Annotated in this window: 52 protein-coding genes and 1 riboswitch (1 of these 53 running past the window's edge); of the genes, 31 read left to right on the top strand and 21 right to left on the bottom strand. The window is 36.7% G+C overall.

What is annotated here, in order from left to right:
• Positions 1-650: the end of a glycoside hydrolase family 125 protein gene (locus tag BW951_RS13720; protein ID WP_076394114.1), read on the top strand. 784 nt of this gene lie to the left of the window's left edge; the window shows 650 of its 1,434 coding nt (coding positions 785-1,434); the start codon falls outside the window, past its left edge; its stop codon occupies positions 648-650.
• A 67-nt stretch (positions 651-717) separates the two neighbouring features.
• Here the strand turns inward: BW951_RS13720 and BW951_RS13715 are convergent, their stop codons facing one another.
• Positions 718-1,626 carry a DUF4349 domain-containing protein gene (locus BW951_RS13715; protein ID WP_076393796.1) on the bottom strand — a complete coding sequence of 303 codons (909 nt, stop codon included), beginning with the start codon at positions 1,624-1,626 and terminating at the stop codon, positions 718-720.
• 206 nt (positions 1,627-1,832) lie between these two features.
• Between BW951_RS13715 and BW951_RS13710 the strand changes: the two genes are divergently transcribed.
• Positions 1,833-3,191 carry an acyl-CoA dehydrogenase family protein gene (locus BW951_RS13710; protein WP_076393794.1) on the top strand — a complete coding sequence of 453 codons (1,359 nt, stop codon included), beginning with the start codon at positions 1,833-1,835 and terminating at the stop codon, positions 3,189-3,191.
• A 93-nt stretch (positions 3,192-3,284) separates the two neighbouring features.
• Here BW951_RS13710 and BW951_RS13705 read toward each other — a convergent pair whose 3' ends face one another.
• Positions 3,285-3,662: a DoxX family protein gene (locus tag BW951_RS13705; protein WP_076393792.1), complete on the bottom strand. Its 378-nt coding sequence runs from the start codon at positions 3,660-3,662 to the stop codon at positions 3,285-3,287.
• Positions 3,663-3,815: 153 nt separating this feature from the next.
• Between BW951_RS13705 and BW951_RS13700 the strand changes: the two genes are divergently transcribed.
• A complete protein-coding gene (locus BW951_RS13700; RefSeq protein WP_076393790.1) occupies positions 3,816-4,064 on the top strand; it encodes a bacteriocin-like protein in 249 nt (82 codons plus the stop codon).
• A 54-nt stretch (positions 4,065-4,118) separates the two neighbouring features.
• Here BW951_RS13700 and BW951_RS13695 read toward each other — a convergent pair whose 3' ends face one another.
• The 6 genes from BW951_RS13695 to lon form a co-directional block, all read right to left on the bottom strand.
• Positions 4,119-5,231, bottom strand: a complete 1,113-nt coding sequence (locus tag BW951_RS13695) for an AI-2E family transporter (protein ID WP_076393788.1) — start codon at positions 5,229-5,231, stop codon at positions 4,119-4,121.
• A gap of 227 nt (positions 5,232-5,458) precedes the next feature.
• On the bottom strand, positions 5,459-6,235 hold the full coding sequence (locus BW951_RS13690) for a hypothetical protein (protein WP_139326160.1): 777 nt from the start codon (positions 6,233-6,235) through the stop codon (positions 5,459-5,461).
• Positions 6,236-6,237: 2 nt separating this feature from the next.
• The gene (locus tag BW951_RS13685) at positions 6,238-7,068 is read right to left on the bottom strand and encodes a hypothetical protein (protein ID WP_076393784.1); all 831 of its coding nucleotides are present in this window, start codon (positions 7,066-7,068) and stop codon (positions 6,238-6,240) included.
• Positions 7,068-7,970 (bottom strand): hypothetical protein, encoded by a 903-nt coding sequence (locus tag BW951_RS13680; RefSeq protein ID WP_076393782.1) that lies wholly within the window; start codon positions 7,968-7,970, stop codon positions 7,068-7,070. The genes BW951_RS13685 and BW951_RS13680 overlap by 1 nt, the downstream gene beginning before the upstream one ends.
• Positions 7,971-8,248: 278 nt before the next feature.
• A complete protein-coding gene (locus BW951_RS13675) occupies positions 8,249-8,836 on the bottom strand; it encodes a Crp/Fnr family transcriptional regulator (RefSeq protein ID WP_076393780.1) in 588 nt (195 codons plus the stop codon).
• 320 nt (positions 8,837-9,156) lie between these two features.
• Entirely contained in the window at positions 9,157-11,562 is a 2,406-nt protein-coding gene (gene lon, locus BW951_RS13670) for an endopeptidase La (protein ID WP_076393778.1), read from the bottom strand.
• Positions 11,563-11,821: 259 nt separating this feature from the next.
• Here lon and BW951_RS13665 point away from each other — a divergent pair, with 259 nt between their 5' ends.
• The 9 genes from BW951_RS13665 to serS all read left to right on the top strand — a co-directional run bounded on the left by BW951_RS13665 (position 11,822) and on the right by serS (position 22,141).
• Positions 11,822-13,966 carry a peptidylprolyl isomerase gene (locus BW951_RS13665; protein WP_076393776.1) on the top strand — a complete coding sequence of 715 codons (2,145 nt, stop codon included), beginning with the start codon at positions 11,822-11,824 and terminating at the stop codon, positions 13,964-13,966.
• A 129-nt stretch (positions 13,967-14,095) separates the two neighbouring features.
• A complete protein-coding gene (locus BW951_RS13660) occupies positions 14,096-15,046 on the top strand; it encodes an MlaD family protein (RefSeq protein WP_076393774.1) in 951 nt (316 codons plus the stop codon).
• Between the two features lie 11 nt (positions 15,047-15,057).
• Positions 15,058-16,395, top strand: a complete 1,338-nt coding sequence (locus BW951_RS13655; RefSeq protein ID WP_076393773.1) for a 4Fe-4S dicluster domain-containing protein — start codon at positions 15,058-15,060, stop codon at positions 16,393-16,395.
• An 84-nt stretch (positions 16,396-16,479) separates the two neighbouring features.
• On the top strand, positions 16,480-17,265 hold the full coding sequence (locus BW951_RS13650) for a (Fe-S)-binding protein (RefSeq protein WP_076393770.1): 786 nt from the start codon (positions 16,480-16,482) through the stop codon (positions 17,263-17,265).
• 121 nt (positions 17,266-17,386) lie between these two features.
• A complete protein-coding gene (locus BW951_RS13645) occupies positions 17,387-17,875 on the top strand; it encodes a hypothetical protein (protein ID WP_076394112.1) in 489 nt (162 codons plus the stop codon).
• 6 nt (positions 17,876-17,881) lie between these two features.
• Entirely contained in the window at positions 17,882-18,994 is a 1,113-nt protein-coding gene (locus BW951_RS13640; protein WP_076393768.1) for a glycosyltransferase, read from the top strand.
• Positions 18,995-19,039: 45 nt separating this feature from the next.
• Positions 19,040-20,287 carry an oligosaccharide flippase family protein gene (locus tag BW951_RS13635; RefSeq protein WP_175608821.1) on the top strand — a complete coding sequence of 416 codons (1,248 nt, stop codon included), beginning with the start codon at positions 19,040-19,042 and terminating at the stop codon, positions 20,285-20,287.
• A gap of 14 nt (positions 20,288-20,301) precedes the next feature.
• Positions 20,302-20,805 carry a hypothetical protein gene (locus BW951_RS13630; protein WP_076393764.1) on the top strand — a complete coding sequence of 168 codons (504 nt, stop codon included), beginning with the start codon at positions 20,302-20,304 and terminating at the stop codon, positions 20,803-20,805.
• Positions 20,806-20,872: 67 nt separating this feature from the next.
• Entirely contained in the window at positions 20,873-22,141 is a 1,269-nt protein-coding gene (gene serS, locus BW951_RS13625) for a serine--tRNA ligase (RefSeq protein WP_076393762.1), read from the top strand.
• A gap of 96 nt (positions 22,142-22,237) precedes the next feature.
• Here the strand turns inward: serS and BW951_RS13620 are convergent, their stop codons facing one another.
• The 9 genes from BW951_RS13620 to BW951_RS13580 form a co-directional block, all read right to left on the bottom strand.
• Positions 22,238-23,182: a T9SS type A sorting domain-containing protein gene (locus tag BW951_RS13620; RefSeq protein ID WP_084196440.1), complete on the bottom strand. Its 945-nt coding sequence runs from the start codon at positions 23,180-23,182 to the stop codon at positions 22,238-22,240.
• A gap of 237 nt (positions 23,183-23,419) precedes the next feature.
• The gene (locus BW951_RS13615; protein WP_076393758.1) at positions 23,420-24,187 is read right to left on the bottom strand and encodes a sulfite exporter TauE/SafE family protein; all 768 of its coding nucleotides are present in this window, start codon (positions 24,185-24,187) and stop codon (positions 23,420-23,422) included.
• The gene (locus BW951_RS13610) at positions 24,178-24,630 is read right to left on the bottom strand and encodes a FixH family protein (RefSeq protein WP_076393756.1); all 453 of its coding nucleotides are present in this window, start codon (positions 24,628-24,630) and stop codon (positions 24,178-24,180) included. The genes BW951_RS13615 and BW951_RS13610 overlap by 10 nt, the downstream gene beginning before the upstream one ends.
• Positions 24,631-24,639: 9 nt before the next feature.
• Positions 24,640-26,094, bottom strand: coding sequence for a cytochrome c oxidase accessory protein CcoG (gene ccoG / locus BW951_RS13605; protein WP_076393754.1), 1,455 nt, complete (start codon positions 26,092-26,094; stop codon positions 24,640-24,642).
• Positions 26,095-26,192: 98 nt separating this feature from the next.
• Positions 26,193-27,074, bottom strand: coding sequence for a cbb3-type cytochrome c oxidase N-terminal domain-containing protein (locus BW951_RS13600; protein WP_076393750.1), 882 nt, complete (start codon positions 27,072-27,074; stop codon positions 26,193-26,195).
• 10 nt (positions 27,075-27,084) lie between these two features.
• Complete coding sequence (locus tag BW951_RS13595; RefSeq protein ID WP_076393748.1) at positions 27,085-27,285, bottom strand: cbb3-type cytochrome oxidase subunit 3; 201 nt, start codon at positions 27,283-27,285, stop codon at positions 27,085-27,087.
• Positions 27,286-27,305: 20 nt separating this feature from the next.
• Positions 27,306-29,564, bottom strand: a complete 2,259-nt coding sequence (gene ccoN, locus BW951_RS13590; RefSeq protein ID WP_076393746.1) for a cytochrome-c oxidase, cbb3-type subunit I — start codon at positions 29,562-29,564, stop codon at positions 27,306-27,308.
• A 5-nt stretch (positions 29,565-29,569) separates the two neighbouring features.
• Positions 29,570-29,794 (bottom strand): cbb3-type cytochrome oxidase assembly protein CcoS, encoded by a 225-nt coding sequence (gene ccoS, locus BW951_RS13585; RefSeq protein ID WP_076393744.1) that lies wholly within the window; start codon positions 29,792-29,794, stop codon positions 29,570-29,572.
• A gap of 109 nt (positions 29,795-29,903) precedes the next feature.
• Positions 29,904-32,279, bottom strand: a complete 2,376-nt coding sequence (locus BW951_RS13580; protein WP_175608820.1) for a heavy metal translocating P-type ATPase — start codon at positions 32,277-32,279, stop codon at positions 29,904-29,906.
• 89 nt (positions 32,280-32,368) lie between these two features.
• Here BW951_RS13580 and BW951_RS13575 point away from each other — a divergent pair, with 89 nt between their 5' ends.
• From BW951_RS13575 to BW951_RS13510, 14 genes are all read left to right on the top strand, one after another.
• Complete coding sequence (locus BW951_RS13575; protein ID WP_076393740.1) at positions 32,369-33,082, top strand: Crp/Fnr family transcriptional regulator; 714 nt, start codon at positions 32,369-32,371, stop codon at positions 33,080-33,082.
• 60 nt (positions 33,083-33,142) lie between these two features.
• Entirely contained in the window at positions 33,143-33,958 is an 816-nt protein-coding gene (gene panB / locus BW951_RS13570) for a 3-methyl-2-oxobutanoate hydroxymethyltransferase (RefSeq protein ID WP_076393737.1), read from the top strand.
• Entirely contained in the window at positions 33,958-34,287 is a 330-nt protein-coding gene (locus BW951_RS13565; RefSeq protein WP_076393735.1) for a hypothetical protein, read from the top strand. The genes panB and BW951_RS13565 overlap by 1 nt, the downstream gene beginning before the upstream one ends.
• 4 nt (positions 34,288-34,291) lie before the next feature.
• Positions 34,292-34,969, top strand: coding sequence for an RluA family pseudouridine synthase (locus tag BW951_RS13560; protein WP_076393733.1), 678 nt, complete (start codon positions 34,292-34,294; stop codon positions 34,967-34,969).
• Between the two features lie 107 nt (positions 34,970-35,076).
• Entirely contained in the window at positions 35,077-35,664 is a 588-nt protein-coding gene (locus tag BW951_RS13555) for a glycoside hydrolase family 19 protein (RefSeq protein WP_076393731.1), read from the top strand.
• Positions 35,665-35,680: 16 nt separating this feature from the next.
• A complete protein-coding gene (locus BW951_RS13550) occupies positions 35,681-36,058 on the top strand; it encodes a hypothetical protein (RefSeq protein ID WP_076393729.1) in 378 nt (125 codons plus the stop codon).
• Between the two features lie 457 nt (positions 36,059-36,515).
• A riboswitch (TPP riboswitch) is annotated at positions 36,516-36,616 on the top strand.
• 58 nt (positions 36,617-36,674) lie between these two features.
• Complete coding sequence (thiS, locus tag BW951_RS13545) at positions 36,675-36,881, top strand: sulfur carrier protein ThiS (RefSeq protein WP_076394110.1); 207 nt, start codon at positions 36,675-36,677, stop codon at positions 36,879-36,881.
• A 13-nt stretch (positions 36,882-36,894) separates the two neighbouring features.
• A complete protein-coding gene (thiC, locus tag BW951_RS13540; RefSeq protein ID WP_076394108.1) occupies positions 36,895-38,706 on the top strand; it encodes a phosphomethylpyrimidine synthase ThiC in 1,812 nt (603 codons plus the stop codon).
• Positions 38,703-39,287, top strand: a complete 585-nt coding sequence (locus tag BW951_RS13535; protein WP_076393727.1) for a thiamine phosphate synthase — start codon at positions 38,703-38,705, stop codon at positions 39,285-39,287. The genes thiC and BW951_RS13535 overlap by 4 nt, the downstream gene beginning before the upstream one ends.
• Positions 39,263-40,003, top strand: coding sequence for a hydroxymethylpyrimidine/phosphomethylpyrimidine kinase (locus tag BW951_RS13530; RefSeq protein WP_076393725.1), 741 nt, complete (start codon positions 39,263-39,265; stop codon positions 40,001-40,003). The genes BW951_RS13535 and BW951_RS13530 overlap by 25 nt, the downstream gene beginning before the upstream one ends.
• Positions 40,004-40,119: 116 nt before the next feature.
• On the top strand, positions 40,120-40,740 hold the full coding sequence (locus BW951_RS13525) for a thiamine phosphate synthase (RefSeq protein ID WP_076393723.1): 621 nt from the start codon (positions 40,120-40,122) through the stop codon (positions 40,738-40,740).
• A 30-nt stretch (positions 40,741-40,770) separates the two neighbouring features.
• Positions 40,771-41,547 carry a thiazole synthase gene (locus tag BW951_RS13520; RefSeq protein WP_076393721.1) on the top strand — a complete coding sequence of 259 codons (777 nt, stop codon included), beginning with the start codon at positions 40,771-40,773 and terminating at the stop codon, positions 41,545-41,547.
• Between the two features lie 11 nt (positions 41,548-41,558).
• Positions 41,559-42,677 carry a 2-iminoacetate synthase ThiH gene (gene thiH, locus BW951_RS13515; RefSeq protein ID WP_076393719.1) on the top strand — a complete coding sequence of 373 codons (1,119 nt, stop codon included), beginning with the start codon at positions 41,559-41,561 and terminating at the stop codon, positions 42,675-42,677.
• A 417-nt stretch (positions 42,678-43,094) separates the two neighbouring features.
• Positions 43,095-43,805: a HesA/MoeB/ThiF family protein gene (locus BW951_RS13510; RefSeq protein ID WP_076393717.1), complete on the top strand. Its 711-nt coding sequence runs from the start codon at positions 43,095-43,097 to the stop codon at positions 43,803-43,805.
• 440 nt (positions 43,806-44,245) lie between these two features.
• Here BW951_RS13510 and BW951_RS13505 read toward each other — a convergent pair whose 3' ends face one another.
• The 4 genes from BW951_RS13505 to BW951_RS13490 all read right to left on the bottom strand — a co-directional run bounded on the left by BW951_RS13505 (position 44,246) and on the right by BW951_RS13490 (position 52,504).
• A complete protein-coding gene (locus tag BW951_RS13505; RefSeq protein ID WP_076393715.1) occupies positions 44,246-46,465 on the bottom strand; it encodes an outer membrane beta-barrel protein in 2,220 nt (739 codons plus the stop codon).
• Between the two features lie 67 nt (positions 46,466-46,532).
• Complete coding sequence (locus tag BW951_RS13500) at positions 46,533-47,027, bottom strand: hypothetical protein (protein ID WP_076393713.1); 495 nt, start codon at positions 47,025-47,027, stop codon at positions 46,533-46,535.
• Positions 47,028-47,137: 110 nt separating this feature from the next.
• On the bottom strand, positions 47,138-49,408 hold the full coding sequence (locus BW951_RS13495; RefSeq protein WP_076393711.1) for an aconitate hydratase: 2,271 nt from the start codon (positions 49,406-49,408) through the stop codon (positions 47,138-47,140).
• A gap of 312 nt (positions 49,409-49,720) precedes the next feature.
• Positions 49,721-52,504 carry a bifunctional aconitate hydratase 2/2-methylisocitrate dehydratase gene (locus tag BW951_RS13490; protein WP_076394106.1) on the bottom strand — a complete coding sequence of 928 codons (2,784 nt, stop codon included), beginning with the start codon at positions 52,502-52,504 and terminating at the stop codon, positions 49,721-49,723.
• A 305-nt stretch (positions 52,505-52,809) separates the two neighbouring features.
• Between BW951_RS13490 and BW951_RS13485 the strand changes: the two genes are divergently transcribed.
• The 5 genes from BW951_RS13485 (at position 52,810) to BW951_RS13470 (ending at position 57,589) form a co-directional block, all read left to right on the top strand.
• On the top strand, positions 52,810-53,580 hold the full coding sequence (locus BW951_RS13485) for a WG repeat-containing protein (protein ID WP_076393709.1): 771 nt from the start codon (positions 52,810-52,812) through the stop codon (positions 53,578-53,580).
• A gap of 319 nt (positions 53,581-53,899) precedes the next feature.
• Positions 53,900-56,017: a TonB-dependent receptor gene (locus tag BW951_RS13480; RefSeq protein WP_076393707.1), complete on the top strand. Its 2,118-nt coding sequence runs from the start codon at positions 53,900-53,902 to the stop codon at positions 56,015-56,017.
• A 191-nt stretch (positions 56,018-56,208) separates the two neighbouring features.
• On the top strand, positions 56,209-56,331 hold the full coding sequence (locus BW951_RS23135) for a hypothetical protein (protein ID WP_262487839.1): 123 nt from the start codon (positions 56,209-56,211) through the stop codon (positions 56,329-56,331).
• A 6-nt stretch (positions 56,332-56,337) separates the two neighbouring features.
• A complete protein-coding gene (locus BW951_RS13475) occupies positions 56,338-57,012 on the top strand; it encodes a toxin-antitoxin system YwqK family antitoxin (RefSeq protein ID WP_076393705.1) in 675 nt (224 codons plus the stop codon).
• Positions 57,002-57,589 carry a hypothetical protein gene (locus BW951_RS13470; RefSeq protein ID WP_139326159.1) on the top strand — a complete coding sequence of 196 codons (588 nt, stop codon included), beginning with the start codon at positions 57,002-57,004 and terminating at the stop codon, positions 57,587-57,589. The genes BW951_RS13475 and BW951_RS13470 overlap by 11 nt, the downstream gene beginning before the upstream one ends.
• The last annotated feature ends 82 nt before the right edge of the window (positions 57,590-57,671 follow it).

Raw genomic sequence — 57,671 nt, 5'->3', positions numbered from 1 at the left:
ATGCGACTTTTTATCCTTTTTTAATTTCTTCCAATATGTTTGCGGTGGTTTCTTTGAGGGAGACTGCGGAAATTTTTTCTGAAATTTTTAAAGATGAAAATTCTTCGGATCAATTTAAAAATTTAGCTGAAGAAGTGGATGAAGCCATTCAGAAATATGCAGTTTTAAATCATCCGGAAGCCGGGAAAATTTATGCCTTGGAAATCGACGGTTTCGGAAATGCTTTATTTATGGATGATGCCAATGTGCCGAATTTATTATCCATTCCGTATTTAGGTTACAGATCCAAAGAAGACGAGATCTATAAAAATACCCGAAAATTTTCTTTAAGTAAAGCAAATCCGTGGTTTAGCGAGGGTAAATTTGCCAAAGGAATTGGAGGACCGCACATCGGAGAGCATAAAATCTGGCCTTTGGGTTTGATTATGCAGGCTTTGACAACGGATGATAACGAAGAAATTGTTTCCTGCTTAAAAATGCTGAAAGCCACTCATGCCGGAACCGGATTTATCCACGAATCTTTTGATGTAGATAACCCGAAAGACTTTACAAGATCATGGTTTGCATGGGCAAATACATTGTTTGGAGAACTAATTCTTTATCTCTATAAAACAAAACCGGAAATTCTGAAAAGAAAGTTTTCAACATAAAAACCTCCGGATTTGCCGAAGGTTTATTGTAAAATTTAAAATATATAGATAACCGGAGTTAGGATCGCTAAATTTCTGTGGTAGGCTGTTTTTTAGCAGGTTTTCTTTTTCTTACAAAATAAACAACTGCAATTCCTATTAATACAATTGGCCAGACTGTGATGAGTCCTACTACAATTTTCTGGATCAGATAATATCCTTCCACAAAAGCCGACTTTGCGCTGTACAGAAAATCAAATTTGTACTTATCGTCTATGCTTTGTGTGTTGGTAACTGCAATTTCTGCGACTCTTATTTTGGGTTCTTTAATGTAAATGTCAACAGTGCTGTATTTCAGCATGTCCGTCATATTCATGCTTTCCAGTTGCTGGCTGTTTCCTTCCTTCATATTTTCATCGCTCATGGTTACTTTGTCTTTATTTACCTTCATCTGAGCAATATTGTCGGTTGTTTTCTTATTGCGCTGAGCTTCCAGAGCAGAATATTTGATATTTGCCGTTACATCTTCCGCATTAATTGATCTTGCATTCAGGAACAGTTTTTTATTGTTAATTAAAGTGAGCAGTTCGCCCAATTTTTCTGTGGGAACTCTTACCTGCATGGTGTTTTCAGACTGATATTTTTTTATCAGCATTGCCTGTTCATCCGATGTATTGTAGGTTTCCTCAGAAACCACATTGCTTTTCAGGTCGCTGTGCGTTACGAAGCCTCCCAATTCCTGAACGGATTTTTCAATGGATATGGTCGCGTCATAGACATCTTTTACTTCCATATTCACGTCTGCGGTTTTAATGAACTGCTTGTCTTTTACCTTCATGGTTGCCACAGAAGAAACACTGTCCGAAGATATTGCTATTGCTGAATCAGCAGATGCATATTTTTCAAGATTTTCGGAAGAAACTTCTCCTTTTTTGCATGAATAAATTCCCAGTAAAAGTGCTGTTGCGATGCTTAGTCTGATGTACTTCGTTTTCATAGATATAGATTTTTAATGTTTTGCTTATCCCAAAGTTCAGACAGAATCGTTTGTAATATTTGAAAATGGAACGTAAAAATTCTGTAAAGAGAAATTCTGTTTTAAGTGGTTGTAATTCATTGTTTTGTAAATTGTGGGCTATTCAGCTACCTCATTTTCGGAGTAATTTTTGCTGTTCCTTTACAAATCAAACACAACAAATTATTATGTCAAATACTTTTTCCAAAATCCGAAATGCTATAGAATTATTCAGATCCATAGATTTTGATAAGTTGAGTGCTATTTCTCAAAAAGTAAATCTTCCCAAGCTGATGGAAAGTTTCTCCAAATTAGACGATAAACAGCTTAACGGAATGATGAAAATGCTCGATCCGAATAAAAAGAAGAAAGAGCTTCCTGATATAGACGGCGATTTCTACGACATCTATCATACATTAAGTCCTGAACAGCGGGAAATTCAGTTAAAAGTGAGAGCGTTCATGGAAAAAGAAGTAAAACCGCTTGTTAATCACTACTGGCTGCGTGATGAATTTCCTCACGAACTGATTCCAAAATTTCAAAAACTGAATATCTGCGGAGTTACTTACGAAGGGTACGGCTGTCCCGGAATGCCTTTTCTAATGGAAGGTGTTATTGCGATGGAAATGGCTAGAATTGATGCTTCTATTGCTACCTTTTTCGGAGTGCAGTCCGGTTTGTCGATGGGTTCCATATATATCTGCGGTTCCGAAGAGCAAAAACAGAAATGGCTTCCACAGATGCAGAATTTTGAAAAAATCGGAGCCTTTGGATTAACAGAACCTGAAGTTGGTTCCGGAGCTGCAGGAGGATTAACGGTAACCTGCAAAAAAACACCTGAAGGCTGGATTCTGAACGGACAGAAAAAATGGATCGGAAATGCAACGTTTGCAGATTTAATTATTATCTGGGCAAGAGATTTAGATGACGGCGAAGTGAAAGGATTTATTGTAGAAAAAGACAATCCGGGGTATTCTGTTGAGAAAATCAAAGGTAAAATGGCGTTGAGAATTGTTCAGAATGGTTTGATTACGCTGAAAGATTGTTTGGTGACAGAAGAAAACAGGTTGCAGAATGCCAATTCCTTTAAAGACACCGCAAAAGTCTTGCGAATGACGAGAGCCGGAGTCGCATGGATGGCTACAGGATGCGCAAGAGGAGCGTATGAAAGTGCGTTGGATTACACCAGAAAAAGAGAACAGTTCGGAAAACCGATTGCTTCTTTCCAGATGATTCAGGGGCACTTGGTAGAGATGCTTTCTAATCTTACGGCAATGCAGACGATGGTTTTCAGGCTTTCTGAAATGCAGGATGAAGGAATTTTAAAAGATGAACACGCTTCTCTTGCAAAAGTTTTCTGTACCATGAGAACCAGAGATATTGTTTCCAGAGCGCGTGAAGTGATGGGCGGAAACGGAATTCTGCTCGAATATGATGTGGCAAGATTTGTAGCCGATGCGGAAGCTATTTATTCTTACGAAGGAACAAAAGAAATCAACTCCCTGATTGTAGGAAGATCAATTACAGGTTTCAGTGCATTTGTATGATGATAAAATTGAATGGTCAATGTTCAATTCGCTTTGCTTGTCAATTTTAAAATTCACTTGCGTAGCAAAATTCACTATTGACCATTCAATCTTTTATTTCACTAAGGTTTTATATTTTTCTTTATTATCGATAATCATCCAGAGATTGATCAGAAAAAGAACTCCGGCAATTGACATTCCCATAGGAGATTTATCTAAGGTAAAGATATGACAGACAATTCCGATCATTACCGGAAGAATAATAATGGCGCCCAAAGCTCTTGTTTTAGGAAAAATAAAAAGCAGACCGCCTATAACTTCGACTACTCCTGTAAGCGGCATCAGCCAACTGATTTCTCCAAATGCGGCAAAAAGTTTCATTTGTTCGGGAGTCGGCTTTTCCATCGGCATATAATTGAAGAATTTGTTTAATCCGGCATTAATGAACATCAATCCGAAAAGAAGGGAAAGGATAAATTTTACGATTTTCATGTTATGATTTTTTATTAAAGTTAAATAAAAATATAATCGGCTGATTAAAAAGGAAATGAAATTTAAATAAATTCTCGGTTTTGAGAAATATTTATTGAATTATATGGATTGATTTAATATATTTGTTGTGCAAGACAAATAAAACTAAATATTATGCTGAAAAATCTTAAAAAACTAAATCGTGCAGATTTAAGAGAAATTAAAGGAGGTGGAGGCGCAGAAAAATGCGATATCGGACCTGTTGGATGTCCTTGTAAAATTCCGCCGGGCGATCCTTGTTTAGGTGGAGGAGGAGATCCGGGAAATCCTGGCGATCCTGTAGGATATTGTCCGGACAGCGGTCAGTATATCTACTGTACAGAAACCTGCCCAAATGGATTACAGCCGCTTTGTGCATTGTAAAAATAAAAGCCTTCGATTTTGAAGGCTTTCTTTTTTATAATTAATGCTTGATAATCAATCCATTTCCTTTAAAGTAATGTTCTTCGAAATTTTATAGGTTTTCTTCTTTTTATCGGGCTTTTCTTCTTCACCCAGCAATTTTCCCCAAGGCTGAAGTCCCTGAACTCTTTCGAAAATTATTTTAATGATGGCGATAGCCGGAATGCACAGAAACATTCCCGCAATTCCCCAAAGATGTTCCCCGATAAGAATTCCTATAAATGAAAATAAAGCATTGATTTTTACTTTTGAGCCCACCACAAATGGCAGAACAATATTTCCGTCTACAACATGAACCGCAATATAGCCCATTGCCACATAAATACAGGTAGATGGAGTAGAGGTTGCGAAAGCGATGAAGCATGAAATTAAAAGACTGATGCAGATTCCCAGATACGGAATTACATTTAACAAGCCCGTAAGAACTCCTAAAAGAATGGCGTATTTTACTCCCAGAATCGTAAGAACAATAGAAGTAAGAACAGAAACGATTAAAATCTGAAGACACAATCCGATAATGTACTTTTTGGTCATCACTCTTACTTCGCCTACCACTTCCTGAACGCTGGCTTTATGTTTTTCATTAAAAACGGTAATAATAAAGTTGTTTAAAACTCTTCTGTAATTTAAGATGAAGATAAAAAACAGAATAAAAAACACGAAGAATCCTAAACTCGAGGAAAAAATCCCAAAAGTAAAGCCCAGAATAACGCCGGATGAAGAAAGAAGTTTATTCAGTCCCTGATCAATATAATTAAGCTGCTCATCAATTTTTACGTGAAAAGTTCTGGAAACCCAGTGCTGAATATCTTCCGCGACCGAGGTGAACTGCTTTTTAAGGTGTGGAATATCTTTACTGAAATCCGAAAGCTGTGATCCGAAAAAGTAAATTAATCCCGTTAATATGAACAGCATCATTAAAACAGAAGCAATGGTCGACATGGATCTTGTAAATCTTAATCTTTTCTCCAGAAAATTGGCAACCGGCAGAAATAGCATCGCCATTAAAAATGCCAGAAAAAACGGAGCTAAAATACTCTGTCCCAAAGCAAGAAGATATCCCAATCCGATGATGGAAATAATAACCAGCGTGAGTTTTACAAGAAAAGGGAGCCGAACTGTATTCATAATTTAAAATCTTACTTCTATAAAATTAGTAAAAACACTTGTAACAGAAGGGTTATTTTTCAATTTGTTTAAGATAATTTCAATTTATTGTTCTTGATTATTCCATGTATAAGATCATTATTATTGGATTCTGTATTCTTAAGTTTACCAAAGAAAAAAGGACAGAAATAAGTCTCTGTCCTTAATTTGTTCCCAAAAATGAGAACTTGTGATAATTTTAATGATATTTATAAAACTTTTTCAACGGTAACGTAGCTGTTATTGGTTACGGTATAAGATACAGTTCCTCCTATTTCTGAAACTGTTTCCAGGGTAATATACTGTCCCTGAACCATGTATACGGAAAAATCAAGGTTTATTTTCCTGTTTGTTCCGTCGAAGTTTACTGTATTTTCAAGCAACTGGCATCGGAGCGCATCATTTACATACAATCCTGCTCCGAGTCTGTTGCTGAAAGTTCCTGCAGGACCTGTGAAGGTAAGATTAAGATTAATTCTGTATAATCCGGTCTGCCGAATATACAATCGGTTGATATTGGCTCCTGTAGTTCCCACATTCGTTTTCAGCTTTAGCGGATCTGCAAGAAAATTCGGTTTATCAATTAAAGAATTTATCGGAAGCAGAGTTGATCCTGAAGTTGTACTTACAGAATTAATCTGAAATCTTGAAATATTATCAGATTCCACTTCAAATGCTTTGCTCCATGCCAATCCGTCAAAAACCATCGTCTGTCCTGTACTCTTTACAAATAAGAGCATTCCTCTCAGGTTTTCTATTCTGACAGAAGGTGCGTTACTTCCTGTAAAAGGCAGATCTGTCTCAGTATCTACAGCGGGAAGACCAAATCCTTTCACTCCTGTCGCTTCACTTGCATTGGTGATGTACAGCATTACCTGATCAGAGCCATTCGCGTTTGAGTCGGGATTAGTAAGGGTGGTGAAATTAATCTGAGCGCTGCAAATATTCAGTAAAAAGATAAATAGTAAATAAATATTTTTTTTCATCATTAATAGTTTTTAATTAAACGCGCTGCCAAATACGAGTAAAGAGCATTAGAATCTGTTCCGTAAGCAGATAAAGAGCCTCCCGAAATAGCATTTGAACTGATTTCCGGAACCACTCTGAGCTCTGCTCCTGAAGGTAAATAGACAGTTTGCGAAAAGCTTGAAGTCTTGTTTCCCTGTGTGTCGATTACAAAAACAATAGAATAATTGGTCTTGGTAACTACAGTTTCCCAATCTGATGTTGAGGTATATTTTACCTGAAGACTCATTTTAAATTCTGTAATTCCTGCCTGTAATCCGAAACTACCTCCTGTAAAGCCTAAGGCAACAGCAATATCGTAGATGCCGGATTGTTTTATAGTTACATTTCCTGTGTTTTTTAATGTTAAATTGTCTACGAGCACCTGGCTTCGGTTATCTGCAGCCAGATAAGTAGGCGTGTTTCCGGCGAAGCAGAATCCGATCCCAAATGAAATGCAGGGAATCGTAGTCCCTGAAGAGACTCCTAAACGGGAAGCTTTCGGCTGATAGATCGCCTGAATCTGTCTTGCAGGATTCCAGGAATATCCGTCGTATTTATAGTACTGATCATCATTTTTACTGTAGATCAGACTTCCTGTAAGATTAGGATAATCATCAAAAATATCCGTTGCAGACGCATTGTATTTCGGGAAGGTTGTATAGGTATTGGAAAAGGGAAGAATAACACCTTTAGATCCATCCACTATTTTCACAATGTTTTTTGTACTGATATCATTTCCGCCGATTACTATTTGTCCATGAAATAGCTGGAGGGAAAATATTACGGCAAATAATAAATTTTTTTTCATCATTACATGTTTATTTTTTCTATAATAATTTCAGAAACAGAGTTTCCTGTTTTATCCATAGAGAAAAACATATTGTTTCCTCCCAATACTCCTGTACACACGCCCGTTCCGATGTTTTGTGTACCGTTCATTGTCAGTCTCAGTTTATCACCTGCATTGAAAACGCCTACGTAGGTAAAAGAAAGTGCCTGTCCCACGTCAATAGCACCCGGAGCTAAGGTAGTTACCGATAAGGCTCCGGATGTTGAGCTGCTTGAATTATTATTAATAGGTCTCCACGTTGCATCTGTAGAAGAACTTAATTCCAGATTTACCCTCGATTGAAGATTGATAACAACTCCTGCACACAAAGGCGTACTTATATCAATCGCTCCGCTTTTAAAAGAAATCTTATAAAGACCTTTTTCATTTATATTTATCACATTGCTGTTCGTAGAGGCAAGAGCAACACTCGAAGAAATATCATTAAAAACAGGACTGCTGTTTGTAAAAAGAATATTTTCCGTAGAGCAGGTTCTTACGGTAAGCGCGCAGGCTAATCCGCACGTTCCGCAGGATGAAGTTACAACGCCTGATCTTATGAATCTTGCCATTTTATTGCTCTTCATGATGCTTACAATAGGATCCGATATCTTCCATGTTGCGCCGTCATTCTGTACAATACTTCCGGTTTCTCGGTTGAATATTATCGATCCCTGAGTTCCTGTTCCGGTAGTTGCCGTTTCGGAGACGGGCAAAGATAATGCTGTATTGGATCTCGGAATTCTTGCCGCGAAATTATCCTGCTTTATATGCAGCATTGCTCTTGAATCCGGTTGAAAAGAAGTGTCTTTCGAAATCCCTATTTGAGCGTTTGGCAAAAACGAAAGAAGACCAAAGAACAATAAAATAATTTTTGTTTTCATCGCTAATTTTTCAATTTGTTATAAATAATCTGATACAGCCAAATACCTACTTGGGCTTCGTCCAACAATGGATGATGGTAATTTCTTAAATGTCGGGTCTGGTGGCTAGTGAAAATCTGTAAGATTTTTAAAGTTTTTAACTGAAAGCTGAAACTTTAAAATGTTTTTGCTTACACAAAGTTCATTATAAAAAAGAAAAATTATTGTTGATTTATATCAATAAAAAACGTTGATCTAAATCAACGTTTTTTATAATACTGAATAAAATTTACAAGAATTTACTGGTTTTTCAGCATATTGCTTTTAATCCTGCTGTAAGTTTCTTTGGTTAAACCAAGATAAGAAGCAATAAGATGTTGCGGGAATTTCTGAAAAAAATCCGGATAACAGTTTTCAAGTTCCTGTATTCTTTGTTTTGCGGGCAGCATATTGGTCGCATAAAGCCGTTTTAAAAGCTGTAAAGACTGTCTTTCAAAAAGAATCCTGCGCGCTTCAAGAATAAAAGGCTGATTGATAAGATGCTCTTCAAAATCTTCTTTTGTAAATATCAACAGCTCGGAACGCTGATATGCCTGAATATAATATGATGAAGGTATATTTTTCAACATGCTTTCCCTGTCTCCGACCCACCAGTTGTCTATAAGTAAACCCAGAACCTTTTCTTTACCTTTTTCATCAAGAGAATACTGTTTGATAGCTCCCTTAACGATAAATCCGGTTAATTTACATATTTCACCTTGCTGAAGAAAATACTGGTTCTTTAATAAAGTCTTAGGTTTGAAAACCTCTTTGATGATCTTAATTTCTTCGGGATTGAGAGGCGAAGCTAACAATCCATTCAAATATGAAATAAATTTATTATACATCTTTTTTCCGAATATAATTTTAGTAACATTATGTTTTTTTATACGATTATTTTGTGTTTGTGTAATACAAAATTATGAAATATTTCGTTGTTCTGTAGATAATAATTGTTTAAAATTTCGATATTTTAAATAATCCTCTAATCTGTTTTCTCTATAGTTAAGGATTTTGTAATTTTAATTAGTTGTTGCTGAACTTATGTAATTCAAAATTATCCGTGTACACAAGAAAAAAAGCCATAGCAATTGAGTTTTGCTATGGCCTGTTAAATTTATTTTTAAAGATAACTTTCTTTTACTCTAAAATTTTATTGAAAAAGAATTTATTTCTCCAATGCGATTTCGATAACTTCTTCCATTCTGTTTACATAATGTACATTCAGGTTTTTCAGATAATCTTTTTTAATTTCTTCCACATCTTTTCTGTTGGCTTCACAAAGAATAACCTCTTTAATTCCCGCTCTAGTTGCTGCCAGAAGTTTTTCTTTAATTCCGCCTACCGGAAGAACTTTTCCTCTTAAAGTAATCTCTCCGGTCATGGCAAGATGAGGTTTTACTTTTTTATTTTTAAATGAAGAAACCATAGAAGTCAGCATCGCAATTCCCGCAGAAGGTCCGTCTTTTGGCGTTGCACCTTCCGGAACGTGAACGTGGATGTTTTTCTTTTCGATATCATCCTGAGAAATTCCCAGTTCATCATGTTTCGCTTTAATATATTCCAGCGCAATGGTCGCAGATTCTTTCATCACGGTTCCTAAATTTCCGGTCATGGATAATGATCCTTTTCCGTTGCTCAAAATACTTTCAATGAATAAAATATCTCCGCCAACGCTCGTCCACGCAAGACCTGTAACAACCCCCGGAACTCCTGTAATTTCAGATAAGCTTTTCGGTCTCGGAACACCTAAAATTTCATCTACTTTTTCGATCGAGATTTTAGGATCGTAATCTTTAACCAAAGCAGTCTGCAAAGCTACCCAACGCGCGATTCCTGCAATTCTTTTTTCCAGAGATCTTACGCCGCTTTCCGAAGTATGCGCTTCGATAATATGTTTTAATTCAGCATTTCCGAGTTTAAAAGATTTAGAATCCAAACCGTTTTCTTCCTGCTGTTTTTTAATTAAATGTCTTTTGGCGATTTCAATTTTTTCCTCTAAAGTATAGCCTGCAATCTGAATGATTTCAGTTCTGTCTAACAAAGGAGTCTGAATGGTAGATAATGAATTTGCCGTTGCAATAAACATTACTTTAGACAAATCATACCCCATTTCCAAGAAATTATCGTAGAAAGACTTATTTTGTTCAGGATCAAGAACTTCTAAAAGCGCCGAACTTGGATCACCATGCAATCCCTGTCCGATTTTATCCATTTCATCCAGAACAATCACCGGATTGGAGGTTCCGGATTTCTTGATAGACTGAAGAATTCTTCCCGCCATTGCACCAATGTAGGTTTTTCTGTGACCACGGATTTCACTTTCATCGTGAAGACCACCCAAAGAAAGTCTTACATATTTTCTTCCCAGTGCATCAGCAACAGATTTTCCCAGTGACGTTTTACCGACTCCGGGAGGTCCCACAAGCAAAAGAATAGGAGATTTCATGTTGTTTTTAAGCTTTAAAACAGCCATATGTTCCAGAATTCTTTTCTTGATATCTTCTAAACCGAAATGGGCTTTATCTAAAATTTTCTCCGCTTTGGCAATATCAAAAACATCTTTGGTATAGGTTTCCCAAGGAAGATCCGTAAAGAAATCCAAGTAATTTCTCTGAACATTGTAATCCGGCGAATTAGGATTCTGACGCTGCAAACGGTTGATTTCCTTCTGGAAATGTTCTTCTACTTCATCGCTCCATTTTTTTTCTCTTGCCTTTTTAATAAGATCTTCTATGTCGCCTTCTGTACCTCCTCCCAATTCTTCCTGAATCGTTCTGATCTGCTGGTTCAGGAAATATTCTCTCTGCTGTTTATCAAGATCCTTCGAAGTTTTCTGATGGATCTGGTTTCTCAGTTCCAGCTTTCTGAAATCCTCATGCATCATCTCGTAGCACTTGTTGGCTCTTTCCATCAGATTCTTTTCTTCCAGAAGCTTTTGCTTATCGGAAGAAGGGAAATTGGCATTTGTGCAGATGAAATTCAACAGGTCATCATTGTTGTTGATGTTTTTGATGGCGAAGTTAGCCGCATTCGGAATGTTAGGATCCAGCTCAATGATTTTCAGGGCAAGATCTTTTACATTTTCCAGTAAAGCTTCGTATTCTTCTTTATTTTTAGGCTTGGAATCCTTTAATTTTGATATTTCTGCTTTAAAATAAGGCTGTGTTTCAACCACTTTCCTGATTTTGAATCGGTGAAAACCTTTCGTAATCGCAGTAATATTTCCTTCCGGAAGTTTGATGATTTTAATAATCTTTGCTAAAGTTCCGGTCTGGTACAAATCTTTTTCGGAAGGCTGCTCAAGATCAGAATTTTTCTGGCTTACGATTCCGATGAAATCGCCATTTTTCTGGGCTTCTTCCAACAGTTGGATAGATGCTTTTCTTCCGGCAGTAATCGGGATCACAACGTTGGGGAACATCACCATATTTCTTACAGGAAGGATCGGGAATATCTTTTGCTCCGAATTTTTTTCTGTTTCCGCAAGATCATCAATGTTGATTTCCTGAGCTACAATATCAAATCCGTCGCTTATCATTTCTTCTAAACTAATATCTTCAAATTCTGTCATAGTAAATCGAATGACAAATTGTCATTATCGTTTTAATTCGTTAACGTGAAATTTCATAATATGTTTTGAAAAGGCAATTCATATTATGTGTGCTTAAAATGCACAAGACTTATGCCATTTGTTTTTTGCTAAAAAATACGGTCAAAATTTCCTTTTTTATAAAAATTAAATTTTAAAAATTAAAATAAAGGTCTTGTATTTCCGTAATTTCTTAAAAATGTGTATTTTCGCAAACTGATAAAAAACTATAATTTATATAATGGCAATTTTAGGACAAATTAGGAGTAGACCTTGGCTTTTGATGGGAGTAATTGCACTGGCGCTTTTGGCGTTCCTTGTAAACCCGGACAGTATTGATAAGGTTTTTGGTAAAAATCCTGATGTTTTAGGAAAAGTGAATGGTGAGAAAATTACCCGTGAAGAGTTTAACGATCAACTTTTCGTACTGCAACAACAGGCTGAACAGCAAGGTCAACCAAAAAATGGTCTTGAAGAGCAGGCTTGGCAATTGCTTGTGCAATCGAAGCTGATCAAACAGCAATTCGAGAAAATGGGCTTCGAAATGACGGACGATTACTTCTGGAACCAGATCCAGTACGATCAGATGTTTGCACAGCAGAAGCAGTTTTTTGATGAGAAAGGTAATTTCAAAACCCAGGAGCTTAAAAAACAGATAGAAGATATGAAAGCGGCTTCGCCGGAAGGGTACAACCAATGGTTGAAAACCAGAAAATCAATCGAGTACAGATTGATGGCGAGACAGGTATTTGCTAATGTTTCTACAGGAATCACTACAGGTAAAAAAGAAGCTGAAGAGTTGATGAGAGAAAGAGATCAGTTAGCTGATATCGATTTCGTAAAAGTAGATTATGCAGCTTATCTTCAAAAAAACAACATTAAAGTTACCACTGAAGATTTAGCAAATTATATCAAGCAGCATCCGATAATGTTCAAAGCGGAAGAAAGCAGAAATATAGGAATCGTTTATTTCCCTTCTCAGCCAAGTCCTGCAGATGATGCGGCGGCTCAGAAAGAAATCAATAAATTATTCTCTGTAGGAAGCGATGCAAGCGGAGGTTCTGAAAACTTTCAGAATACAAAGAATGACTCTATGTTCATCATGGCTAATTCTGATATGCCTTTCAATCCACAGTATCTGAAGCCAAACCAATTGCCTCAGACGATTCAGGCGCAGCTTCCGACAGCAGCGATCGGTCAGACTTTTGGTCCGTACAAAGAGCAGAATTTTTATGTAGTTTCTAAACTTTTAGATAAAAAGACTTCAGATTCTACACTGTCAAGACATATTCTGATCGCTTTCAAAGGAAGTCCTGCGGGAGAAGGAGTTACAAGATCCAAAGAACAGGCTAAGAAACTGGCAGATTCTATCGGAGCGATTGTAAAAGCTAATCCGGGGAAATTTACAGAATTCCTTAAATTATCAAACGATCCAAATTCTGCTGCACAAGGTGGTAGCTTAGGATGGACAACTCCTGAAACACCTTTCGTTCCTGAGTTTTTAAAATATCTGTCTGAAAACCCTAAAGGTGCGACAGGTGTTGTAGAAACACAGTTCGGGTATCATATCATCAACATTGAAGATAAAAAACCGGGAGCAATGGCTTACAAAGTGGCAAACTTGGTAAAAGCGGTTAAACCTTCTGATGCTACGGAAGCAGAAGTAAACAAAAAAGCAAGCAGATTCGTTCAGCAGGTTCAGGGGAAATCTTTCAACGATTTCGTGAATATTGCTAAAAAAGCAAACTATCAGTTCTCTAATCCTAAACAGGCGAAGAGATTCGACGGACAGCTTCAGGGATTAGGAACAGACAAAGATCCTGAAATCCTTGCTTGGGCTTTCGACAAGAAAAGAGAAAAAGGAGATACTGAATTGTTTACAGTAGACGGAACAGGAGATAAAATTGTAGTTTACTTAAACGGGAAGCAGGAAAAAGGAACTGCAGATCCGGAATCTGTAAGAGATCAGATTGAAGTAGTGGTTAAAAATAAACTGGCTGCAAAACAGATTTCAGAGAAAATCGCGAAAGCAGGAAATTTAGATCAGATTGCTAAGCAGTTCGGAACCACAAAACAATCTGCACAGGTTAACTTATTAAATCCTTCAGTAGCAGGTTCTATGGAGCCAAAAGTTGCCGGAGCTGCATTCGGAGTGAAGAAAGGACAGCTTTCTAAGCCGGTTGAAGGAGGAACGGGAGTTTATGTTCTTATTAAAAAGAATGAGATCACAAACAAACAGCCTGGAGATCTTAAACAGTTTACAGAATCTGTTACCCAGAGAAACGGCGGAATGTTCGGGCAGGCTTGGTTAAAGAGCTTACAGGACAATTCGGATATCGAAGATTACAGAATCGAGATCTGGAACAAGCTAGGTTCTCAGCAATAATAAAAATAATTTTTCAGATAGATAAAAAGCGGCAAAGTTTTTGCCGCTTTTTTTGTGTGTAACGCAGAGCAATAGAGAAAAACATTCATTTAAATGTAGTATATTTGCTCATTAGAAAAAATTTAGCAAGTGAAGTTCAGTAAAGAATTAAAAGCTGGTGTGATCGCACTATTGGCCATTGTCGGCTTTGTGGTGCTTTTTCAATTTATGAAAGGCAGAAGCCTTTTTACTACCGATAATATATTTTACGCACAATATGATAACGTCGAGGGATTGGCACAATCTTCCCCTGTTTCCATTAACGGATTAAAGGTAGGACAGGTTGATAAAATTATTCCTCATACATCTAAGGACGGTAAAATCGATTTTCTTGTAAAAATTACGGTTGATAACAATTTTGAATTCTCAAAAAATTCAACATTGGAAATTTTTGAACCGAGTTTAATGGGAGGAAAAGAAATGAGAATTAACCTGATGTACGGAGGTCCTACTGCGAAAGACGGAGATACTTTAAGAGGGGCATTTAAATTAGGAACTTTAGGAAGCCTTTCTTCACAGGTAGGTCCTGTAAAAGATCAATTACAGGTTGTTTTACACAGAGTAGACTCTCTGATGACGAATGCCAATCAGCTTGTTGATGCGCAAAACAGACAGGAAATTAAATTATTACTGGCTAATCTTAACAAAACGGTTGCTGCTTTACAGACTACGGCAGGAAGCGTAAATTCCTTAGTGGGTCACAACGATCCTAAACTTCAGAAAGTTTTGGACGATGCAAGTCTTACCATGCAGAGCGGAAAAGTTACTTTGGATAAATACGGAAATTTAGCAGAAAGCATCGATACTAAAAAACTGAATGCTACCATCGCTAATTTAGATGCAACAGTAGGACAGTTAAATAATGTGGTTTCAGGAATCGACAGAGGGGAAGGAAGTTTAGGGAAAATCATGAAAGACGATCAGCTTTACAATAACCTGAATGCCGCTTCAAACAATCTTAATTCTTTGATCGAAGATTTGAAAGCGCACCCAAAAAAATATGTTAACTTCTCCGTTTTCGGAAAAAATAATAAAGACTAATTTTTTAAACCATGCATTATATCCCTAATATTATTTTTCTGATTTTATTAATTGCAGGTTTTGGACTTTTTGTAAAAAGTCTGCAGAAGATATATAGAAACATCAGATTAGGACGTGAGATCAATCGCAGCGACAGAAGAGGAGAAAGATGGGCAACAATGGCAACTGTTGCAATGGGGCAGAGTAAGATGACAAAACGTCCTGTAGCCGGAATTTTACACCTTTTTGTGTATGTAGGCTTCATCATCATCAATATCGAACTTATCGAAATTGTGGTGGATGGAATCTTCGGAACACACAGATTTTTATCAACCATTTTAGGAAATACCGTTTATGGTTTCTTTACCGCTACTTTAGAAGTTTTGGCACTTTTAGTCGTAATTGGCGTCGTTGTATTTTTTATCCGTAGAAATTTTTACGGAGTCAAAAGATTAACGATGAAAGAACTTTTAGGATGGCCAAAAGAAGATGCAAACTGGATTCTGATTATCGAATTTGCTTTGATGATGGCTTTCTTTACCATGAACGCTTCAGACTTTATTCTCCAGTCAAATGGGTATGGTCATTTTGTAAAAGTAGGATCTTTCCCGATCAGCGAAATGACTTTCGTTCCGTTTCTTGAAGTTTTCAGTTTTGATAACGGATTCTTATTCGGCGTTGAAAGAGCAGCTTGGTGGTTCCACTTTGTAGGGATATTATTCTTCATGAATTATCTTTATTATTCAAAACATTTACACATCATTCTTGCTTTCCCGAGCACCTGGTATGCAAACCTTGAAGAGAAAGGAAAATTCAATAATCTTGAATCTGTAACGAAAGAAATTAAACTGATGATGGATCCGAATGCAGATCCTTACGCAGCTCCGGCAGAAGGAGAGGCAGAAACGCCTGCGAAATTCGGAGCAGAAGATATTTTCGATCTTAATCAGGTTCAGTTGTTAAATGCCTATTCATGTACAGAATGCGGTCGTTGTACTGCAGTTTGTCCGGCAAATATTACCGGTAAAAAATTGTCTCCGAGAGCCATTTTAATGAAGACAAGAGACCGTCTTGAAGAAGTCGGCAAAAACATTGATAAAAACGGAAAATTTGTAGACGACGGAAAAAAACTGTTGAACGACTACATCACCAAAGAAGAATTATGGGCCTGTACCACCTGTAACGCATGTACAGAAGCTTGTCCTGTATTGCTGGATCCGCTTTCTATCATCTTCGAAATGAGAAGATTCCTTGTTATGGAACAGTCTGCTGCACCGCAAGAACTGAATCTTATGATGACGAATGTAGAAAACAACGCTGCACCGTGGCAATACAATCAGGCAGACCGTCTGAACTGGGCAAAAGACTAATTAATGTAACAATCTAAAATGTAACGATGTAGCAATCTTTTCATTGAAAACTGTTACATTGTGATATTGATAAACTGATATAAAATGGATTTCAATATAAAAACAATGGCAGAATATGCTGCCGAAGGAAAATCGCCTGAAGTTTTATTTTGGGTAGGTTGTGCCGGAAGTTTCGACGACCGCGCTAAAAAAATCACGAAAGCATTTTGCAAAATTTTAAATAAAATAGGCGTGGAATTCGCGGTACTTGGGCAGGAAGAAAGCTGTACAGGAGATCCCGCAAAACGTGCCGGAAATGAGTTCGTTTTCCAGATGATGGCATTAACGAATATCGAAATTCTGAACGCTTACGAAGTAAAAAGAATCGTTACGGCTTGTCCGCACTGCTTTAATACGCTGAAGAACGAATATCCGAATTTAGGAGGGAAATATGAAGTAATGCATCACACCCAATTCCTTAAAAAATTAATGGAAGAAGGGCGTTTGAAAATTGAAGGCGGCGCATTCAGCGGTAAAAAGATTACTTTCCATGACCCTTGTTATCTGGGAAGAGCCAATGAAGAATATGAAGCGCCAAGACTTTTACTGGAAAAACTGGATGCCGAACTGGTAGAAATGAAGCGTTGCAAGACCAATGGTCTTTGCTGTGGAGCAGGAGGAGCACAAATGTTTAAAGAACCTGAAAAAGGAAAAAAAGACATCAATATCGAAAGAACTGAAGAAGCACTTTCATTCGAGCCTAAAGTAATCGCAACAGGATGTCCTTTCTGTAATACGATGATGACGGACGGTGTAAAACATTTCAATAAAAATGATGAAGTTGCCGTGAAAGATATTGTAGAACTTTTAGCAGAAGCTGAAGATTTATAAAAAATAGCTCAAAAGTATAAGACTCAGGATTTTTCCTGAGTTTTTTGTTTTATGATAATTCTGTAGTGTCGGATTAATGTCTGAAGAAAAAATTGTAATTTTACCTTTTAAATTGATTAAAATGAAGATTGAAGAATCTAATATTGTAGAAGCAAACGACTACAGAGTAATAATATATCCAGCATCAAGGCCTTTTGAAACAAAAGAAGCAAAACAGATAACAGAGAAACTTTTTGATTTCCTGGCAACTTGGGCAGCACACGGAAAACCGCTTTCATCGTCTTTTAAAATTGAAAAAAATCAGTTTATCATCATCTGTGTGGATGAAGAGAAAGAAATGGCTTCCGGATGCAGTATCGATGCACTTGGGAAAGTAATGAGAGAAATTGATGAAGAATATCAATTGGGATTATTCGACAGAATGAAAGCGAGTTTTATAGAAAACGGAGAAGTGAAAACTTTAAAACTGAATGATTTTAAGTCAAAAGTAAGAAACGGAGAAATTGCTAAAGACATTCAGGTTTTTGATTTTTCTAAAAACACCTATCTCGAATTTATAGGAAATTTTCTTTTGCCATTCGATAGAAGTTGGGCGGCTTCTATAAAGTAATAATTCATGCAGATCCTTTTTATTTCGTCTTGGTTTCCTAACAAATTAGAGCCTACCAACGGAAATTTCGTACAGAGACATGCGGAAGCCGTTTCTTTATTGCACGATGTTGAAATTTTACATGCAATAGGGGATTCTGAACAGAAGGAAAGCTATATTTTTGAGGAAAATCATAGTAATGGAATAAAAACGATTATAGTTTACTATAAAAAATCTAAAAATCCGGCATTAAATTTTGTAAGAAGACTTCGGGCTTATAAGTTGGGTTTTTCACAACTCCGGAAACCAGATTTGGTGCATGCGAATATTTTGGATAAATCTATGCTGTTTGCGGTTTATTTAAAAAAAAAATATCAAATTCCTTTTGTTGTAACAGAACACTGGTCTTTATTTCTTGAACTCAACAGATATAGACTCTCATTTGCAACGTTATCTGTTGCCCGATTTATTGCAAAAAGAGCATCATTTATTTTTCCGGTAAGTGAAAATTTAATGAATAACTTAAAAGAGCTGAAAATTGGTGAGAAATTTAAAGTTGTTGGAAATGTTGTAGATACAAATCGTTTTACTCCTGCAAAACATCATTCGGATATTTTCAGATTTCTTCATATCTCCAATCTGATCGCTTTAAAAAATCCGGATATTATTATAAAAACGGCAATTCAGCTGAGAAAAGAGTTTAAAAACTTTCAACTCAGCATTGGAGGTGACGGAAACATAGAAAGATTAAACAAAATCATTAAGGAAAATAAAGCGGAGAATTTCATAACAACATTTGGAGAACTTACCCATGATGAAGTTGCCCAACAAATGAAGAACAGCGATTGTTTTGTATTGTTCAGCGAATATGAAAATTTACCCTGTGTACTTCTTGAGTCTATTTCTTCCGGCATACAGGTAATATCAACCCGTGTAGGAGGTGTACCGGAGATTGTGAAAAATAACTGCGGAATCATCATTGGAAAGACTGAAGAAGAATTATATGCTGCAATGAAGAGTGTTTTAAATAAAACCTATAAACCGGATTCTCCGACGGAACTTCACCAGTACATTGTAGACAATTTTTCTATGTTGAAAATAGCGGAAAAATTCGATGAGATTTACAGGAAAGTGGTTTAAATGATTTTTAATTTAAAAAGCATAAATTTTCGCCACAATATTAAAATGAATAGCTTAAAGGATTTTATTAAAGCATTTTTTGCCAACAAAGGACAGTATGTATTTCTGTCTCTATTGATAGCGAAAATATGTGCATTTTCAGGATCTGTAATGATGATCCGGCTTTTGCCTGAAAAAGAATTCGGAATACTAAGCATTGTGGCGTCTGTTTTTGCCATCTTTGTACCTTTCAGCGGTTTTGGCAGTTTTCAGAGTTTGATACGTTATGGTTCTTTATGCCCAACTGAAAATGAAAAAAAAGACCTTTCTGTTTATCTTTTTAAAAAAGGGTTTTTGTATCAGCTTTTTCTCAGCATCGTATTTTTTTTAATTGCGATTCTTTATGTAAATCATTACTACTACATATTTTATATATTTTTTTTCTTTGCTGTACGGCTCATCGGGGTGTACTTTCTTAGTCACAAACAGGTTGAGCTTCGCATACATATGAAGAACAGCGAATATGCCATGCTTAATAATATCGTGAATATTGGAGGATTGGTCATGATGATTGCTTTTTCTTTTTTTTGGGGACTCTACGGATATTTGCTTGCTAATTTAATCGCTCCATTTCTTTCTCTTTTCTGGTATAAAGAGCCGTTGTGGAAGATTGCTGCTCCCACGATAAAATTTCAAAAGAAAGAGATTTGGAATTTTGCTTTTCATGCTTCTGTAACAGCTTTGTTGTCAGATGCTTTTTTTTCGGCAGATATTTTACTCCTCAACTTTTTTAAAGATGAAAGTGTAGTTGCTAATTATAAAGTCGTTCTGCTTCTTCCGTCCAATATTACTTTTTTAGCGCTTTCTTTTATGCAGAGCGATTATCCTGTCTTAGCAAAAAACTCTTATAACAGATCTTTTTTAATCAGTTATGTTATTAATTACTATAAAGTTTTTATTCCTGTTTCTATCTTAATATTTGCGCTCGGATGTTTTTTCAGTACTTTTTTAATTAAATTATTTTTCGGAATAAAATATGTAGACAATTCATTTGCTTTCTGTCTTTTATTAGGAGCATTTTGTGGAAGCATGCTTTTAAGGAACCTTTATGGAAATATGCTTTCTGCAGTAGGTCTCATGAAAAGAAATACCTTTTATTCCATTTTGTCTTTGCTGCTTTTGGCAGGATTTTCCTTTTTTTTAGTTCCAGAAAACGGAGTTATAGGAGTGGCGGTTTCTTTAGCGGCAACATTAACTGTTATTGGTTTTTTAATGATGTTTTCGTTCTTCGTTTATCTTAGAACATTGAAATGAATTATCTTTGTAACATGAGAAATATTGTTTTTGGATTTCTGGTCATTTTTTGTGCCTTTCTGAGCTGCAGAACGGATGATGAAGACTTGCAGAAAATCGATCAGATTTTGAATGTTTATATGAAAAACGGAGCAGGACGAGATCTGTTTCATGCGAAAAAAGATCAGACCTATTTTACGTACTCTCTGAACGATGTTAACGGATCTAAAGATGTTTCTCCGGTAAGCAGTACTTTGCGGGCAACGGCAGATTCCACCCTTTTTATTGAATATATTGCAGGTGCCAAAAGAGTAGGGCTGGATACATTAGATCCGAATAACAAGACCTATCAGTCGGTGATCACGGTTTCACTGGTGAAAAGACTTAATAATACCATTTTGGATACCATTAACGAAACCCTGAAAATTCAGTATCATATGACGCCTTCGGTTTTTGAGGTCTCGAAAGTCTATTACAACGATACTTTAAGGTTTACCAAAACACCGGGTTCCCCGAATGTTGTTACTATCGTAAAATAATTTTATACATTTGCAAAACTGTTGACATTCTGATGTTCAACATTCTAATAACTAACATCTAAATAAAATGTTACAAGTCAATTTTTTGCGCGACAATAAAGAGCGCGTTTTAGAAGGTCTTAAAAAAAGACAATTCAAGAATCTTGAGTTGGTAGACGAGGCTATTGCTACCGACGAAGAAAGAAAGAAAATTCAGTTTGAATTGGATTCCCAACTTTCCGAAATCAATAAAATCTCCAAAGAAATCGGGCTTTTAATGAAAGAAGGAAAAAAAGAAGAAGCAGAATCCGCAAAATCTAAAACAGCACAGTACAAAGAGTCGACGTCGGAATTGAAAGCTCAGTTAGATGTAAAAGAAAAAGCATTACTGGATATTTTGTATCAATTGCCGAACATTCCTCATGAAAAAGTAAAAAATGGTGCTTCTGCGGATGATAACGAAATTATCTATCAGTCTCACGATGTGGAAGGTCTGGGTGAAGGAGCAATTCCTCACTGGGAACTGGCAAAAAAATACAATCTTATCGATTTTGAATTGGGCGTAAAAATTGCCGGAGCAGGTTTTCCGGTATATTTAGGAAAAGGCGCAAGATTGCAGAGAGCTTTGGTTCAGTATTTCCTTGATAAAAATATTGAAAAAGGATACATGGAAGTGAATCCTCCTCACGTTGTAAATGAAGCTTCTGGATACGGAACAGGACAGTTGCCGGATAAAGAAGGGCAGATGTATCATATCGGATTAGATGATTTATATCTGATTCCTACCGCAGAAGTTCCGGTAACGAATTTGTACCGCGACGTATTATTTGAGGAAAAAGATCTGCCGGTAAAAAATACAGCATTCTCTCAATGCTACAGAAGAGAAGCGGGAAGTTACGGATCACATGTAAGAGGTTTGAATCGTCTTCATCAGTTTGAAAAAGTTGAGATCGTAAGAATTGAAAAACCGGAAAATTCTTATGAAGTTTTAGAAGAAATGGTAGAACACATCAAAGAAATCTTAAGCGACCTTGAATTGCCATATAGAGTTTTAAGACTTTGTGGAGGAGACACTGGTTTTGCTTCTGCCATGACGTATGATTTCGAAGTGTGGAGTGCAGCTCAGGAAAAATGGCTTGAGGTAAGCTCTGTTTCCAATTTTGAAACCTTTCAGGCAAACAGACTGAAATGCCGTTATAAAGCAGACGGAAAATCTCAATTGGTACACACACTGAACGGTTCTGCAATGGCATTGCCAAGAATTATGGCTGCTTTGCTGGAAAATAATCAGACAGAGGAAGGAATTAAACTTCCGAAGAAAGTCGCTGAATATGCGAAGTTTGATTTGATCAGCTAAAGAAAATTTTTGTCTATATATAAAAAAAAACCACTGTTGTTCAGTGGTTTTTTTATTTGGTTTATCTAAACGATTTCATTTGAAATCAATTCATGATTAATCTTTAATGAATCGTGTTGACGTTGAGTTTCCGTTTTTGTCAATCATTTGTAAAATATAATTTCCTTTGGCTAAACCTGATGCATTCAGCTGTGGATTTTTAACTGAATTCTTTTGCGAATAAATTTTTTGGCCAACCATATTGAAAATATTTAATTCCACTATATCGTTAGCTGATTTTACATATAACAGGTCTTTTACAGGATTAGGATAAACAGAGGATCCTCCATCTATTTCAACAGACTTCACACCCAACACACTTCCGGAATTAATTTTCACATAAGAAAAGTTTCCTTGCAGTACAGAGGTTGAGCTCGACCAGCAAGCGGTAAAAAGTGTACCATATCCCGAAACACCTGTTCCTACTGCATCAACAGAAGTTGTTGTTCCGTTGCTTCCGGTATGACGTATTTCTATTACAAGATTAGTACCTGTATATAAATAAGGAGTATTGAAATTTATATCAAAACTGAAACTTCCATTGTTCGTAACGGCACCTGATGGTATTAAAAGACTTCCCGAACGAACCTGTGTCTGTGTTCCTACTACGTTGGCTGCAAAATTAAGCTGTCTGTTAGCCGGCTCTACGCCGTCACTAAGGTAAATCTGATAATCCGGATAGGTTGTATTTGAGGCAGGCCATGCAGAGGCTGCGCTTGTAGGAATCCTAAGTGATATTGAAGTAAGATACTTTCCTGATAAAGCAGTAAGCTGAGAGTCATCAATAATCAGTTGGTAAGTTCTGGTAGAATTGGCAAACGGTCCTGTAAAGGCTGCTGCTGAAGTCAAATTAGGAACAGTTACTGAAGTTTGGGCTTTCGTTGCTGAAAAAAATAAAATAGTACCAACCGTAAACGCATGACATGCCATTTTACGAAGGTAGCCTAGTGTTTGATGTTTTTGAATTTTCTGAAATGTGGGAAAAGGTAGCTTTATATACATATATTAAATTTTTAGTTACAATAAAGATACGAAATTGATTGTATAATAAAATCGTATTTAAAAAATAATATTAGTAATTGTATTAAATATTTAATATAATTTTTATGTTAATAAATTGTTATGTATGTGATTTGTATAATTTTAATCTTCAATTTGATCCTTTTTAGAGTTATAATTAAAAACCCTCCGGATAGACTCCGGAGGGTTTAATCTTTTAAATTTAGCCATTATTTACTACTAATGACAATTCGTATTATCGTGATTGTGAGTACTGTGATCTCCCGGCAAATGACAGTCTCCCTGATTGTCTTTTGAAATGGTCATGGCTTCTGCTCTAGGAGAAATGTAGGGAATTCCCAGTTCCATTCCTCTCACAATAAAAAGTCCGCCCAAAATAATCATCACAATCGGAATCACTTTTAAAACTTTTACCCGAAAAGCCTGATTCATGAGATTTCCGACCAAAACAACTGTAAACATAAACGGAAGTGTTCCCAAACCAAATAAAGCCATATATAAAGCGCCCTGCCATATTCCTCCGCTTGCTAAGCTTGCCGTTAAAGCCATATACACCATTCCGCAGGGTAAAAAGCCATTCAGAAGACCTGTTGTGAATCTTGAGCGGTAATCTGCCTTTTGAAGCAGTCTGCCCAGATTGGATTTTACTTTGAATAAAAATTTCGAGAAAAACGGAATTTTTGAAGCAAAATCTTTTCCCCCAAATGAAAAAACAGCCATAACGATTAGCAGAATTCCTACAGCAATCGTAAGATATTTCTGAAAACCTGCCATTTCAAAACCTTCTCCGATAATTCCCAGAATTGCTCCCAAAAGGGAATAGGTAAAAATTCTCCCGAACTGGTAAGTAAGATTCTGAAGATAAAAGTTGGTTGCCTGTTTTTTTGTTAATCCCATCGACAATGCAATAGGTCCGCACATTCCGATACAGTGGAATCCTGATGCAAAACCCAGTCCGATTGCCGATATTACAAGTGCTATTTCCATATCACATCATAATCCATTCTGTAGTCCGTTTTATCTTTTGTCCAGTTCAAACGAAGGGTATAGTTCCCCAATTTCAGAACCTGTGCAGGAATTAAAAAAGACTGATTGGCATCGAGCTGAACTGTTTTGTGAACATCCAGATTCTGATCGTCGGTTCTGTTCAGCACAAATTTCACTTTGGTATTAGAATTATTGTAGTCTTTCGGAAAAGTGATTCTGATCCCTGATGGATTTTGGCTGTAAGCAGGTTTTTCCTTTAATTCATCTGCCCGTTTTTTAGCATCAATCACGTCCTGATATTTCAGTTCTTCTTCATAGTAATTATCGGTTACCATTTCAGAATTCTTCTGTCCGTTCGGAAAAAGAAACATCATGGATAAAATAAAGATCATAAATGATGCTAAAGCGATAATTACACCGTGTCCCCAATTAAAGTTTTTCATTTCTAAAAATTAAAATTGTAATTTGAATGGTCCTTCAAAATATGTTTTGTATGAATCTACCAGATTGCCCTTCATATCATAAACCCCGATCGTAATATTCTGCTTGGATAGCGTCATTTCATTCTCAGGAAAACTGATATTGATGGTTCCTTTGGTAATTTTATCTCTGTCTACCGGAATCTTGCTAGATGCACTGTAGATCACCTCTCCATGTTTCGGCTCAATAACTTTAATGGTTACAATTTTTTTCTCGTTGGTCTTATTTAAAAAGGTATAATTGTAAGTATTGGTAATTTTTCCGTCTCTCACGAAGAAAGTACTTCCCGCGGGCTTAATGAATTTGGCTTCCAATTCGGCTCTGCTCGTCAGAAGATACCCTAAAAATCCTGTAAGCAGTAAAAGAACTACCGCAAAGCCTTTCATTCTGCCGGTAAATTTAAACTCGGTCTCTTTTTCTATTTCATTTTCAGTGGCATATCTTATCAGTCCTTTCGGAAGACCTACTTTTTCCATAACTTCATCACAGGCGTCAATACAGGCTGTACAGTTTACACATTCCAGCTGTTGTCCGTCTCTGATGTCAATCCCTGTAGGACAAACCACCACACATTGATGGCAGTCTATACAGTCCCCTTTTCCGGCGGCTTTTCTGTCTTCTCCTTTTCTCCATTTTGCTCTGTTTTCACCTCTTTTAAAATCGTAGAAAACATTAATGGTGTCTTTATCAATTAAAACTCCCTGTAATCTTCCGTAAGGACAAACCAGCGTACAAACCTGTTCTCTGAACCATGCAAATACAAAGTAAAATGCTGCCGTCAGAAGAATCATCACAATAAAGTTGGTAGGATTGGCAAACGGACCTTCAGAAACTATTCTGAACACTTCTTCATATCCCACAATATACATGAACATGAAGTGGGTAATAATTAATGAAATTACCATAAAGATCGTCCATTTAAGACTTCTTTTCCAGATCTTTTCGCTGTTCCACTCCTGTCGGTCAAGCTTCATCTGCTTGTTTCGGTCTCCCTCAATAAGATAATCTATTTTACGGAAGATAAATTCTAAAAAAATTGTCTGAGGACAAATCCATCCGCAGAAAATTCTTCCGAAGGCCATCGTAAAAATGATGATGAATATTAAAGAAGTAATTGCTCCGAGCGTAAGGATGAAAAAGTCCTGTGGATAAAAAGGCTGTCCAAAGATGAAGAACTCCCTGTCAATTACATTAAATAAAATAAGAGGATTGCCATTAATCTTGATGAATGGCACTGCAAAATAAATGAGCAGTAAAACATAGCTTACAATGTTTCTATAGTTGGTGTGTTTCCCTTTTGGTTTTCTGGGAAAAACCCACTTCCTCTTACCGGATTGTTCCATTGTCCCGATAGAATCTCTGTAAGTTTCAGGGTCCAGAACTTGTCCCTGTCCGCCGCGTACTTCTGTTTCTTCTATATCTGACATTTGTGATAGTTTTTAAAAAAAGAAAAACATAATTCGTTACTATTTTTTATTTAATAACAAACTATGTTTTTCATATGCTTTAATTTATTTAAGTTAAATTATTCTTTTTCCCAATGTGCCTCTGTTCCCTGAGGAGCTGCACCACCTTGAGCCTGTGTTACCGGAGGTAATTCCTGGTTGATGTGATATACATATGCTGCAATCTTTTCAATTTCAGCACCCGAAACTTCTCCGTTCTTACCAAATGCTCTCATCGCAGGATTGTTAGGAGAACCATTCCAATCCATATTGAATACGTTTTTGAATAACGTTTTCTCCGGCTGGTTGATCCAGTAGTTATCCGTAAGGTTTGGACCAATACCTCCACTACCATCTTCCTTGTGACAAGATGAACAGTTTGTTTTGAACAATTCTTTTCCTTCAGCAATATTATCAGCAGAATATTTAGCGGTCTCAATCGTTACCGGAGGCTGCTCACTGTTGTATTTCTCAATTGCTGCCAACTGTTCTTTGTATTCCTTTTCATATTCGCTCAACGGATGTGCGAAATCTGTAAAAGAGAATGCTGCTACATACACAATACAAAAAGCAGTCCCAAAATAGAATAAACCTACCCACCATTTTGGCAATTGGTTATCCAGCTCCATGATTCCGTCGAAACCGTGGTCGATAAGAATATCTTTTTCTTCTGCTGCAGATTGCTTTTTGAATGCTGCATTATATAATCTTGTAAAGTAAGGTACTTTCTTTTCAGCTAAATAAGCCGCCTTTTCTTCAGGAGATAATTTTTTGAATTTATTGTTCTCAATTAAATCTCCGATTGCACTGTGGATATAAGCTAAAATACCTCCGATTACTACAGTTCCCCAGAAATAAGGAGAAGATAGGAAATCATAGCTTTGTACAAACAGATAATAAAAAACTATTAAAAGTCCAATTATTATTAAAATGTTTATAACAACCGGTGTTCTTTGTTTCATAATAAGTAGTTTAATTTTTTAAATTAAAATCGTCATCATTGTCATCCTGCAGAGGTGCTTCCTCTTCCTCTTTATAATACTTTTTAGGCTTGCTAAAAACATAAATTACCAGAGCGATGAAGAACAGCATAAAGAAAATCAGAGCCAAAGTCTGGTAAAAACCAGCATTTTCTGTATTGGATAAGATGTCTTTAAAATTCTGAGGTATCATGATGTGAACCTTTTAATATGTTAGTTATTACTTGCTGTTTTGATTTCAGTTGTCTTGATATCTGTTCCTAATCTTTGAAGATAAGAGATAAGCGCTACAACTTCTTTTTTCTCTAATTCTCCTTTAGGTCTCTTCGCATAAGCCTCCTTCAAATCCGGTGCTTCAGACATAATATCTCTTACGATTTTTGAAGCCTGATTGTCTGCCCAAGAGTTGGCAGAATCAATTTCAGCTTTTGTGTAAGGTACTTCGAAAGCACTCTTCATCAGCTTCATCTTGTCAACCATTTTAGATCTGTCTAAATCAGTTGCAATTAACCAAGGGTAACGAGGCATGATAGAACCTGCAGAAGTAGATCTTGGATTATACATGTGTTTGTAGTGCCAAGAACTTGGGTTTTTACCACCCTCTCTGTGCAAATCCGGTCCAGTTCTCTTAGATCCCCAAAGGAACGGTCTGTCGTATACGAATTCCCCTGCTTTAGAGTACTGTCCGTTTTTACCGTTAAATCTTACGATCTCATCTCTGAATGGTCTTACCATTTGCGAGTGACAAGCGTTACATCCTTCTCTGATATAGATATCTCTACCTTCTAATTCTAATGGAGAATATGGTTTTACTGCTGAAATAGTAGGTACACTTTTCTTAAGAGACAGGGTAGGGATAATTTCTACCATACTACCGATTGAAATCGTTAATAAAGATAAAATACCTAATAATACAGGAGTTCTTTCTAACCAAAGGTGAGTTCCTTCTCCTTCTTTACGTTTTCCGCTGATGTTTGCCAATGCAGGTGCTTCAGCAGGTACATCTTTCTGGAATGATCCTTTTCTTACCGTAGCCACTAAGTTTACTACCATTAAGATTGCTCCTGAAAGATAGAATAATCCTCCTACGAATCTCATTTTGAAGTAAGGAATAACCGCTGTTACAGTATCTAACCAGTTTTTCCAAACCAAAGTTCCGTCCGGGTTGAACTGTTTCCACATTAACCCCTGAGTGAAACCTGAAATATACATTGGTACTGCATAGAAAATGATACCTAATGTTCCTAACCAGAAATGCCAGTTAGCTAATTTTGTAGAATATAATTTCGTTCTCCATAAGATTGGGATCAGGTAATAGATTACACCGAATGCCATGAAACCATTCCATCCTAATGCACCTAAGTGTACGTGACCGATAACCCAGTCTGTAAAGTGACCGATTTTGTTAATGTTTTTTGTTGCCAAAAGCGGACCTTCAAAAGTTGCCATACCGTAGCATGTTACAGCCACAACAAAGAACTTAAGAATAGGATTTTCTCTTACTTTATCCCAAGCTCCTCTTAAGGTAAGAAGACCGTTAAGCATACCTCCCCAAGACGGAGCAATAAGCATGATAGAGAAACCTGTTCCCACCGCCTGTGCCCAAGCTGGTAAAGCCGTATACTGAAGGTGGTGAGGACCAGCCCAGATATAAACGAAAATTAATGACCAGAAGTGAATGATAGACAGTTTATACGAGAAAACCGGTCTGTCCGCAGCTTTTGGTAAGAAGTAATACATCAAACCAAGAACCGGAGTCGTCAATACGAATGCTACCGCATTGTGACCATACCACCATTGTACGATGGCATCTTTTACCCCTGCATAAGCAGAATAAGATTTCCATCCTGTGAAAGATAATGGTACCTCAAGGTTATTGAAGATGTGCAGCATTGCAACTGCGATCCATGTACCGATGTAGAACCAGATGGCTACATAAAGGTGTCTTACTCTTCTTCTTGCAATCGTTAAGAACATATTGGCTCCGAAAATGATCCATGAGAATGCGATCAAGATATCAATCGGCCATTCGTGTTCCGCGTATTCCTTAGAAGTGTTGATTCCCATAAAGAACGTAACGTACGTTACAAGAATCATAATCTGCCATGTCCAGAAGTGGATCCAGGACAATGTATCACTGTACATTCTAGTTTTCAGTAATCGCTGTAAAGAGTAATAAACTCCCACATAAACGATATTCATTACGAACGCAAAGATTACAGTGGTTGTGTGCAACATTCTGATTCTTCCGAACCCGAACGCTCCATGAGTATTAATCAATCCCTGGATACTTCCACCTAAACTATTAATGGTTGTATCGTCTGTTCCAAAAAAGAATTCCGGAAGCTCAGGATAGAAAAGCATTAATGCCGCCGTAAGTCCGAACAGAAATCCTATGATCCCGAAAGCAACGGTCGCATAGAGGAATGCCCGAACAATACTGTTGTCATAACTAAACTTTTGTGTTTCCATATCAACTATTCACTTTTTTCTTCAATTTTTTTATTTTCTCCTTTTTCATCATCGCCCTCTTTGTTGCCAGATTCTTCTTTTTCCTTTATCTCATCGGAGTCGAAGAGTATTCGTACAGCCGGAGATTCATCATCTTCAAACTGTCCTTTTCTGGCATACACTATAAACACGACCAGGAAAACTGCAGCCAAAGAAACACTGCATAGGATCATTAAATATAGAATATCCATTAGACAACAAAATTAACGTATTTTCGGGTTTCAAATTTAGTGAAAAATAATGACTTTCATCACGAAATACGGCTTTTGGCTAATTTAAAACGAATCTAAATAAGTCTTTCTAAGCCCCTTTTTTGAAGTATTTTCTTCCCAGAATCCAGGTCGAAAGTGTAGTGAATGAAACCACTGTAATAGAACTTGCAGGCATAATTAAAGCAGCGAAAAGAGGATGCATGTGTCCTGTAACTGCGTAACTTAAACCAACAATGTTGTAAAGAAAACTGATTATAAATGTGATTTTCACAATCGTGATAGATCCTTTGCAGACATTCAGGTATTTATCTAAGCTTACCACTTTTTCTCCATTCATGATAACATCGGAAGAAGGGGTAAAACTGTTGGAATCATCTGCAATCGCAATTCCTACATTGCTTTGTTTTAAAGCTCCGGCATCATTCAGTCCGTCTCCAAGCATCGCAACTTTCATGTTCTGATTCTGAAGGTTTTGGATATAGTTCAGCTTGTCTTCGGGATTTTGGTTGAAAGCCATTCCTTTGTAATTCGGAATCAATTCCTTTAATTGATTTTCCTCCGAAGAATTGTCTCCACTCAGAATAAAAACTTTATAATGGGTAAGTTTTTTAAACAAATCTTTTAAGTTCTCGCGGTATTCATTTTTAAAGATGAATTTTCCTAAAAATTCGTTGTTTTTACTGATGTAAACTGCGGTTTCAAGATTTTTTGATTCCTGATTGTTATATCTCGCAGAACCGATTTTGTAAACATTTCCCCGTACGTTTGCTTCGTAACCTTTTCCTGAAATTTCCTGAAAATTTTCAACCGGGAAATATTCATCTTTTACCTCAATGAATTCGTATAATGATTTTGAAAGCGGGTGATTGGAGTTTTTTAGTAACGTTTTGATATTCAATAAGTCAAACTCTTTTATTTCAGCGCCCTCAAATTTGATATTTGATTTTTTTCTGTGCGTAATAGTTCCGGTTTTATCAAAAACAATCGTGTCTAATTTTGCGATTTTCTCAATTGTTAAAGTGTCTTTTACGTAAAATTTATTTCTGCCCAGAATCCTCATAATGTGCCCGAATGTAAACGGAGCGGACAACGCCAACGCACACGGACAAGCGATGATAAGAATCGCAGAGATCACCTGAAACATTTTCTCCAGATCTACAGTGTACCAGTAGATTGCCGAAAGCAGTGCGATTCCTAAAATAATGAAAGTGAAATATTTACTGATGTTATTCGTTAACGTATCAAGTCCGGTTTCATGTTTCTTAAAGGCTTCTTTATTCCAAAGCTGGGTAAGATAACTTTGGTCGACATTTTTAATCACTTCAAGTTCCAATGATGATCCGATCTGTTTTCCTCCGGCAAAAATTTTATCTCCCGGCTGTTTGCTGATGCTTTCGCTTTCTCCGGTAATGAAACTGTTGTCGATATTTCCTTCACCATTAATCAGAATAGCGTCTACCGGAATAATCTCCTGATTTCTTACCAAAATCCGGTCGCCCACTTTAACCTCAGAAAGCAGAATATTTTCCTGTTTTCCTTCAAAATCAACTTTTGTAACGGCAATCGGATAGAAAGATTTGTAATCTCTGTCGTATGAAAGCGCGTTGTAAGTTCTTTTCTGAAAGATTTTACCCAAAAGCATGAAGAACAAAAGTCCACACAAAGTATCAAAATATCCGGGACCGTAATTCGTGGCAACTTCATATAAACTTCGTCCGAAAAGCACAATAATTCCCAAAACAATCGGAACATCAATATTCACGATTTTATTTTTCAGACCGTACCAAGCCGATTTGTAATAATCTGATGCAGAATACACCACGACAGGAATTGCCAAAAGGCACATCAAAGCTCTGAAAAGACCTTTGTAATGATCCATCCAGTAATCTTCTCCGCCTACATACTCAGGAAAAGCAAGGAACATCCCGTTTCCGAAGGCAAAAGCCGCGATGGCAAATTTTACAAGTAACGATTTGTCTAAATTTTCAACGTTTTTATCGGCGGTTTCCAGACTGATGACCGGTTTGTAGCCTAAATTCGTTAAAAAATTAGCTAATTCGCTTAATTTTAAATCGTTATGATTAAAAGAGATCTGTAAGGTCTTTCTGGTGAAGTTAACCTGAGAATATTTGATGTTTTTGTTTAGTGTATGAAGACTTTCCAAAAGCCATATACAGGAAGAACAGTGGATTACAGGAATTTTAAAAGTGACTAAACTTGTGCTTCCTTCAGAAAAATCCGTTACCTTTTCAAAGATTTCAGTAGTGTCGAGATATTCAAACTGTGAAGAACTTTCGTCCGGACGGATTCCTGCACGTTTATTTAATTCATAAAAATTAATTAAGTTGTTCGTATTCAGAATTTCATAAACAGATTTGCAACCGTTGCAGCAGAAAGTCTTTTCATCAAACAAAATTCTTTCTTTTTCGATCCCTTGACCACAATGAAAACAGTTCTCGCTCACCTTCATAAATTATTGAACTACAAAATTATAACAATTTTTTTTGTTTATCGAGTTAAAAAGTTCTATTTTTGTGATAAATGTCATATAAAATGTCGCAGGAACAACAAATTGCAATCGAGGAGAGGTTCGCAAGAGTTTTTAATGATAAATCATTCAAGGAAAGGCTTTCCAGTGCTGATTTTGAAAAATACATTAACGCTAAAAAGAAACTAAGTTTTCAAAAACACGAAACCATTTTCGAAGACGGGGAAACGCCGAAAGGTGTGTTCGTTCTGGAAAAAGGAGCAGCGAAGTTATCAAAATCGGGAGCTTTCGGGAAAGATCAGATTCTGAGATTCATTAAAGAAGGCGACATCATCGGTTACCGTTCTTTGCTTTGCGGAGAAAATTTTCAGGCGAAAGCGGAAGCAATGACGGATATTGAAGCTACTTTTTTACCAGCGGATATTTTTATGTATCTGTTGGAGGTAGATTCCCAGCTTTCCTTCGTGATGCTTCAGAAAATCGCTTATGAACTGGGAGAATCTTCCAATACCATTACTTTCCTTGCTCAGAAAACCGTAAGAGAAAGACTCGCGGAAATTCTTCTGTTATTGGAACAGAAATTAGGGGTCGATCCGGAAGGATTTATCAAAATTTCTTTAACGAGAGAAGAAATCGCCAATATCATTGGAACCGCAACCGAAAGTGCAATCCGTCTGATCTCCGAATTCAAAGGAGACCATCTCATCGAGGTAGACGGAAGAAACATCAAAATTCTCAACCACGACAAATTAATGAAACTAGGTCACGTAGTTTTATAAATCATACAAACTTGAAGTCGGCTAAATGCCGACTTTTAACTTTTAAAAAATAGATACATTATGTCTGTTCATTCTGAAATTAAAAAAGTTACAACTGAAACCTTGCGTAAAATGAAATTCGACAAGGAAAAAATAACGATGCTTACGGCATACGATTATACCACTGCGAAAATGGTGGATGCGGGAGGAATTGATGCGGTTTTGATCGGAGATTCTGCGGCAAACGTAATGGCGGGTTTTGAAACCACATTGCCAATTACTTTGGATCAGATGATTTACCATTCTCAAAGTGTAGTCAGAGGAACCGACAGAGCTTTGGTGGTTGCCGATTTGCCTTTCGGAACGTACCAAAGTAATCCCGAAAAAGCTTTGGAATCTGCTGTAAGGATGATGAAAGAAGGAGGAGCTCATGCAGTGAAAATTGAAGGCGGAAAGGAAATTTCAAAATCAATTAAAAAAATTATCAACGCCGGAATTCCTGTGATGGGACATTTGGGATTAACTCCACAGTCAATCTACAAATTTGGAACATATAAAGTAAGAGCCAAAGAAGAGGCAGAAGCTGAAAAATTAATTGCAGATGCACAACTTTTGGAAGAATTGGGATGTTTTGCAGTAGTTTTAGAAAAAATACCGGCAGATTTAGCTAAAAAAGTAACCGAATCTATTTCTATTCCAACCATCGGAATCGGAGCGGGTGCGCATTGCGACGGACAGGTTTTGGTGTATCATGATATGGTGGGAATGAACAAAGGGTTCAGTCCGAAATTTTTAAGAAGATATCTGGATTTGTATACAGAAATCACCGGAGCAGTTGCGCAATACGTGAAAGATGTGAAAACTCAGGAATTTCCTAACCAAAACGAAAGCTATTAATGGATCATCAGAAACTTCAGACCATTCAGGGGGTTATTTCTATTCTAGCCGTAGTTTGTCTTGCGGTAGGATGGTTTAATCTTTTTTCTCCGGATATTAACGAACTTCTTTCCAAGAGAATATTTTACATCATCGTAGGAGTAAGCTTCATTTTGCAGGCTTCTTTATTGCTGAACAGGAAATTTGTTTATCCGATGTATGCCGCTGCTGCACTTTGCATTATCGGAGCATTTTTACCTTACGAATCGAATCTTACAGGAATGAAAACCATCGGTCTTTTGGCAGGGGTAATTATTTCTTTTGCCAACAGATCCAATTACCGTCAGTAGAAAAATGGAGGAACAGATTGTTTATGAAGACAACCATCTTCTCGTAATCAATAAAAAAGTCGGACAGCTTGTACAGGGCGACAAAACCGGCGATGATTCTTTATTAGAATTAATTAAAGATTTTATAAAAAAAAGAGATGAAAAGCCGGGAAATGTGTTTCTCGGTTTAGTTCATCGCATCGACAGACCGACTTCGGGTCTTGTGATTTATGCTAAAACTTCCAAAGCACTTTCCCGTCTCACGCAGATGGTGAAAAACCGTGAAGTGAAAAAAACATATTGGGCAGTTGTTGCAAAAGAGATGATTCCCAAAACGCAGAGACTGGTTCACTATTTAAAGAAAAACGAAAAAAATAACAAAGCCATTGTTTTTCCAAAAGCAACCGAAGGAGCAAAAGAAGCTATTCTTACGTACAATGTAATTAAAACGTTAGACAATTATCTTCTTCTTGAAATTGATCTTGAAACCGGAAGACATCACCAGATCAGGGCGCAGTTGTCAAAAACAGGAGTTCCCATCAAAGGCGATCTGAAATATGGTTCACCGCGTTCTAATCCCGATGGCGGAATTAATCTTCACGCCAGAAAACTGGAATTCATCCATCCTGTTACCAAAGAGAATATTCAGATTATTGCTCAGGTTCCTCAAAATGATGCCGTTTGGAGAGCCTGCGAAGAGTAATCATTTACAATTTCCGTAAAAACCCTTACCCGGAAATAGTGATTTCACTGTAATAATTATTGTTTTTTAGAAATAGTTTTACACTATCAATCTAAAAAACAATAATCATGCTTACATTGGGACAACTTAAAGAAGCTACCTGCTCAAAATCTGCTTATGCTTCAAAATTCTTACCGTACGTTATAGCAACATGTGATAAGTTTTCCATTAACACGCCTTCACGAATGCTTAATTTTCTGGCGCAGGTCGGTCACGAAAGCGGCGGATTATTTTATACCGAAGAGCTGGCGAGCGGAAGTGCTTATGAAGGAAGAGCAGATTTGGGAAATACTCAAAAAGGAGACGGCGTAAAATTTAAAGGAAGAGGGCTTATTCAGATTACTGGAAGAGCAAATTACAAAGCGGTTTCACTTGCTTTAGAAGCAGATTTTGTGACAAATCCCACATTTTTAGGAGGAAAAAATGTAACGAAATGTAGTGCTGTCCAACTCAAAAACGCAGCAGAAAGTGCCGGTTGGTTCTGGAACAGCAGAAAACTAAATGCTTTGGCGGATCAGATTGACATTACCAAAAGTATTGATACCGGAAATAATCTGGTTGTTTTCAAAAAAATCACAAAAGCCATTAACGGAGGGTACAACGGTTTGCCCGACAGACTGAACCGTTATAAAGCAGGGTTAAGTTATTTCCTTTAACTAAAAATGTTTGGCCATGAAAAATGTATTATTCTTAATCATCTTTTTCCTGATTACTAATTTCTCTGCGCAGAAGCCGGTTCTTCACGATCTGAAAGATCCTAAAATGCATGCGGGTTGCTATATCCACGGAAAAAATAATCCGGTTGCCAATTTATCGGAAGACGAAGGCGCTTTATTTAATCTTAACGGAAAAGATGAAATTTTTCCTTCCATCAAAGGAACAAAAGAATATCCCGAAGCCTTTGGAAACAAAACCTATAAAATTTACATCCGCGAAACTAAGTCGGTAAAGGATGGAGAATCCTGCATTGAAAATAAAGTCTATTCAATAAAAATTATTTACAAGAAAAAAGCCTATCTCTATTCTAAAAAAGGAATGTGTGGGTGTTAATTCTCTAAAAATGCGATCCCTTAAAAGACTATCCAGAACCTGAGATAGTCTTTTTTTTGTTTTTTTAGGAGCTGTTTCCCGCTTTCGCTACTCGCTTTTCTGGATTTCGGCGGTGGCGAAGCCACCGCCGAAATCCAGAAAAGAGCTCAGACATGCCGCTCAATGGGGCTAGGTTGCGGTCGTTTGTTTTAAATATCTAGCAAGATTTGCGTTGAAATCAAAACATCTGCACCATCCTCAAAATCAGCGAGAGATATAAAATTAAAAATCAATTCATCAAGCCATTTTTTCAACCTTCGCGCAGCAAATATATTTGCTTTTGCTTACTAAATTAAGAGTCTGAATAAGAATTCTTTGCGTTGAAATCAAAAATCTCTTTATCATTAGCAAAATCAAAAACTTCCGACTTTCCACCTTCACAAAATTTTGCCCATTTCAAAAAAATGTCTAACTTCGTCCCATACTTTAGGGGTGTCCGTTGAACAGACGGGCTGAGAATTTACCCTTTGAACCTGATTTCTAGATCATACTAGCGTAGGGAAAAGTGAGATGACTTTGCTGTACATTCTACTGTACAATCATGGACATTCCTAAAGTGTTTTTAAAAAATTTAGGAATGGAGCTCACAATCAACCACACGACAAAAAAGTTCGAAAAACTTCCCGAAAATCTGGAAGCGCTTATTGCTATGGAACTACCTGAAAAGAAAAAAGGAATTGCTGTAGCTCTCAACAACCGCATTATTCCGCAGTCATTCTGGGCGGAAACATTTCTCAACGACAAAGATTCAGTTTTAATTATCACAGCCACTCAAGGTGGTTAAAAAAAATATTTTTATGGCTCATAACATCACACGTTCACCGTTTCCGAACTCAAAAAAAATCTATGTTGAAGGGAAAATTCATCCGATCAATGTAGCGATGCGCGAAATACAGCTAAGTCCGACAAAATTATCCAACGGAACTTTAGAAGAAAATTTACCTGTCACAATTTACGATACATCAGGACCTTACACCGACGAAAATTCTGAAATTAATATCGAAAAAGGACTTCCTAGAATCAGAGAACAATGGATTTTGGATAGAAATGACGTAGAAGTTCTTGATGGAATCACTTCAGAATACGGAAAAGCCCGTCTTGCAGATTCAAAACTGGATGAACTGCGTTTTTCTTATAATCACAAACCGAAAGTAGCAAAAGAAGGACAACAAGTTACCCAATTATACTATGCAAAACAGGGCATCATCACTCCCGAAATGGAATATATTGCTATCAGGGAAAACCAGAGAATTGAGCAGTTGGATTCCGTTTCAAAAGACATGGCTTTCCAACATCCGGGAAACAGTTTCGGTGCAAAAACACCAAAGAATAAAATTACACCTGAATTTGTAAGAGACGAAATCGCAGCCGGAAGAGCCATTATTCCCAACAACATCAATCATCCCGAAAGCGAACCGATGATTATAGGGCGGAATTTTTTAGTTAAAATTAATGCCAACATCGGAAACAGTGCCGTTTCATCAAGCATTGAAGAAGAAGTGGAAAAAGCAGTCTGGGCTTGTCGATGGGGTGCAGACACCATTATGGACTTATCAACCGGAAAAAACATCCACGAAACCAGAGAGTGGATCATCAGAAACAGCCCGGTTCCCATCGGAACGGTTCCCATTTATCAGGCATTGGAAAAAGTAAAAGGCGTTGCAGAAGATTTAACGTGGGAGATTTTTAAAGATACCTTGATCGAACAGGCTGAACAGGGCGTTTCTTACTTCACAATCCACGCGGGAGTTTTACTGAGATATATTCATTTAACAGCAAAACGGGTGACAGGAATTGTTTCCAGAGGAGGTTCAATTATGGCAAAATGGTGCTTATTTCATCACAAAGAAAACTTCTTATATACACATTTCGAGGAAATCTGCGAAATCATGAAAAAATATGACGTTGCCTTTTCTTTGGGTGATGGTCTTCGTCCCGGTTCAATTGCCGATGCCAATGACGAAGCGCAGTTTGCAGAGCTTGAAACTTTAGGCGAATTAACGAAAATCGCATGGAAACACAATGTTCAGGTGATGATCGAAGGTCCCGGTCACGTCCCGATGCACATGATTAAAGAAAATATGGATAAGCAGTTGGAAGTTTGTGATGAAGCTCCGTTTTACACTTTGGGACCTTTAACAACAGATATTGCACCGGGTTACGACCACATCACTTCAGGAATCGGAGCGGCAATGATCGGTTGGTTTGGTTGTGCTATGTTGTGTTACGTTACGCCGAAAGAACATTTGGGACTTCCAAACAAAGAAGATGTAAAAGTGGGAGTGATTACGTATAAATTGGCGGCTCATGCTGCAGATTTGGCAAAAGGACATCCCGGAGCGCAATACAGAGACAATGCGTTGAGTAAAGCGAGATTCGAATTCAGATGGGAAGATCAATTCAATCTTTCGTTGGATCCTGAAACCGCGAGATCTTATCACGATGAAACGCTTCCGGCAGACGGAGCAAAAGTAGCCCATTTCTGTTCGATGTGCGGACCCAAATTCTGCTCCATGAAAATTACCCAGGAAATTCGGGAATCTGCCGAACAGGGAATGCTGGATAAATCGCAGGAGTTCATCGAAAAAGGAAAAGAAATTTATATATGATCATCGTTATCACTTCTGAAGAACTGGTTCAGAATGAAACTGAAATCATCAATGCATTATTTCAGGAAGGATTGGATTTGCTTCATATCAGAAAACCTTTTATCCATTCAGAAGAAATGACGGATTTTATCCAAAACATACATTCTGAATTTCATCACCAATTGGTTTTGCACAGTCATCACGATTTAGCTGAACGTTTTAATATTTCAAGATTTCATTTCAGAGAAATTGACAGGAAAAATAATTTGTTTAAATCTTTCACAGATAAAAGGATTTCAACCTCTGTTCATGATATTGAAACTTTTAATGAATTAAGTGACGATTGGGAATATGCTTTTATCAGTCCGGTTTTTCCGAGTATTTCAAAAAAAGGATACGGAGAAAATTCGAATATTTTGAATGAGATTCAAAAACGAAATAATTCAAACGTAAAACTGATTGCTTTGGGAGGAATTCATGAAAGTAATATCAGCGAAATTTTCAACAGCAGAGTAGACGGCGTGGCTTTGTTGGGAGCAATTTGGGAAAGTAATAATCCTATAGATATTTTCAGAAAATGCAGAAAGAGCGTCCTTTCGTAATGAGCATTGCCGGTTTCGATACAAGTGGCGGAGCCGGTGTATTGGCAGATATTAAAACATTTGAACAGTTAAAAGTTCAGGGATTGGCAGTCTGTACGGCAATGACTTTACAAACAGAGTCCGAATTTTATACGCTTCAATGGCAGCCGATAGATGAAATTTTATCAGCGATCAATGTTTTAATGAAAAAATATAAAGTGGAAGCGGTGAAAATCGGGGTGGTAAAAAATGCGGAATTTTTAGACCAGATTACGAAAAAAATAAAATCCATTAATCCTGAAGTAAAAATTGTCTGGGATCCGGTTTTAAAAAGCACATCGGAATTTTCTTTTTTTGATCTGAATACCATTTCAAATGTAAAAAATGTTTTACAAAAAATAGATTTAGTCACACCCAACTATAATGAATACAACGTTTTGAAAGAACATCTTTTTGAACCATCAGAAAATGGATGTTCCGTATTAATAAAAGGCGGACATCGTGAAGATAAAATCGGAACAGATATTTTATGGGAAAATGGAAAAGAAATTTCAATCAAATCCAACAATACAACCTCTGTATTTTACCCGAAACACGGTTCAGGCTGCGTACTTTCTTCCTCAATTGCAAGTCATTTAGCAAAAGGAGAAAATTTGCAAAATGCCTGCCGAAAAGGAAAACAATACATTGAAAAATTTTTAACAAGCAATCAGATGTTGTTAGGATTTCACTCCTGAAAATTAATATTAAAACTTTGTGGTCTTTGCTAAGTGAAACGCCTTTGCGAACTTAAAAAACGTTTAGTAGTTAAAAAAAATCTTAGCGCTCTTAGTGTTAAAATCAAAATTAAAAAATGGAAAAATTACAATACATCTCTCAGGGTTCATCTTTAGAAGTTCAGGAAAAGAACATCCGAAAAGCTCTTGATTATGGCGCAAAATGGATTCAGGTTCGCTGGAAAAATACACCCGAAAAAGATTTTATCAGACTCTGTGAAATTTCAAAAAAGTTATGTGCAGATTATCAGGCTGTTTGTATCATCAACGATCATGTTCAGATCGCGAAAGACGTTGATGCAGATGGAGTTCATTTAGGGCTGAACGATATGTCCGTAGAAAAGGCGAGATACATTTTGGGAGAGCATAAAATCATCGGAGGAACAGCCAATACTTTTTCAGATATTCTTCAGAGAATGGTAGAGCATTGTGATTACATTGGGTTAGGTCCGTTGAGATTTACTTCTACCAAAGAACAATTAAGTCCGATATTAGGATTTGAAGGTTATCATGAAATCATCAATAGCTTAAAAGAAAAATCTATTGAGATTCCTAAAATTTTTGCCATTGGCGGAGTTGTTTTGGAAGACATCAAACGATTACAGGAAATCGGAATTTATGGTGTTGCTGTTTCCGGGCAGATTACCAGTCAGCCTTCCGTAATTAGAGAATTCAGAAACATTTTAGAATTCAGTTAAATCTTAGAACATCTAAATTAAAAAGTAAATATGAAAAATCAACCTTTAAAAATAGCCGACAGAATCTTTGAATCGAGATTGTTTTTAGGAACAGGAAAATTCGGAAGCCTGTCGGAAATGACTAATTCTATCATCGCTTCTGAAAGCGAATTGGTAACTATGGCTTTGAAAAGAATCGATGCTCATTCTTCGGAAGATGATATTTTAAGTGCATTAAAACCGACAAAATCTCACCTTTTACCCAATACTTCAGGAGCAAGAACTGCCAAAGAAGCCGTTTTAGCGGCACAGTTGGCAAGAGAAGCACTGGAAACCAACTGGGTGAAACTGGAAATCCATCCCGATCCGAAATATCTGTTACCCGATCCTATTGAAACATTGTATGCAACAGAGGAACTGGCAAAATTAGGGTTTGTCGTGATGCCTTACATTCATGCAGATCCTGTTCTGTGCAAACGTTTGGAAGATGCAGGAACAGCCGTTGTCATGCCTTTAGGAGCGCCAATCGGAACCAATAAAGGACTAAAAACATTGGATTTTTTAGAAATCATTATTGCTCAAAGTAATGTTCCGGTTGTGGTGGATGCGGGAATTGGGGCGCCTTCCGATGCGGCAAAAGCAATGGAAATGGGCGCCGATGCGGTTTTGGTAAACACAGCAATTGCGGTGGCGAAGAATCCGGTAAATATGGCATTGGCGTTTAAAGAAGGAGTGATTTCAGGAAGAAGAGCTTTTGAATCCGGTTTGGGCGCAATTTCACATCACGCAGAAGCTTCAAGTCCGCTTACTGCCTTTTTATTTGATTAAAATTAAATATAATGAAGAGTTTTAAAGATTTTTTTGAAAAATACCAATGGGATGAGGTGAAAACGAAACTTGAAAAAGTAACGTTAACCGATGTTGAAAAAAGCCTTCATAAAAAGAATAAAACCATCGAGGATTTTTTGAATTTTCTGTCGCCTGTTGCTTCTCAAAAACTGGAAGTGATGGCAGAAATGACTCAACAGCTTACCCAAAAACGTTTCGGAAAAACCATTCAGTTGTATGCGCCGCTGTATTTGAGTAACGAATGTCAGAATATCTGTACTTACTGTGGTTTCAGTCTGGATAATTCCATTAAAAGGAAAACACTTTCTGACACCGAAATTCTTATTGAAGCCTCCGTTTTAAAATCAATGGGCGTGAACCATGTTTTGCTGGTAAGCGGTGAAGCCAATAAAACGGTCGGAATCGATTATTTTATGAATGCCATACAGCTTTTAAAACCTCATTTTGCCAATATTTCGATTGAAGTTCAGCCTTTGTCGGAAGAAGAATACCGACGGGTTCATGAAGCAGGAGTACATGCGGTTTTGGTGTATCAAGAAACTTATCATCAGGAAGTTTACAAAGAATACCATCCGAAAGGAAAAAAGTCGAATTTCGAATTTCGTCTGGAAACACCCGACAGAATTGGAAAAGCCGGAGTTCATAAAATAGGACTCGGTGTTTTACTGGGACTTGAAGATTGGCGCATAGACAGTTTTTTCAACGCATTACACATCGATTATCTTCAGAAGCAATACTGGAAAAGCAGATATTCAGTTTCATTTCCACGCCTAAGACCTGCGGAAGGAATTATTGAACCGAATTTCATCATGTCCGACAGGGATTTATTACAGCTCATCTGCGCTTACCGAATCTGGAATGAAGATTTGGAGATTTCTATTTCCACAAGAGAAAATGAAAAGTTTAGAAATAACATTATTTCATTAGGTGCAACAGCGATGAGTGCAGCATCCAAGACCAATCCGGGAGGTTATGCGGTGGATAAAGAGTCGTTGGAACAATTCGAAACCAGTGATGAAAGAAGCATAGAGGAAATCAAAAATATCATTAAAAAAGCAGGCTACGATCCGGTAATGAAAGATTGGGATGTGGTTTATAGCGGAATTTAATTTGAACCATTAAGGTTTATTTAAGAAGTTTAGAAAAATTAAGCTTTTTGCAAGAAAATAATAAGATGAGATATTCTTAAAATATTTAAATATTGCCTTAACTAAACTTCATTCCATAAATAGATCTTAATGGTTAAAAAACAATTGTGCATTTTGAACCTTTGTATTTCTAAATTAAGTGAAACGTCTTTGTTTATCTTCGTTCAAGGCAATTAAAATCTACTCTTTGTCTTTCTTAGCGTTTAAATTTTATCGCAAGGATAAACAAAGTTTTTTAAAATAAAGCAATCTTTAATGAAAGATAAACAAAGGCATTTCATTTATAAAAGTAAAACAAAAAGTAAATATATTTAACAATTAATGGGTTAAAATTACTTTCCAAGATGCACAACAGGTTGTTAAAAAATAAAAATTGTAATGAAAAAAGAAGACATTTTCGCAAGATACAGCCGACAGATCTTCATAGAAGAAATCGGATTGGAGGGTCAAAGAAAAATAATGAATTCTAAAGTTTTGGTGATTGGAGCCGGAGGTTTGGGAAGTCCCGTTATCCAATATTTGGCTGCTGCAGGTGTCGGAACTTTGGGTGTCGTGGATTTTGATGAGGTGGAACTCCATAATTTAAACCGACAAATTATTCATAATGAAAAATCAGTTGGAATTTCTAAAGTAAAAAGCGCCGAAATGTTTGTCAGAAACTTAAATCATCAAATTAAATTTATTGGGATTGAACAAAAAATAGATGAATCAAACGCAGAAGAATTGATTTCCGGATTTGATATCATTATTGATGGTTCCGATAATTTTAAAACGAGATATTTAGTTAATGATACCTGTGTACAATTCAAAAAGCCTTTGGTTTATGGAAGTATTCTCGGATTTTCAGGGCAGGCTGCGATTTTTAATTATAATGGCAGTAAAAATTTAAGAGACATTTTTCCGGAACCGCCTTTTGATGAACAACTTCCGGATTGTGACAGCTTAGGCGTTTTGGGAGCGTTACCCGGAATTGTAGGAAGCATGATGGCGAATTTAGCTTTGAAAATTATTACAGATTTACCATTGCCGTTGAATCAGTTAACGTTGATTGATACGTTGAATTGGCGTTTTCAGACTATTGATTTTTAACTTGAACACAAATTGCACGAATGCTTTGCACAAATCGCACAAATATTCTAAGTTTTGGCTAAAGCATTTCTTTGGGGCGTAAAAAAGCGGACTAAAGTCCGCTCGTATCGCCTAAACACTAATGACACAAATTTTTTTGCACAAACCGCACAAATTTTCTAAGTTTTGGCTGAAGCATTTCTTTGGGGCGTAAAAAAATCGGACTTTAGTCCGCTCGTATCACCTAAACACTAATGACACAAATTTTTTGCACAAATCACATAAATATTCTAAGTTTTGGCTAAAGCCTTTCTTTCGGGATATAAAAAAGCGGACTAAAGTCCGCTCCTATTGATAAAATAAATACTTATTAGTTTCAATTTTGCTTAATCATTATAAATCAAAAATTATTCGTGAAATTTGTGCAAAGACATTCGTGCAATTAGTGTTTAAACTAAAAACTACTGTCCCTGCTGCATCACACCACCATTTTCATCTTTCTTCGTCTGATTCAGAATGTTTGCATCTTCTTTTGCCAATTTGTTCTTCGTAGGGATTTTGTAATTAACCGATAATCCGAAATTTCTTGAGTCGTATTTCGTTCTCAGCATTACCGTTTCTCCGGAAGGCGGATTCGAGCGAACCTGCATCAATTGTCCGTTGAAAATATCATTGGCAAAAACAGAAACCGTCAAACGATTGTCCATAAATTTCTTCGTAAGGGTAAGATCCACAGAATTGTTGAATGGTTTTTCTGCGGTGAAATAAAAATACCCTGCTTTTGGAGTGAGATAACTGTAATTGGCTGTTAATTTGATCTCTTTCGGTAAAATGATCTGCGTCATCAGATTCAGAATCCAGAATCCTTTATTGTTCAGATTGTCAATGTCATGCTTCTGATAACCTGCGTAAATGTACATGAAGTTGATCTTATCCGGATTGAAATTAAACTTCATGATTTCGCTCAGCGGTTTGCTAAAAATCATGAAAGGAACCGGTAATCCGACGTTGAAATTGTGGATTTTCATTTCAGAAATATTAATCTGCTCGTTGAACAGATTTTTTCCGTCTTTTCTGATGATCTGTGCAACCTGATTTTTCGCTGAACTTACACTGTATCCGATAAATGCATAATCGAAAGCTGAAATTTTTATTTCATAATTATCAAAAATCGTTGGCTGAAGATTCGGGTTTCCTGTTACCTGCGTATTCGGTCCCTGAAATGTGGTGTTGTTTGGGTTTAAGGCAGAAATACTCGGCAAATTGATCTTTTTATTGTAATTCGCTGCTACGTATACCTGATTCATCAGATTGTACTGAACACTTGCGTTCGGGAACAATTTAAACTTGTTAAAAGGAAGAAGATCTGCCTCAATAAGATTTTTGTTGTTGTAATATCTTGTAACACCGGAAATATCATAATTTTCAGCACGCGTTCCCAAAATAAAATCAAACTTTTTCAGCTTAGCCTGAAACTCCAGATAAGTTGCCGTTGTCTGTCTGGTGTATTCTAAATTCGTGATTCCTTTGCTTTCCGTATCAAAATTCTGATGCTCGTACAATCCTCCCAAACTTACTTTTCCGCCGTCCAGAATCTTTAAAGGCTGAGAATAATCTGCCTTAAAATTGGCGATTTCCATATCCGATTTGTTGTTCAGCTTATTAGAAAAAGGAATTCTGGGACTATTTTCAACAGGGTTTGTATAAACGACATCTGTAAAAATGTTATCCTGAATAAATTTACTGTCGGATTTTGTAAAACCAAACTGGAAATCCAGCTTTTGGGATTTTTCTGTAAAACGTTTCTGATAAGTTACCACAGCTTCCTGTCTCACATTATCGGTATGAGCTGCATCAAAACTGGAAAAATTTCCTTCTCTGATAATATTTGGATTCAGATAATACGGAAGATCTGCAAGTCCGTTGCTGGCTGTATAATTATCATTGTTGTTATGGTAAATATCATAATTTAAAAGCAATCTGTCCTGTCCGAGATCAAAAGTAAGCCCGGATTTTGCAAAATATCCTCTTCCTACTCTGTCCGTATTGCTTAACATCAGATTGTCCTGATTGCTGTTCAGCATACTTTCACGGTAATTCTGCCCAACATTCAGTTGCCATCCGAAAATTTTATTTCTCGCATTCAGATTCAGAGAGTTGCTTGTTCTGCTTCTGAATTTATCATAATTCGTAAAAGAATAATTTCCTGAATAGGTTGCCGTTAAATATTTATTCGCATTTTTATTGGTAATAATATTCATGATGGCACCGCCTGAAGTGGCAGGAAATTCCGCACCGGGCTGTGTAATAACTTCAATTCGGTCTACAGAATTGGCGGGCATTCCTTCAAGAAAAGAATTAAGCTCATTGGAAGTAATGTTCAAAGGTCTTCCGTTCAAATAAACATCCAGAACTTTTCCCTGATACATCATTCCTGCGATATCGGTAGACACCAATCCGGGAAGTTTTTTGATGCCTTCCAGAACGTTTCCGTTATTAAGCTGCGGCTGTTCCGAAAAATCGAAAATCGTACGGTCGGCTTTCTGTTCAACGGCTTTTTTAGTTTTGGTGATGGTTACTCCTTCAATTTGTTTTTCTTTGGTTGCCTGGTTATTCGTTTTTTCCTGGGCAAAAGAAAAGATGCTGCCCAAAAGTGATAACGCAATAATTGCTTTTTTCATAATGTCTTTCTGATATCCTATTAGACAATGAAAAAAGTACTTTTGTTACATTTTTATTCACTTAAATTTAAAATCTATACCCTGCTGAAATAAAGAGGCGGAATAATCCACCATACTGATCTCTGTCTGAAGCAGATAAATTTTTAACAATTCCGGCTTCCAGACCAGCTTCCACAAAGAGATTTGATAGAAATACATATTTTTCTCCCACTCCGGCTCCGATTCCTAAAGATGATCCCCATTTCTCATTATTTAAAGTCTGACCATTATCGTCAAGCGGAGAATATTTGTTTCTGTTGTAAATAGCTAATGCTTCAATAAAAAAATCTTTTGCAATACCTTCATTATCTGTGTAAAATCTATAATATGGCATAACCGTATATTTTTCTTTCCATTGGTATATAAAATAACTTCCTATTCCGGCATTGTAATTAATAATTCGTTCATATCCAATATCAATTCTTGATTTAAATATTCCAAAGGCATTAATTTTTACTTCGTTGTTTTCCTGCGCGAAAGAGAGTAGAGGAAGAAACGATAAAAGCAGTAAAAGTTTTTTCATAGTTCAGTTTTACTATTAGTTTTTAAAGCCTAAAAATAAGCTAAATCAATATAAAACAAAAAGCAACTTCAATCTGAAGTTGCTTTTTTATGATTAATTAAATCTAACAATTAATTTTTCTCCTGTTGTTTGATCAGATTCAAAGCAGAACCTGCCTTAAACCAGTCAATTTGCTGATCGTTATAGGTATGGTTTGCCATCACAATATCTTTCGTTCCATCTGAATGGATGAATTCTAAAGTCAGTTGTTTTCCCGGAGCAAACTGATCAAGATCCAAGAAGTTGATCACATCATCTTCCAGAATTTTATCATAATCTGCTTCATTGGCAAAAGTAATTCCCAACATTCCCTGTTTTTTCAGGTTGGTTTCATGAATTCTCGCAAACGATTTTACCAAAACAGCTTTTACGCCCAAATGTCTCGGTTCCATTGCAGCATGCTCTCTTGAAGAACCTTCCCCGTAGTTTTGGTCTCCCACAACGATGGATGGAATTCCTGCGGCTTTATAATCTCTCTGTACGGCAGGAACTTCTCCATATTCTCCTGTAAGCTGATTTTTAACTTTATTCGTTTCCATGTTGAACGCATTAACTGCTCCGATCAACATATTATTTGAAATATTATCAAGGTGACCTCTGTATTTCAGCCATGGTCCTGCCATAGAAATGTGGTCGGTTGTACATTTTCCGAAAGCCTTTATTAAAAGTCTTGCTCCCGTAATGTTTTTGCCGTCCCAAGCCGGAAATTCTTCCAGTAACTGAAGTCTGTCTGAAGTTGGGCTTACATTTACCTGAACAGAAGATCCGTCTTCAGAAGGCGCCTGATAACCATTGTCATCCACAGCGAATCCTTTTTCCGGTAATTCAAAACCTTTAGGCTCGTCTAATTTAATCTGCTCTCCGGCTTCGTTGGTTAAAGTATCGGTAATAGGATTAAAATCCAGTCTGCCCGAAATTGCAACAGCAGCTACCATTTCCGGAGAAGCTACGAAAGCGTGGGTATTTGGATTTCCGTCTGCTCTTTTTGCAAAGTTTCTGTTGAAAGAGTGAATGATCGAATTCTTTTCTCCTTTTTCAGCGCCTTCTCTGTCCCATTGTCCGATACAAGGACCGCAGGCGTTCGTAAAGATTCTTGCATTCTCAAACTTTCTGAATGAATTCAGGAAACCGTCTCTTTCTGCGGTAAATTTCACCTGCTCAGAACCCGGATTAATTCCTAAAATAGCTTTTGGTTTCACTCCTTTAGCAACGGCATCTTCCACGATAGAAGCTGCTCTTGATAAATCTTCGTAGGACGAATTGGTACAAGAACCAATCAGTGCCCATTCTACTTCTAAAGGCCATCCGTTGGCTTCTGCTTTTGCTCTGAATTCAGAAACAGGCGTAGCCAAATCCGGAGTGAAAGGTCCGTTTAAGTGAGGAGTCAGTTCAGAAAGGTTAATTTCAATTAGCTGATCAAAATATTGCTCAGGATTTGCATATACTTCAGGATCACCGGTTAAATGTTCTGCAATCTGATCTGCCGCATCTACAACATCCTGTCTTCCGGTAGACGAAAGGTATCTTCTCATGGAATCATCATATCCGAAAGTAGAAGTCGTTGCTCCGATTTCCGCTCCCATATTACATATGGTTCCTTTACCTGTCGCTGAAAGAGATTGTGCTCCTTCTCCGAAATATTCTACGATGCAGCCTGTTCCTCCTTTTACGGTAAGAATTCCTGCCACTTTTAAGATCACGTCTTTTGCGGAAGTCCAGCCGGACATTTTACCGGTTAATTTTACACCGATTAGTTTAGGCATTTTAAGTTCCCAAGCCATTCCCGCCATTACATCTACTGCATCTGCGCCGCCAACTCCGATGGCAACCATTCCTAAACCTCCTGCGTTTACGGTATGAGAATCAGTTCCGATCATCATTCCTCCAGGGAAAGCGTAGTTTTCCAGTACAACCTGATGGATAATTCCGGCTCCCGGTTTCCAGAAACCGATTCCGTACTTATCACAAACCGAACTCAGGAAATTGAAAACTTCCGAGTTTTTGTTGATACCTTCCTGTAAATCTGCTTCTGCACCTACTCTTGCCTGAATAAGGTGATCGGCGTGAGCGGTTGAAGGAACAGCCACTTTCGCTTTTCCTGCCTGCATAAACTGTAGCAGTGCCATTTGTGCCGTTGCATCCTGCATCGCTACTCTGTCCGGTGCGAAATCTACATAAGAATTTCCTCTTTCGTGTGCCTGTGTTGCATTTCCTTCCCAAAGGTGGGTATAAAGGATTTTTTCTGAAAGGGTAAGAGGTTTTCCCACTACTTTTCTTGCCGCAGCAATTCTTTCCGGGTAACGCTCGTACACTTTTTTGATCATATCAATATCAAAAGTCATATCTGAATTTATTTTTCTTCTGTTTTAATTATTTGCTCTTTGCTATTAAATAAATTAACATCATTAAATTATCAAATTCTATTCCTGTATGCTTTTAAAAAGGATAAAAAATGATAAATAATTCTGAAATTTCCAACCTTCAAGTTAAGAAAAAATAAAATTTTTGTGATTGATCTAAGTTAAAATAATTTTTGCAGATCTTTAAATGGAAAGATTCTAAATAAAAAATTGAAAGATTTTACATCTTTACGAGTAAAATCTTTCAATTCTATAAATTGTTAAAACAGCCTTTACGGCTTATCTGTAAGCTTTTTAGTGAGCGCTTGTACTTGTCAGTTCTTTAATAGAAGGAACAAAAGTAGTAAGGTCGATCCCTTCAACCGCTGTTTTATACTCATCGATGCTAGGAATTCTTCCCATAATCGCAGAAAGTACAACCACCGGAGTTGAAGCTAATAGAGATTCTCCTTTTTTACGTTCAGAATCTTCAACCACTCTTCCCTGGAAAAGACGTGTAGAAGTGGCTAAAACCGTATCTCCTTTTGCTGCTTTTTCCTGATTCCCCATACAAAGGTTACATCCCGGTCTTTCTAGATACATCATGTTTTTGTATTCAACACGAGCTTCGCCTTTAGGAGCATTATCGTCAAACTCAAAACCTGAATATTTCTCTAGAAATTCCCAGTCGCCTTCAGCTTTTAATTCATCAATGATGTTATAGGTAGGAGCAGCCACCACAAGCGGAGCTTTAAATTCTACTGTACCATTTTGTTTTTCAATGTTTTTAAGCATCTGAGAAACAATTTTTAGATCTCCTTTGTGAACCATACAAGATCCGACGAAACCAAGATCTACTTTTTTCTCACCACCGTAATACGTTAAATCTCTGATGGTATCGTGCGTATATCTTTTAGAAACATCTTCGTTGTTTACATCCGGATCGGCGATCATCGGTTCTACGATGGCATCAAGATCTACAACAACTTCAGCGTAATATTTAGCATTGGAATCCGGAGTCAGAGCAGGTTTTTCACCAGATCTGATTTCCTCAATTCTTTTATTAGCCTTGTCAATTAATCCCTGAAGAACCTGATTGTGGTTATCCATTCCTTTATCAATCATAATCTGGATTCTGCTTTTTGCAATTTCCAGAGACTCGATTAAAGTAGCATCTTCAGAAATATTGATGGAAGCTTTTGCTTTCATTTCAGCCGTCCAGTCTGTGAAGGTAAATGCCTGATCGGCAGGAAGTGTTCCGATGTGAACCTCAATAATTCTTCCCTGGAATACGTTCTCTCCTCCGAACTGTTTCAGCATCTGAGCCTGAGTTGCATGAACCACATCACGGAAATCCATATGCTCTTTCATGGTTCCTTTGAATGTAACTTTTACAGATTCAGGAATTGGCATTGAAGCTTCTCCCGTTGCCAAAGCAAGGGCAACAGTTCCTGAATCTGCTCCGAAAGCAACTCCTTTAGACATTCTCGTGTGAGAATCTCCTCCGATGATGATTGCCCATTCGTCTACGGTAATATCGTTAAGAACTTTGTGAATAACGTCTGTCATCGCGTGATATTCACCTTTCGGGTCACGCGCAGTGATCAAACCGAATTCGTTCATGAATTTCATTAATTTAGGAATATTAGCCTGTGCTTTTTTATCCCAAACTGAAGCGGTGTGACATCCGGACTGGTAAGCTCCGTCTACTACCGGAGAAATTACCGTTGCTGCCATAGATTCAAGTTCCTGAGCCGTCATTAAACCTGTAGTATCCTGAGAACCTACGATGTTTACTTTCACACGTACATCGGATCCTGCGTGTAAGATTTTACCCGGAGTTTTTCCTACTGCATTTCTGTTGAAGATTTTTTCAACCGCAGTAAGCCCCTGTCCTTCGTTAGAAATTTCTTTAGAAGGTGCAAAAACAACCGGAGCTTCGATGCCTAAAACTTCAGCAGCGAATGTCTGTAATTTTTTACCGAACACGATGGCGTAAGATCCACCCGCTTTAATGAATTCCATTTTCTGCGGTGTGAAAGATTTTGTAAGATCGATAAGTTCCTGATCTCCGTTGTATAATTTTTTTTCTTTGGTATTGATGGTTAAAACCGATCCCGTTGCAACAGAATAAGTCTGCTCAAGAATAGGTTCGCCTTCTTCGTTAAGAACAGCTTTTCCGTTTTCGTCTACTTTCTTTACCCAGTTTTTAAGATCGATTCCGATACCTCCGGTTACGTCCACTGTTGTAAGGAAAATTGGTGAAATTCCGTTGGTACCTCCAACGATAGGAGCAATATTTACGAAAGGAATATAAGGACTTGCCTGTTTTCCCGTCCAGAGTGCAACGTTGTTTACACCAGACATACGCGAAGAACCAACTCCCATTGTTCCTTTTTCTGCGATAAGCATTACGCTTGCATCCGGATGTTTTGCCTGTAAAGCTTTGATTTCTTCCTGCGCCTGAGGCGTAATCATGCATTTACCGTGTAATTCGCGGTCTGATCTTGAGTGTGCCTGATTACCCGGAGAAAGTAAATCGGTAGAAATGTCTCCTTCCCCTGCGATGAAAGTAACCACTTTAATTTCTTCAGCAACTTCAGGAAGTTTTGTGAAGAATTCTGCTTTTGCATAGCTTTCCAGAATTTCTTTTGCAATTTCGTTCCCGATATTGAAGGCTTCTTTCAGACGGGTTGTATCTGCTTCATAAAGGAAAACCTGCGTTTTCAATACTTCTGCAGCCTGTCTTGCGATATTTTCGTCATTTCCTAAAGCCAGATCCAGCAATACTTCGATAGATTTTCCACCTTTCATGTGGGATAACAATTCGAAAGCAAAAACCGGAGAGATTTCTTCTACTACAGATTCACCAAGAATAATTTCTTTTAAAAATTTAGCTTTTACACCGGCTGCACTCGTAGTTCCGGGTAACGTGTTGTAAATAAAAAATTTAAGAGAATCAGCCCTATATCCGTTTGCTGTATCTTTAATCTGTGCGATGATCTCGCTTAATAATTCTGCACTGTCAATCGGCTTTGGATGAAGCCCCTGAGTTTTTCTTTCTTCAATCTCTTGGATGTAATCCTGATAAATATTCATAATAATAGAAATCTTTTCAATCTTAATCGGATGATAATCAACATTATTCACGAGAAGATTATCATCGTGTGTTTTCCGGCAGAATTATTATTTTTTTGTTTATTTGATCTAAGCAAGAAGCTGAAATTTTTAGATAGAATATTAAAAATGACTTCTTTAAGACATCTGTCATAATAAATGCCTGAAAACGTGCCCAAATTTACGGAATTTTAGAATTTTTTCAAGTTTAAATTATTTAGATTCTTTATAAATATGTATTTTATATTTTCTATTTTTGGCGATATTTTTGCAAACAATTGATGATTATGAAAAATGCAGCTTCGGTTTTATTCCTTTTTATTTCGGTTTTTATGTTTTCTCAGTCTAAAACAGTGAAGAAATTGCCTTCGAAGACAGGTTCTAAAACTGTGGTTAAAAAATTACCAGAAAAGGCAAAACTTAATAGCAATTTTCCGATTATCAATGAAGAGCTTCCGCTTTTAATTCCGAAAAAACAGGACGGCAAATTCGGATATGTGAACCAAAAAGGAAAATTCATTATCCAGCCGGAATATCATATTGCGGTATTTTTCTATGAAGACTGTAATCTTCTGAACTCTCCAAATGTAAAACTCAGAAAATTCGGGACTGCGGATTATGCGACGGTAGAAAAAGATGAAATTTCTTACCGTGTCGACAGAACAGGCAAAAGAGTGTATCAGTACAAACAGTCCGATTTGACAAAATGTCCTCACAAAGAGTATGTTCAGCAGCTTTTTCAGGTATATACGATGAATGGTTTTTTCGGAATCATCGAAAAAGCGACGTTTGAAAATCCTTATGATTACAAGCAGTTTAAAATTTATCCTCAATACGACTATCTTTTTATTTTGGAAGGTGATGATGTTGCCAATCCGATGATTATTGCTTCAAAAAATAATGTTTTCGGAGTGGTGGATGTGAATGGAAAGGTGATTATTCCGTTTGAATATTCTGATATTAAACGAAATTTTAGCTGGAAGCTTGGTAAAATGTTCGAGGTTTCAAAAGACAGTAAGAATTATTACTATGTAGATTCGCAGAATAAGACCTATTAAATTTAAATAAGAGTTTCAAAAATCTTTCACAAATACCACAAGTTTTTCATTAAATGATCTTGGTGAAAAAATAGGTTGGAAAAACGTAATTTCCCACAGTTGGTAAATTTTTCGTAATTTCGCGGCTGAAATAAAGGGGTGCTGTAGCAAGCTGAGATTATACCCAATGAACCTGGAACGGGTAATGCCGTTTAGGGAAATTAAAAATGAGCAATAGGTAATGAGCAATGAGTAATCCTCATCATATTACTTATTACCGATTACCAATTACTCATCATAATCCGCCCCTTTTATTCATTAAATTTTAAAGATTTATAGAATGAAAGGATTATTTTTTTTAGGGCTTACTGTTGGCTCTTTCGCTTTTTTACAGGCGCAGAATTCCGATTCCCTGAAAGTAAGGGAAATTGAAGCCGTTAATTTTACCAAAAGACTTCCTGTTGCCAAAGAAATCATCAATGTTCAGAAAGATCTGGACAGCAGAAATTTAGGACAGGACCTTCCGATTTTACTGAAGAATCAGACTTCCATCATTTCAACTTCAGATGCCGGAAACGGAGTGGGGTATACAGGATTCCGGATTCGTGGTGTTGCGGGAAGTGCCATCAATGTCATGATGAACGGCGTTCCGTACAACGATTCCGAAAGTCAGGGAACGTTTTTCGTGAATGTTCCGGATCTTACAAGTTCGGCATCACAGATTTTAATTCAGAGAGGGGTAGGAACTTCCAATAATGGTTCTGCGGCTTTTGGAGCAAGTATTAATGTGCTTTCCAAAGATCCTGAAGAGAAGTTTTATTTTAAAACAGACGACAGTTACGGATCTTTCAACACCTATAAATACTCTGCGGAAATAGGTTCCGGAAAATTCTGGGGAAACCGTCTTTCTGTAATGGGAAGATATACCCACATCAATTCTGACGGATATATAGACCGCGCTTTTTCAAAATTAAATTCTTACAATCTGACCGCTTTGTATGAGGAAGGGAATACAAGAATTCGTTTGATGGCTTTCGGAGGAAAAGAAAAAACCTATCAGGCGTGGAACGGAATCGACCGAAAAACATGGGAAACCGATCCTAAATTTAATTATTCGGGAGCAATTTACGATTCGAACTGGGAAAACATCGTCGGATTTTATGATAATGAAACGGATAATTACCGACAAAATCATTATCAGTTGCTTTGGGAGCAGAAATTTAATGCTCAATGGAATTTAGAAACAACGGTACATTATACGAAAGGAAAAGGGTATTATGAAAATTATAAGCAGGATGCTAAATTTTCGAAATATAATCTTCCTAACTTCATCAACGGTTCTCAAACCTTGACGAGAACGGATTTCATCAGAAAGAAATGGCTGAATAACGATTTTTACGGGGTTGTTTCCACGCTTTACGGAAAATTAGGAGCTGTAGATGTGAACTTCGGAGCCGTTGCCAATCAATATTACGGAAGACATTTCGGAAATGTAACGGGCGTTTTTCTTCCCCAGATTGATGAACATGAATATTACAGAAACCGCTCTGTGAAAAACGAAGTTTCAGGTTTTGCCAAAGCATTGGTAAGAATGAATGATTTTGAATTTTTCGGAGACCTGCAATTGAGAAATGTAGATTATGATACAAAAATCATCACGGCAGGAGATGGAGAAGGCGCTGATTTAAATAAAAACTGGCTGTTCTTTAATCCCAAAGCGGGAATCAACTATAAAATTTCATCAGGAAAAATTTTCTTTTCCTATGCTCATGCGCACCGCGAACCAAACAGAGATGATCTGTTGGCAAACAATGAAGTAAAGGCTGAAAAGCTGCACGATTTTGAAGCCGGAGTAGAAAAGCAGTTCGGAAAAGTATCTTTTACTGCGAACTTGTATTATATGTACTATGTAAATCAGTTGGTTTTAAATGGCGAACTGAATAATGTGGGGGCTTTCATCAGAACAAATTCGGGGAAAAGTTACAGAAGCGGAATCGAGCTTGGAGCTTTGGCAAAACTTTCCAAACAGTGGGAACTTTCCGGAAATGTGAGTTTCAGCAACAACAGAAATTTAGATTTTAAAGTGGAAACAGAAACGGGTGTTAAAGATCTCGGAAATACGCAGATTTCTTTTTCTCCGGATGTGATTGCCAATTTAGGGTTAAAATTCAATCCAACGAAGAATTTCCAGTTTGCATTAATGAATCAGTATGTCGGAAAACAATATCTGGATAATTCGGAAGATGAAAATTTACAGCTTAAAGATTACTTTTTAACCGATTTTAATGCACAGTATCAGTTTAAAATTAAAAATAATGAGATTGCTCTGAAGCTTTTGGTTAATAATTTATTCAATAAAAAGTATGTGAACAACGGAGCTGTTTATGACGGTTCTCCGTATTATTTTTCTCAGGCAGGAACAAATTTTATGTTTGGGATCAGCTGGAAAATTCAGTAAACATTCAGGCTATATTTAAGATTAATTATAGAATGTAAAGTTAGATTTAAGACTGCTTCGGCAGTCTTTTTTGTTAGTAAACTCGCTTCTGAGGAAGATTTTAATTGTAATTATCACATTCATTAAGATAGAGTTCTGCTCCGACGCTAAAAATTTTATGTACTTTTGAGAAAAAAGACACAGATAATTATATGTCATACAGAGCAATAACATCAGGCGCTGTTACTTCGACAGACATCAAAAACATCCTCTGGAGATGGCAATGGAAAATAGCAAACCCGAATATACCAAGTATAGAAAAAGACCCTAAATAAAAAACAATGAAAAATAGTGTAATAGCAATAATTTTATGGTGTGCAGGAATTATTTCCTGTACTCCACAAAAGCTAAAGATTTCTGAAGCACCGTCTGTTTCTGCTTTGTCACTCGAAACTATAAAAGATAGCACACGTTATTTTAATATCAGCCGATTTGAAAAAAATAAGACAAGTGATGGGAGATATTTTTATGAAAAAAATGATTCTATCGTTACTGAAAGAAAAATGTTGAAAGGATATGAAGTCAAAAAATCATGTAGTAAAAAGAAAAACTTTTATACAATCTATAATTACGATGAAAACGGTCTTTTAGTACAAAAATCAACTTATTTTAATAATATCCAAATAGGAAAAAAAATTTTGTATGATAAGAATGGAAACATTATTTATATTGAAGAATTTGATAACAATCCAAGCTATGGCTTTAATTACAATGATATAATAATTAAACTAAAAGAAAAATCGAATATTGATTTAGAAAATTTAGAAAATTTTTATTTGTTACCAATAACTTATCATCATCCTAATATTTTTTTAAAAAGTAAATATGATTGGTTATTTGTTAAGCAATATAAAATAGATGATGTTTCCACTACGCAAAAATCTTTTTGGTTAATTGACAGTAATTACGAAGGTGAAATGGTAATAAAAGTATTAAAAACCAATAGTGAAAAATAGTTTAATAGTAGTAACATTTGCATTTTTGTTTTCAGTTGTTTTAAATGCACAAAAATTTCCTCTCAATGAGAATTTTTATATTGACAGAATAATTGGATTAGATTCTGTTAACATTTATCAATATAGATTGATTAAATATCCTCTAAAAAAAGATCAAAAGACAAATTATTTATATTATTTAAGTTTTGATACTGATGGTAAATTTGACTCACGTGATTCTGGCTCAACCTGTGGTTTAGATATATACAAATCAATATCCGGAAGTTATCAATTAATTGATGATTTTCATATTTTATTAACGCCAAAATTATATCATAACGCCAAAAAGTTGTATCCGGAAACAATCTCTTCAAAATCGTATTTGTTCTTTATCTCAAAAGAAAGTGAAGATTATTTTAAGCTGATTCAAAGTAAAGGAAATATTAAAGACGATAAAAAAAACGCAATCTTATCAAAAGAACTAGATAAGAAAATTAAAACATATGATAGGAGAAGTATTTTCGAGTTATGTGATTATAAACCAAAATCAAAGGATAATATTTCTAGAGTAGATGAATATATAGCGGACTCATTATAAAAAGTCTTATCTTAGCTGTATGAGTTATAGTTTAGATTTTCGTAAACAAGTGTTTAAAATAAAAGAACAGGAAAAACTTACT

The sequence above is a fragment of the Chryseobacterium gambrini genome, from assembly GCF_900156825.1.
Lineage (GTDB): Bacteria > Bacteroidota > Bacteroidia > Flavobacteriales > Weeksellaceae > Chryseobacterium > Chryseobacterium gambrini.
The sequence above is the reverse complement of the archived record's forward strand: the minus strand, read 5'-3'. Positions and strand labels throughout refer to the sequence as shown.

Bases quoted from the DNA above. Each gene is read 5' to 3' on its own strand.
- BW951_RS13715 (WP_076393796.1), bottom strand. From the start codon at position 1,626: ATGAAAACGAAGTACATCAGACTAAGCATCGCAACAGCACTTTTACTG.
- BW951_RS13710 (WP_076393794.1), top strand. From the start codon at position 1,833: ATGTCAAATACTTTTTCCAAAATCCGAAATGCTATAGAATTATTCAGA.
- BW951_RS13705 (WP_076393792.1), bottom strand. From the start codon at position 3,662: ATGAAAATCGTAAAATTTATCCTTTCCCTTCTTTTCGGATTGATGTTC.
- BW951_RS13700 (WP_076393790.1), top strand. From the start codon at position 3,816: ATGCTGAAAAATCTTAAAAAACTAAATCGTGCAGATTTAAGAGAAATT.
- BW951_RS13695 (WP_076393788.1), bottom strand. From the start codon at position 5,231: ATGAATACAGTTCGGCTCCCTTTTCTTGTAAAACTCACGCTGGTTATT.
- BW951_RS13690 (WP_139326160.1), bottom strand. From the start codon at position 6,235: ATGAAAAAAAATATTTATTTACTATTTATCTTTTTACTGAATATTTGC.
- BW951_RS13685 (WP_076393784.1), bottom strand. From the start codon at position 7,068: ATGATGAAAAAAAATTTATTATTTGCCGTAATATTTTCCCTCCAGCTA.
- BW951_RS13680 (WP_076393782.1), bottom strand. From the start codon at position 7,970: ATGAAAACAAAAATTATTTTATTGTTCTTTGGTCTTCTTTCGTTTTTG.
- BW951_RS13675 (WP_076393780.1), bottom strand. From the start codon at position 8,836: ATGTATAATAAATTTATTTCATATTTGAATGGATTGTTAGCTTCGCCT.
- lon (WP_076393778.1), bottom strand. From the start codon at position 11,562: ATGACAGAATTTGAAGATATTAGTTTAGAAGAAATGATAAGCGACGGA.
- BW951_RS13665 (WP_076393776.1), top strand. From the start codon at position 11,822: ATGGCAATTTTAGGACAAATTAGGAGTAGACCTTGGCTTTTGATGGGA.
- BW951_RS13655 (WP_076393773.1), top strand. From the start codon at position 15,058: ATGCATTATATCCCTAATATTATTTTTCTGATTTTATTAATTGCAGGT.
- BW951_RS13650 (WP_076393770.1), top strand. From the start codon at position 16,480: ATGGATTTCAATATAAAAACAATGGCAGAATATGCTGCCGAAGGAAAA.
- BW951_RS13645 (WP_076394112.1), top strand. From the start codon at position 17,387: ATGAAGATTGAAGAATCTAATATTGTAGAAGCAAACGACTACAGAGTA.
- BW951_RS13640 (WP_076393768.1), top strand. From the start codon at position 17,882: ATGCAGATCCTTTTTATTTCGTCTTGGTTTCCTAACAAATTAGAGCCT.
- BW951_RS13635 (WP_175608821.1), top strand. From the start codon at position 19,040: ATGAATAGCTTAAAGGATTTTATTAAAGCATTTTTTGCCAACAAAGGA.
- BW951_RS13630 (WP_076393764.1), top strand. From the start codon at position 20,302: ATGAGAAATATTGTTTTTGGATTTCTGGTCATTTTTTGTGCCTTTCTG.
- serS (WP_076393762.1), top strand. From the start codon at position 20,873: ATGTTACAAGTCAATTTTTTGCGCGACAATAAAGAGCGCGTTTTAGAA.
- BW951_RS13620 (WP_084196440.1), bottom strand. From the start codon at position 23,182: ATGTATATAAAGCTACCTTTTCCCACATTTCAGAAAATTCAAAAACAT.
- BW951_RS13615 (WP_076393758.1), bottom strand. From the start codon at position 24,187: ATGGAAATAGCACTTGTAATATCGGCAATCGGACTGGGTTTTGCATCA.
- BW951_RS13610 (WP_076393756.1), bottom strand. From the start codon at position 24,630: ATGAAAAACTTTAATTGGGGACACGGTGTAATTATCGCTTTAGCATCA.
- ccoG (WP_076393754.1), bottom strand. From the start codon at position 26,094: ATGTCAGATATAGAAGAAACAGAAGTACGCGGCGGACAGGGACAAGTT.
- BW951_RS13600 (WP_076393750.1), bottom strand. From the start codon at position 27,074: ATGAAACAAAGAACACCGGTTGTTATAAACATTTTAATAATAATTGGA.
- BW951_RS13595 (WP_076393748.1), bottom strand. From the start codon at position 27,285: ATGATACCTCAGAATTTTAAAGACATCTTATCCAATACAGAAAATGCT.
- ccoN (WP_076393746.1), bottom strand. From the start codon at position 29,564: ATGGAAACACAAAAGTTTAGTTATGACAACAGTATTGTTCGGGCATTC.
- ccoS (WP_076393744.1), bottom strand. From the start codon at position 29,794: ATGGATATTCTATATTTAATGATCCTATGCAGTGTTTCTTTGGCTGCA.
- BW951_RS13575 (WP_076393740.1), top strand. From the start codon at position 32,369: ATGTCGCAGGAACAACAAATTGCAATCGAGGAGAGGTTCGCAAGAGTT.
- panB (WP_076393737.1), top strand. From the start codon at position 33,143: ATGTCTGTTCATTCTGAAATTAAAAAAGTTACAACTGAAACCTTGCGT.
- BW951_RS13565 (WP_076393735.1), top strand. From the start codon at position 33,958: ATGGATCATCAGAAACTTCAGACCATTCAGGGGGTTATTTCTATTCTA.
- BW951_RS13560 (WP_076393733.1), top strand. From the start codon at position 34,292: ATGGAGGAACAGATTGTTTATGAAGACAACCATCTTCTCGTAATCAAT.
- BW951_RS13555 (WP_076393731.1), top strand. From the start codon at position 35,077: ATGCTTACATTGGGACAACTTAAAGAAGCTACCTGCTCAAAATCTGCT.
- BW951_RS13550 (WP_076393729.1), top strand. From the start codon at position 35,681: ATGAAAAATGTATTATTCTTAATCATCTTTTTCCTGATTACTAATTTC.
- thiS (WP_076394110.1), top strand. From the start codon at position 36,675: ATGGAGCTCACAATCAACCACACGACAAAAAAGTTCGAAAAACTTCCC.
- thiC (WP_076394108.1), top strand. From the start codon at position 36,895: ATGGCTCATAACATCACACGTTCACCGTTTCCGAACTCAAAAAAAATC.
- BW951_RS13535 (WP_076393727.1), top strand. From the start codon at position 38,703: ATGATCATCGTTATCACTTCTGAAGAACTGGTTCAGAATGAAACTGAA.
- BW951_RS13530 (WP_076393725.1), top strand. From the start codon at position 39,263: ATGCAGAAAGAGCGTCCTTTCGTAATGAGCATTGCCGGTTTCGATACA.
- BW951_RS13525 (WP_076393723.1), top strand. From the start codon at position 40,120: ATGGAAAAATTACAATACATCTCTCAGGGTTCATCTTTAGAAGTTCAG.
- BW951_RS13520 (WP_076393721.1), top strand. From the start codon at position 40,771: ATGAAAAATCAACCTTTAAAAATAGCCGACAGAATCTTTGAATCGAGA.
- thiH (WP_076393719.1), top strand. From the start codon at position 41,559: ATGAAGAGTTTTAAAGATTTTTTTGAAAAATACCAATGGGATGAGGTG.
- BW951_RS13510 (WP_076393717.1), top strand. From the start codon at position 43,095: ATGAAAAAAGAAGACATTTTCGCAAGATACAGCCGACAGATCTTCATA.
- BW951_RS13505 (WP_076393715.1), bottom strand. From the start codon at position 46,465: ATGAAAAAAGCAATTATTGCGTTATCACTTTTGGGCAGCATCTTTTCT.
- BW951_RS13500 (WP_076393713.1), bottom strand. From the start codon at position 47,027: ATGAAAAAACTTTTACTGCTTTTATCGTTTCTTCCTCTACTCTCTTTC.
- BW951_RS13495 (WP_076393711.1), bottom strand. From the start codon at position 49,408: ATGACTTTTGATATTGATATGATCAAAAAAGTGTACGAGCGTTACCCG.
- BW951_RS13490 (WP_076394106.1), bottom strand. From the start codon at position 52,504: ATGAATATTTATCAGGATTACATCCAAGAGATTGAAGAAAGAAAAACT.
- BW951_RS13485 (WP_076393709.1), top strand. From the start codon at position 52,810: ATGAAAAATGCAGCTTCGGTTTTATTCCTTTTTATTTCGGTTTTTATG.
- BW951_RS13480 (WP_076393707.1), top strand. From the start codon at position 53,900: ATGAAAGGATTATTTTTTTTAGGGCTTACTGTTGGCTCTTTCGCTTTT.
- BW951_RS23135 (WP_262487839.1), top strand. From the start codon at position 56,209: ATGTCATACAGAGCAATAACATCAGGCGCTGTTACTTCGACAGACATC.
- BW951_RS13475 (WP_076393705.1), top strand. From the start codon at position 56,338: ATGAAAAATAGTGTAATAGCAATAATTTTATGGTGTGCAGGAATTATT.